A 55,830-nucleotide genomic window follows, 5' to 3' on the forward strand; every position below is an offset into this window, starting at 1 on the left:
ACGGCGGCCAGCGCTTTCGCTCTTCGACGTCGAATCTTGCCTGAGAAGCTGTCGGCAGCCCTTGACGGGGATCGTGGCGCTTGCCGGGATCGCTTGAAGGGGCTCTTCAAAGGAGCAAAACACGTGAAAGACCTGAGAGACAAGGTTGCGGTGGTCACCGGTGCCTCTTCCGGGATCGGTCTTGGCATCGCGAAACGCCTTGCGTTGCGCGGCTGCAGGGTCGTGGCCGTCGGACGCAATCCGCAATCGCTTGCTGAGGCAGCCAGAGCAACCGGTGGGCTGGCCATGTCCGCGGATGTCACCAAACCCGGGGCCATGAAGGCTGTGGCCGAGGAAACTCTGGCTGAATTCGGACGTGTCGACATTCTCGTCAACAACGCAGGAGCGGGGCCGGTGGCCTGCCTTGCCGACATGCAGAAAAGCGATTGGGAGTGGCTGGTCGATCTCAATCTCTGGAGCGTCATCCAGGGCATTGAGGCCTTTCTGCCCATTTTTCAAGCCAACGCTCAGGGCGGTCACATCGTCAATACCTCGTCAGTGGCAGGCATGTTCAGCGCGCCCACGATCGGAGCCTATGCTGCTACGAAATATGCTGTCGTAGCAATTTCGGAGACTTTGCGGGCGGAAATGGAGGTCGCCGGCGGGAAGGTGGGTGTCAGCGTCTTTCTGCCTGGACCGGTCAGGTCGAACATTCATCTCGGTTCCCGCAATCGCCCGACCGGGCAGGGGGGCGGCGCATTACGGGATATTCGACCCGAAGATGCTGCAGGTTTCGAGGGAGTGGTCATTCCCTGGATGGAAGCCGACGATGCCGGCGAGATTCTTGTCGAAGGGATCCTCGGCAACCGCCTCTACATCTGGACCCATCCTGAGGGCACAGCCCCTGTCTCCGACCGCATAAGGGCTATTGAACAGTCCATTGCCGAGAGTGCGGTCGCCATTGCCCATCTCCGCGAGATCGCTGCGGTCCGGTGAAGCTCAGGTGAGCAATCATGAAAGGTCGAGCATGAATGACACCCTGAACATGGAAACATTGCGCGGTAGGGTGGCGGTCGTCACCGGAGCGGCTACGGGCATGGGGCGGGGGATCGCCGAGGTTCTCCGAGATGCCGGCATGCGGGTTGTGATTGCTGATATTGAGGAGGAAAGGCTCAGGGCAACAGCAGCGGAGATCGGTGTAGATCACTACCGACTGGATGTGTCGATTGGCGCGGAGGTCGAACGCTTCGCTGCAAACGTCTTCGATAAATACGGCTCGATCGATGTCCTCTGCAACAATGCCGGGGTCGGCCCGATCGGTTCGATTGGCGGCTTGAGCCTTGAAGACTGGAAATGGGTTTTGGACGTCAACCTTTGGGGCGTCATCCATGGTGTTCATGCATTCCTGCCCTTTATGAAACGCAGCGGCCGCGCCTCGAGCATCGTGAACACAGCTTCGATGTCAGGCCTTCTGCCCGGGCCGCAATTTGGCCCCTACACAGTGTCGAAATACGGAGTTGTCGGGATCACAGAGGTGCTCGCGCTCGAACTTGCCATGGAGCGAAGCCCGATCAGGGCTAGTGTGCTGCTGCCTGGCCCTACGCAGACAGCGATCGCCACGAGCCTGCGCAATCGGCCTGATGAACGCCAGAGCGGTTTGGCAAACCTCGATCTGGCAGAAAGCGATATTTTTCCGGGCGGAATTCCTTGGAAAACGCCTCGCCAGATAGGCGAGGTCGTGCTCAACGGTGTATTGACGGGGGAACTTTATCTCTTCACCCATCCTCAGCTCTCGCAGCCGATTTTTGATCGCTTCGACGCAATTCGCGAGGCAAACGATCGCGCCACTGCATTTCTGGCGTCGCTCGTAAAGCATGGAAATTAATCCGCTGCCTTCCGTTTGGCGGGTTGATCGATTTGGTGGTCTGGGCGTGCATGCAGAGCGGCAGGTATGAAGGCGAGCCAGGATATGGCAGCCGCTGGTTACCCGCCGCCAGAACCCATGGGTATCCTGCTCATCGGGCGCCTCTTTCCCGCCCGACGAGGAGGATACTTTCAATGCTCTTCGCTCACCTCGGCCAGAGCGACAACGATCGAAGATCCCAATCACCCATTGCCCTGCTGGTAGGTCGTAAAAGAAGTGAACGATTATGTGGGTTCTAGGGCGATACTTGGCTCTGTGTTTTAAGGAGATCCGCCGGGATGTGGATCGAGTTGAAGCTGTCAGGTGGCAGAGTAGGCGTTACTTGAAGCTCGCCGATCGCCAGGCCGACGGTAAGTGGTTCGGACATCTCGTTGTTGAGAATCAAAACCAGGCTTCCATCACGATTGCGAAACGCCATTTGATTTTCGTAGCCGACGAAGCTCGAAGTTGGAATGTAGTGCGCCCCAGGCTTCACAAACGAGGAAAGGTGGCGCAGTAGACAGAAGTCAGGGCTCAGCCTGAACGATCCTCTGGCTTTGTCTACGTGCCTGACTCGAAAGATCACCAAACATAGCAATACCTTGCAGTTCTGCGGGTGAGCATGCGGATGGAAGCGATCGTTGCCCATGCGGTGGAGGAGGCAATGGTGGTTTCCCAATCCTTGGCGAGACGGCGGCATCGACCGAGCCATGCGAAGGTGCGCTCGACTACCCAGCGGCGCGGCAGAACCTGAAAACCCTTGGCCTTGTCGGACCGCCTGATGATCTCGATCGTCCACTGCCCCGATCCGGCGATGGCATCGCGCAGCTTGTCGCCTGCATAGCCGCCGTCGGCGAAAATATGGCGCAGCCAGGGGAAGCGCCGCCGCACGGCTTTGAGGACATCGACGGCGCCGTCGCGGTCCTGAACATCGGCGGTGTGCACGAGGATGAAGATGAGGAAACCGCAGGTGTCGGTCAGGATGTGACGCTTGCGGCCCTTGATCTTCTTGCCCGCGTCATAGCCGCAAGGGCCGCCACTTTCCGTGGTTTTTACAGACTGGCTGTCGATCACACCGGCGCTTGGGGAAGCCTCGTGCCCTTCGATCTCGCGCAGGTTCATGACTAGCACCGTGTTCATCGCCTCGAGCAAGCCTGCGTTGCGCCAGGCGTAGAAGTAGCGTTGGACCGTAGAAACCGGCGGGAAGCATTTGGGCAGAAGCCGCCACGCGCAACCGCTCGCCGCAATGTAGAGCAAGGCGTTCAGGACTTCGCGCATGTTTGTTGTCCGGCGTCGACCTCCCCGCTTGGCCGCAGGGATGAACGGCGCTGCCAAAGCCCACTCCCGGTCGGTCATATCGCTGGAGTAACGCAATCCTTTTCGGCTATGCTCCTGCCGGGCAATACCAGTCCATGCCATCGTTCACTCCATCTCTCGCAGGACGGCGTGAATCACAACATGCTGGTATTGCTCAACAACTTTCGGGGCGGGCTCTACGACAATCAAGGAATTTTGCGGCCATCCCCAGCCTGAGCTTCCACCATCGGTCAGAGCCAGGTTCCAGTAGTCCCAGACCCGGGCACCAGCGGCAAAATAGCGCATCATAGTTGTCCAGCCATAGCGAGCATAGTGCCAGTCATTGGTCCCCACACCACATTCTTGCTCGCTTCCCCAGATTGGTAGTTCCGGCCAGCGTCGCTTAATGTCCTCCAGGGCTCCCTTTCCTGCCCATTGCACACCAACGCCTTTGATCCAGCGCGCCGCGTTCGGTGAAGCCATTGTGGGCTCAAGAAGGTGAGCATCCCCACGTTCGAGTGTGCCAAACAGCACATCAACGCCGCGCTTGCTCATTTCCGCTCCAAGATAGGGAATGAAGCGCGCCAGACCTTCAGCTGACCAGCAGCAACTGGGAAAGGGCTGAGCCGAATTGAATTCATTTTGAGGCATAACCGTGCCGATTTTGATTCCTTCGCCGGCATATGCATCAACGTATCGGCCAAAATATCGAGCATATGCAGAGAAATAGCGGTGTGAAGAAATTGATAGATTTTTTTTGGGATTTTTTGGAACACATGGCGCTTGTCTAGTGTCCAGAGTTGACCCTATTAGGTATGGGTTTCTCGCTCTCAGTCCGCTTCTTGGTCAAGCGCAGGCCTTTGGTCAGAACGAGCGATCTCGGGTGCATCTAATCGGTAGGGGCCAATTGTCCGTATCATGGTATTTCGGCGACCAGCTGCTCCAGCCATTCCTCATCGACCGGGCCCAACATCACAAGCACCCGAAAGTAGACTGCACCGGCCAGTTGCGCGAAGCGCATTTCGAAATCGAGGGCATCGCTAATTTCCCCTCGCTTCACCGCACGCGTGAAAATTGGCAGGACCTCATCCCAACGGCTTGCCCAATGACCATTGAGGGCAGTGGATTTTGATAATTCCCCAGACTGCGACACGCTCGCCATCAATGAGGCTCTGCCGAGGGGGCTGGTGATAAACCGGGCAATGGTGTCGAGGATTTCTCGCAGATCGCCGCAGAGAGAACCGGTATCCGGAATGGGTATCTGGTCGGCTGCAGTGGCCCGGATCGCAGAAGCGACCAGCGTCGCCGGATCAGACCACCGACGATACAAGGTGGCGCGACCAACCGATGCCCGTTCAGCGACGGTTTGAAAGGTAACCGCGGCGAACCCTCCTTCTACCAACAGTTGGGAAGTCGCCTCGAAAACCCTGCGTTGGACCTCGGCCGTGCGTCCGCCGGGACGGAATGGGGATTGGGATTTGGTCATAATGTCGATTGCCGCATCATTTCCTTCGCGTCTCACGCAGTCGGGTTAGATGCTGCTGAAGTGCTTTGCGCCCTATCGACCAGCCACGACAACAAGAGGCCGGGCAATAGGAAACCTGAGGTTACGAGGATTCCATGAAGGATATGCGTTGCAGGCTCGGGGAGTGTTGCGACATGCTTCATGGGGGAAAGCCACGGGGACAGGTTGAAGAACGCCACCGTCATCACCACCAGAGGCCAGGTCAACGACACCCGGCGGGCAGCAAAATTGCGCCGAGCGATCACGAGCAGCAGCACATCAAAAAGCCCCTCTGCCACCCACGACCACGTGCCCCATTTTCCCCATAGGCCATACCCAATGTGTTCACTCGAATGCGGGAAAAGCGCCAGATCGAAATTATGCATCGGCCAGTCGAGGAGAAAATGCGAGAAGGATGCCAGGCCCGCCAGGACAGCGGTCATGCGGTTGCGCCAGAATAGCGCACCCCAGGCTGCAGACCAAAATGCCGCCATCAACAGCGAGTGGTCCCAATCGATGAACGTCAGGTCGAAGAAAAGATACGGGCCTGACTTGAGATCCGGTGTGACGAGGTTCGCGCCAAGGACGATGAATAGACCGTCCAATATGTCCAGCCACCCCACGCCGAGCAGAATGGGCCAGCATTTTACCTTCGGCGCATAGGACTTGATGAGCAGTCCCGCGGCCAAATGACCCGTGTACATAGCTTCGCTCCTCACATGGCGAGCTGATCTCCTGGGCATCTCGCACTAACGATACATATGTCTCGATAGGTCTCTTTGAGTCAAGAGTGGGCGGCGCCTGTGGCTGACAGCCGCGAATGTGGTCGGGGCCTACCTTCGTCAGGCGTAGTTGGTCAGGGCGTTCCAGACTGGCCGCTTGGCTGTCAGCCCTCATGCAACAAGGACGCGTTTCCTGGCGGCTTTGGTCAAGGCGATCCGCTTGACCGGTTGGTCGAGGTTTTCCCGTCGCCTGAACATGATTCTGCGGATCGCCCTCAAAATTCCGAGTCGCATGGTCATTTTTTTGAACGCAATATCCTGATTCTGGGGATGCAGCGCGCAGCCGATCCATGCTTCCTTTGAGCTCTCTCAGTGAGGAGCGAAGCTATGACCAGCAGCGATCGACCCTTTCTCAACACACGCCAGGCGAGCTTCTATCTCAGCCTCTCAGTGAGCTCTCTCGAGCGAATGCGGAAGCTGGACGAGGGGCCGATCTATCGGAGGCACGGCTGCGTGATCGTCTATCACATCGACGATCTCAACAGCTGGTCCGACGAGAACAGCAGCGCGCGGATGAATGCCCATGGATCGGTGTGAACCCACGACCCGACGGTGGCCGTGCAGTGATATCGGGCGGCGTTGCGCGGCAGGAGCGGTATTCGTGGGATTGCTCGCCGCTTCGCTCATCCTGACGATTGCGTTGCCCGCCCGACCTCGCCTGGTCTGGAACGAGACAGCAAGCGCTCCCATTGGCCTCTATTCGGTGAGGGCGGTCGTCTCGATCTCGAAGGGAGAGATGGTGCTGGCCGATATGCCGGCGCCCTGGCGCGTTCTGGCCGACCAGCGTCACTATATCCCGATCGACGTTCCGCTGATTAAACGGGTCGCCGCTGCGGCAGGAGACAAGGTCTGCGCGTTTGACGATCGTATCACGATCAATGACGCGAGAGCAGCGAAGCGTCACAGGAAGGACCGGCGCGGCAGGTTGCTCCCCTGGTGGAACGGTTGCCGGACCGTGATGAGCGGGGATGCCTTTCTGCTCATGGACAATCCCGACTCCTTTGACGGACGATATTTCGGCATCACCCCCGGCTCCATGGTTCTGGGCAAGGCAGGCCTGCTATGGGCGCGCTGAAGACCGCCATGCTGGCGCTGGCGCTGGCGCTTGGCGGCACGGCGAGCTCCGCTCGGGCGGATGACGTGACACGCTGGCGCCCGCTGATCGCGGAGGCGTCCACGCGTTTTGGACTGCCGGAGGCCTGGATCGAGCAGGTCATCGCGGCCGAGAGCGCCGGACAATTGATATGGAGGGGTAAACCGATCACCAGCGCGGCGGGAGCCATGGGGTTGATGCAACTCATGCCGGCTACATGGGTGACCATGCGCCGTCAGCTTGGGTTGGGATCCGATCCCCATAATCCCAGAGACAACATTCTGGCAGGTTCCTGCTATCTGCGGCTTATGTACGATCGCTTCGGCTATCCTGGGCTCTTCGCCGCTTACAATGCCGGGCCGGGTCGATATACCTCCTATCTCGCCGGCCTGCGGCCTCTGCCAGCGGAAACCCGCAACTATGTTTTTCAGACGGCCGGGCATCGCGCGGGGCGGCCGGGAGCGCGGTCCACGCAAGTCGCCTTTCGCTCTGACCCGACTTACGCCGCTCCATCCCCGCCACACGGGGACAAGCCATCGATCTTCTTTCCACTGTCTGGGGCGCGGCCTGACGGAATGCGTTCCCCCTGATTGTCTGGCCTTGACCAGTCCGGCCTACGGCAAGGGCAGCGGGCAGCATTTCACCACGATGCCTGCTAGGGGTGCCTCATGAACGAACCCTCTCTCGACTCGAACGCCTCCGATTACGCGCGTCTGCTGACCGAGCTCAAGGAGCGCATCCGGGCAGCACGCCTGCGCGCGGCGGTCACGGTCAATCGAGAGCTCGTGCTGCTCTACTGGTCGCTGGGGCGCGATATTCTGGCCCGACAGGAAGAGCAGGGCTGGGGGGCCAGAATCGTCGAGCGGCTTGCCACCGACCTGCGCCGCGATTTCCCGGAGATGACCGGGCTGTCCGCGCGAAACCTCAAATATATGCGTGCCTTCGCCGAGGCCTTCCCCGACCACGAAATGGTGCAACAGCTTGTTGCCCAATTGCCCTGGGGCCATGTTATCAAGCTGATCGAGGCGGTGAAAATCCCCGAGCAGCGCCTCTGGTATGCGCGTCAGGTCGTCGAGAACGGCTGGAGCCGCAACGTGCTTGCCCACCAGATCGAAAGCAACCTGTTCGGGCGGCAGGGAAAGGCCCTCACCAATTTCTCCCGGACGCTTCCGGCGCCGCAATCGGATCTGGCGCAGGAGATCATCAAGGATCCCTACAGTTTCGATTTCCTGGGGCTGGGCGCCGAGATTACCGAGCGCGAGCTGGAGAAAGGGCTGCTCGAACACCTGCGGCTGCTGATCCTCGAACTGGGCAAGGGTTTCGCCTTCGTCGGGAGCCAGTACCATCTCGAGGTGGGCGGTCAGGACTATTATCTCGACCTGCTTTTCTATCACCTGCAGCTGCGGTGCTTCGTCGTCGTCGAGCTCAAGATCGAGGATTTCAAACCGGAATTTGCCGGGAAAATGAACTTCTATCTCTCGGCGGTCGATAGCCAGCTTCGTCACAAGGACGATGCCCCGACGATCGGGATCATCCTGTGCAAGGGCCGGAACGAGGTCATCGTGGAATATGCTTTGCGCGATTCCACAAAACCCATGGGCGTGGCGCAATACCATCTCTCGGCGACGCTGCCCGAGTCTTTCCAGGCGACCTTGCCCACCGCTGCGGAGCTCGCACGCGACTTCTCCTATATTGAACATGCGGTGCTCTGGATGGACATCGAGCATGAGCTTCGCCTGATCCTCGGCTTCGGCCCCCGGGAGCCAATGATCATGGGGCGGGCCCTCAACGCTCTTCGTGCAGCAGGACATCAACCAGCGCATTTCAGCGCATTTGTTGACACGATGGGCGTGTTGAACAGGTCAACTCAAGGCTTTGCGACAGATGTTGCGCAAGCTGAGAGGGCAAGGGTGGCCGCAACGCAATTCCTTGCGGAATTGCAGGAAATCAACAGGCGGCGGAACGATTGATACAAGCTGCCCGAATGATCGCTTTCTAGGCTGTCAGGATCGATTGGGAGGCCAGCCGCGTTGAGGTCGCCCAGATCGTGTCGCTCCGTTCGCCGTGTTGGTCAGTGTCAGCCAGGGTGATGCCTCCGTAAATCCGGTAGCGCCAGATCGTGAGGGAAGGGGTGTCCACGCCCTGAACGCCTTCATAGAGGAAGAGCCCGGCGCCGATCGAGCACGACACCCGCTGCGCGCCGTGCATGGCGAGCATTGCCTCAAGATGGGGCTGAACCCAGCGCGCCAGGCTGCCCGCACCGACGTGATGGTCGGCCGGGATCACGTGACCGAAATGATGAGCGGTCAGTCCGCGAGTGACCATCGCGAAAAGCTCGTGCAACTTCTCCCCCTTGAACGGAACGGTAGAGGTACGCTGGGTCACACCCTTCTCCGTCACCCAGGTATGCTGGCGCCCTTCGGATAATTCGCGCTGCAATCGGCGGTTGGCATCAAGCCGGCGCGGAACCTGCTCGGTGAGCATGGACGGGGAGGCGGGGTGCCGACCGCCGAATGGAAGCACGGCGGCGAGATAGTGCTCAAGCTCCGATTTCGTCCCATTGCATGGTTTGCAGGCAGGGACTTTGGGCAGATTGTCGCGGTGTTCGACCGGCAGGAACTCGCGCGCGAAAACGTGGTCGGCGGTTTCCGAGATGCCGACGACCGCGCAGTAGACGCAGGTCTTGCCCTTGAAGCGCTTGCTCATGGTCTCTCAAGCCCAGCCTTTTGGAAAATCAGTCTCGCTGAAAGATCCTGTTGGTCAATCTGCTTCACCTCTTGTCGAAGTTGGCAGGATCGGTCTAGCCCGTTGTTATGGCTCAAACGGCATCCGAACCGATCGCACTGATCTTTGCCGAACCCGGTGACATGGGCTTCGGCAAGGCTTTGATCGACGCCGTCCGGAAGCAGCGGCCCGACCTCGACCTCGCCTTGACGGAGAGCCTGCCCCGAAAACTGTTCGGAAGCCTGGCTCAGGCAGTCCCTGTCGTCATCCTGACTGGTGATGATCGCAGAACGGATCGGCAGGAGCGGGCGGTGGCGAGGGTTCTGGCCGAAGACGGTGACAACGGGCGTCTGCTGGTGATCCGGAGGGGGCAGAGCAGCGCTCCCGGTTTCGATTTCGGCCCTGCCGAGATGAACTTCGCCGACTGGGACGGCGACCCGCAGGACGACAGGATCCAGTTTCTCATCCGCCAGATTGTCCTGGCCTCCGATATCCTGCCCGTCAGCCCCTATCCCCAAGCGCAGGGCGAGCCGGTCACCTTCGAGATGCTGCACTCGATCGATCTCCTGCCGCTGAGCGGCAGGACGCGCAGCCTGTTGATGAGGCAACATATCCACTATGTCGGCGACCTGGTGCAGCATACCGAGGTGGAACTGCTTCGGATCCACCAGTTTGGTCGCAGTTCGCTATATGAGGTCAGGGCTTCACTCGGGTTTCATGACCTTCACCTCGGCATGGTGCTCAAGGGCTGGCCGCCCGAAGACATCGACGGCGAGCGTGAAAGGATAGAACAGGCGGCGCGGCGCGCGGAAGTGCTGCAGCAGAGCGCGGGCGGCGCGACCTTCACCGTCGATGGTGACAGGCTGGCGATGGAAAGCATCGCCATCGATGACGATCGCGCGGCCGCCCTGTCACCGATGACCGCACAGATGCAGGGCGTGATCCTCGAAAAGGCCCGCTCGTTCGGCGCGATCTGTGTCCGTCTCGACAATCAGCCCGGCTGGGCGGGCATCGCGCGATCGGCGCAGCGACTAGCCGAACTGCTCGACCGGTCCGCCGAGCAGCTGCCCGATGTTCTGGGCTATCTCTACCCGGCGGCAATCGAGCTGGGCTCCTTCATCGAGCTGGACGACCGCCTGCAGAACGACACGGGATCCAACGCGACCCGGCTTGACCCGGACATGCGGCGTCCCCTGTCCGATCTGGTGCGCAACCTCGCACCCTGGTTGAGGACGTTCCCCAGCATCCGGCAGCTCGACGATGACGCCAGCCGCTTCCTTCTGCGTGCCGCCGAAATTCAACCCAGCGTGGCGGTGGTGCAGGGGGCGGGACGGGCCGATCTGATTTCGCGCGACGATATGGAGGTGTTCCGGCAATTGCACGAAAGCGCGCAGCGCGGGCAATTTCAGGGCGAGAAAGCCGCCGGGCGTGCCGACCGCTCCGCCAAGAATCTGGTCATCAAGAGCGCGGCCCTTATTGGCACTGTAGCGAGCGGGCTATGGCTCGGGGCGATCGGTTCCAATCTGGCCAATGAATCGCCTCTTGCAAAGAAAATTGCTCATTTCCTGGCACTGACGGAAGTCGAGATCGAGACGCTGATCGCCGACATGCCCGAGGACATCCGGCATGCGGTGGCGGAGGTCACGCGTTCCCTCAATCGCTGAACAGAAAGTCATGGGCAGGCAGCGGTGCCGCGTCGGCTTGGAGCCCTCTCCGTATTGCGCCCCCGCCCAAACGACGTCAGAAGCAGCATGTCGAAGGGTTTCGCCGGGGGCGTTGCGTCGCCTGCCTTTGTCATGGATCCTGCCCCTTGCAATTGATCGATCATGCCGATGATCCCGTTTGCTAGTGTCTGGAGCACATAGAGAAATTCTTCAATCCCAAGGTGTCTGGCCGGGAACTTCCGGTGCGAGGAAGTTTGTGGCCCTCGCGGCGATGGCCGCGACCGCGCTCTAGGGCGCCGTGAACTACGGCGCCCCCGGGCCACGCAAAGGCGTGTCCCGGCCCTGCGGGTTGCGATCGCTGGGCCGGAAGCGTGAACGGAGGCGCGGGTGGGCACGGGCGAGGTGCGAGGCCATTCGAGCTTTCGGAGGGGGCAACTTCCTTCCTCGGCGGTGGTATTGGCGGAGAGGTCGCGACCGCTTCGCTGATGGAATCGCGCGGATGAGCCGCGCGATGGGGGATCGTTCGCCAGCCGACCCATGCGTCCCCTGCGCCGTCTCCCAGTGTCCCTGGCGTGCCATACGGATGTTCGGTGGCAACGAGTTGCGTCGGGGGGAAGCTCCGCTAGGCGAAAGCGGGCCGGCGGCGTTTGTCTGCTCTCAAGAGCAGCGCCGGCCCACTTTCACCAAGCTGCGCTAAATTCCCCCCTCCCGTGCCTGTTGCCACCAAGACAGTCCGCATGGCCCTGGGGACCCTGCGAGGACGGCTCCGGGAACGATGGATCGGATGGCTCGGTCTGCGACCGATCCCTGGCAGAAATGGAATGGGCCGCGCTCGCGCGCGGCCCATGCGTCTTTGTGTTGGCTGGGCCGCTGGTCGCGGCCCCGTAAAGATGCTCGGACTCACCAGGTCCGATGGGTTTTCTGTCAAGAAAACAATGTGATACTCTCAATTCCTGAAGTCCTGTATAAGTGTAACTGTCAGAGGGGGAGTGAAAAGCCTCTGACAGCAAGGATGAACAACAGGATGGAGTAAAGATCATGAATATCGGTGAAATGATCCGTAGCGAAAATGGCGGCGTCAATGGTTATATTGCCGAGGCCGGTTTCGATTTCGATGGTGTTTTTCTTCAGAAGGTCACGTCGGACAATCCGCGTGCGCCTCTCTTCAATCTCATGACCAAGAGCCCGCGTGGCCGCGATGTCCGCCTGGGATCGATCTGGGAGCGGGCGGCGCAGGAATCGGGTGAAACCTATTTCGGGGGTTACATCGATACCGCGCAATCCGGCTTCGTGCCTATCCGCATGTTCCGTTCGCGGCAGCGTGATAACGTCTGGAATATTGTGCGGCGCACCACGCAGCGTCGGCGCGATGGTGAGATGGTCGACCTGCCCGCCGAGGAACTGTCGCGGGAGGCTGTCGATGCCAGTCAGGATCGCGAAGGCTTCGGCCCCCGCAGGCCCGCGCGCTCTGCAAAGGCGAAGTCGGAAGGCACCGAGCTGAACTGATCCGGCTGCCTGATATTTCAGGCTGATACCTAGGGGGCGCCTTGGGGCTCCCCCACCATTTTCCCGAAGTCGCCCTTTCCCCCTCACAACTGAAAAGGAGCCTTCGCCATGGTGAAGGAAGCTGCACGCCGCAGGCGTGGGGACGCATCGTTGCGCCCGCAGGAATCGCGTACCGCCCTCTATGATGAGGTCACCGCCAGGATCATCGCCCAACTCGAAGCAGGCCGCTTTCCATGGGTTCAGCCATGGGCGGCACCGGACGCATCATCGGATGGGCTGGCACCGGGGATGCCCCGCAACGCCCTGACGTCCCGAGCCTACTCCGGGGTGAACGTCCTGTTGCTGTGGGGCGCTGTCATCGAGCACGCCTATCCCTCGCAAGGCTGGCTGACGTTCAAACAGGCAATCGAGGCAGGCGGCAGCGTCCGCAAGGGTGAGAAGGGGGTGACCGTGGTCTATGCAGACCGCTTCACTCCGGAGGCCGAGAAGCAGCGCGCCACCCAGAGCGGGGGCGAGCCACGCAGCATTCCTTTCCTGAAGCGCTTCACCGTCTTCAATGTTGCGCAGTGCGAAGGCCTGCGCAGTGGTCTGGCCCCCGAGCCCGTCCCGCTTCCAGAGCGCGAAATCGTGCCTGTGGCCGAGGATGCCGGCGAGCATGCCAACGAGCGCACGGCAGGGCAATCGATCATCGAGGGGAGGGCGGCAGCATGATCCTCCTTCCCGACAAGATCCGTGTGGCGCTGGCCGTCAATCGAGCCCGCCATCTTGCCGCCCAGCGCGATGACAAACCCGAGCCCGATCCGGTGCCCTTGCTCAAACTTTTCAATCCATGCGGCAGCGCCACATGGCTTGCGACCGAGTTGTGCAGCGACGGCGACACCCTTTTCGGGATTGCCGATCTGGGGTTCGGATGCCCCGAGCTGGGTTATTTCAGCCTTGGGGAAATCGCCGCCGTGCGCCTTCCCTTCAATCTCTCCATCGAGCGCGATCTGGATTTCGTGACCACCCATCCGCTTTCGATCTGGATGCAGACGGCCCGGTCATTGGGTTCGATCCCACAGGCGGAAATCGCGCTCCACATCATCGGCGGCTGATCGCTGTCGATAGTCGCCCCGGCGGCAAAGAGCTTGCCGTGTCCTGATTGGAAGCAGGCGCGGCCAGACGCAGGCGGGCGTTCCCCGCCAATTCCGAAAACCGGCCCGCCGATCTTGGAGGGTCAGACGGGCCGGTACTCGCTTGGAGTAAGTACCATGAAACTCGACTTTATCGACCTTGGCAAGCTCTCCGTCAGCAAGGCCAACATGCGTTATGCCAAGAAAGCCCCCGACGTTTCCGATATCCTGCCGACCATGCGGCGGCACGGTGTCATCGTACCTGTGCTGGTTCGCCAGAACGGCTCGCCCGAGACGTTCGAAATCGTCGCCGGTGCTCGCCGTTTCCATGCTGCGAACCTGATTGCCGATGAACGCCGGGGCGCCGGGCAGGAGGCTGACCTCATGCCTTGCGCTATTCTCGAAAGCGGAGAAAATGCCGACGCCATCGAGGCTTCGCTGATCGAGAACACTGCCCGCGTCGATCCAGACGAGGTCAGTCGTTGGGAATGCTTTACCCGTCTGGTGCGTGAAGGGCGCGACGTGGATGATCTGTCCACCACTTTCGGACTTCCCGAGCTGGCGGTACGGCGCGCCCTTGCGTTGGGCAATCTGCTGCCCCGTATCCGCGAGGCCTATCGCCGCAAGGAACTCGATGCGACGAGCATTCGCCACCTGACCATGGCGAGCAAGGCGCAGCAGAAAGCATGGCTGGCCCTTTTCGATGATCCGGAAGGCTGGTGCCCGACCGGCTACCAGTTGAAGCAATGGCTTTTCGGGGGGCAATCTATCCCGGTCGCCCATGCCCTCTTTGACACGACGAACATTGGCGGCATCGTGGCCGACCTCTTCGGCGAGGAAAGCTATTTCTCGAACGCAGATGCCTTCTGGACAGCGCAGAATGCAGCCATTGATGAGCGGCGCGCTGCCTATATCGAAGAAGGTTGGGCCGATGTCGTGATCGTCCCGCCCGCCGAGCACTTTCATAATTGGGAGCATACCAAAGCGGCCAAGCGTAAAGGTGGGCGCGTTTATATCGACGTGCGCGCTAACGGCGAAGTCGTCTTCCATGAAGGCTATGTCACAGCCAAGGAAGGGCGTCGGATCGATGCCGGTGAGACCATCAGTTCAGCCCCGAAAACCATGCGCGCGGAAATTACAGGGCCACTCAATTGCTATGTCGATTTGCATCGTCACGCTGCTTTGCGCGCGGCGCTGATCGATCATGCCGGGCTCACTTTGCGACTTATGGTTGCCCATGCCATCGCCGGTTCCTCGCTCTGGACCGTCACCATCGAGAAGCAGAGCACCCGCAACGATGCGATTGCCGAGAGCGTCGAGAACAGCCGGGGAGAGGCCGATTTCGATGCCGCGCGCCGTAAGGTTCTGGCCCTTCTGGCTTTCGAGCCTGACGAACCGAGCGTGACAGGCGCGGGGAATGGAATGGGCAGCGCTCTGGCCGTCACTTTCCGGCGTCTCATGGCGCTGGGCGACGATGATGTGCTTTCCATCATTGCTGTGGTAATGGGGGAAACGCTGGCTTCGGGCAGCGCGATCATCGAAGTCGTCGGGCAGCATATCGGCTTGGATATGGCCCCCTACTGGCAGGCCGATGATGCATTCTTCGACCTGTCGCGCGACCGCGAGGTGCTTCTTTCCATGGCGCGCGAAGTCGCCGGGGATACCGTTGCCGATGCCAATGCAGGCGAAAAGACCAAGGTCTTGAAGGGCATCATCCGGAATCATCTTGATGGTGCTGAGGGGCGGACGAAGCGCGAAGGCTGGGTGCCGCGATGGATGACATTCCCGCCAGCGTCCTACACCGAGCGCGGCGGGGTGGGCTCTGTCGAGCAGGCAGCCGGTGCAGCAAAGTCCATCGCGGCGAGCGAAGCCCCGCAAGCCGATGATGACCCGCAAGGGGATGACCATCCCGAGTCGCCGGATGATGGAGGCGTGCCGCTGGCGGCATGACGGCAGGCGGGGCTGGCCGCGCGTGTGACCGGCCCCGCCTTGCGTTCCCTTCAGAACTCTAGGCAGCGCGTTTGCTTTGGCTTCGCGCTGCCTGCTTTTCCTTATAGGAGAAATGCCATGGTTGAGCGTGCTTCGGCTTCCATAACCATCGGCGGCAACCTAGCCGCCCGGCTGCTCCCCCAGTTCACGGCCCTTGTCATGGATCAGGGGCTATCGCTTGAATGGGATGGCGATCCCTTCGTACCCGGCGACTCCATGAGCGGCGCTCCGCTCCGCCTCATGGCTCACGAAGTCGCCTTTGGGCAATTCGGGATGCTCGAAGGCTTTTGCGTCAACCATCGCCTACCCTTCGTTCGCTGGTCTGATCGCAGCATCTATAGCAGGCCGCAGCGCTGTATCTTTACCGGCTCGGGACAGCCTCGTTCCTACCGCGTGGATGAAGGGGGCTCGCTGGTGATGGATCGGCGCACCGTAATTGATCTGGGAAGCTTTGGGGCAATCATCGCATGGTTTCGACAGGGAAGCTTCATGGTTCCGTCACTTCGGATCATCGGTGATCCTAATGTGCGGGGCGGGTAAAGCAGCCTTGATTTCCCCAAGATTTTCGCGCCGCCCGATCCCCTCAGGATCGGGCGGCCATTCTATTCAACCGCAATTTGACGAAGTCGGGAAAGCGGCCTAACCTTTGCGTCCCTCATCCGTGTGAGGATCAATATGGCCGAGAACACCTCCAACGTTTCGCCCGGTTTCATTGAGCTTGCAGGCGAAATCACTCTTGCCTGGCTCCAGAATCCCAATGTTCAACCGGGCGCCGAGGATGTCCCTGCCTTTCTGAAATCCATGCATGCCGCGATTACGGGCCTCACTATTGATGGTGCAGCCGAGGCCGCGCCGGTTGTTCATCAGCCAGCCGTTTCGGTCCGCACCTCGGTTAAGCCGGACCACATCGTCAGCCTGATCGACGGCAAGAAATATAAGATGCTCAAGCGGCATCTGGCGCTCAATGGCCTTACCCCAGCTCAATATCGTGACCGATTTGGCCTGAAATCCGACTATCCCATGGTTGCGCCCGCCTATGCGGAACGTCGCCGGGAACTGGCCAAGAAAATCGGGTTGGGCCAGAAGCTTGCGAAGCCGACCGCGCCCAAGACCAAAGCCGCCTCCAAATCCGGGGCAACGCCGGAGGCAAAGGCCCCGACCACGACTGCCAAACGGCGTCGGGCCAACAAGAAGGCAGAAGCCGCCGAAACCGCAGTTGCCGTTATGCCGACGCTGGCCTGAAAATCGCGGCGCCCGGCCCTTCGGGACCGGGCGCCGCTTGAGTTCGGTTCACATTTTGCGTCTCAGTGCCGAAGGTTTTCCCAAACAGGAAGCGTCCATGGCCGACTTGCTGTCCACGATGAATGATCTCAAGGCTGTCATCGAGAAGGAGGGGGCAGCTACCTTACGGCAGAACGCTTCCCCGCAAGAGATCCATGAATTTGGCGACCGCTTGGAGCAGTTCGAGCCCTTCAAGACCATCTCAAGGAAGTTCCTGAGCTTTCCCATGGGGGGAGGTCGGACGGGTCGGGGCGTATCGGGGCGCTGGGTCTACTTTCGAATGCTCGACGGAATTGAGCCCCAAGTCCTGATCGACCAAGCGCAGGCGACCCTTGCCGCCAATCGCTATGAAGCGCGAGAAATTCGTGCTGTCAGAGGTATCGAAATCTCGGAAGTCCATGCCCTCTTGGACACTCTATCCCTTGTCCCCAGCGGAGCACTGACGCACTCATGGTGCCATGAGCAGGCATTCCCTCGCGGAATGCAGGGCAGCTTTTGTACCGAGAACACCGCAGCGCTGGTGCATGCCATCGTCGTGGAGCCTGCGTTTCGCGATGGGACCGACGAAGAGCATGAGAAAGCCTTCGAGGCTTTTCGGAACAAGCGCGCGAAAGACGCTGCGCGTGTTCGCCTTGCCCTTGGACTGGCCAGCGGAGGGCCGGTGCAAATGCCATTCCGCTATTCTGAAGTGGAGAATTCCAGCCTGTTCCGCGAAGCGATGAGCGTCTTCTCTCAGGACGGGAACGCCCATTTCTGGGGCGTTGACAGGGAAGTGAACATCGAAGAGGTCCGTTCGTTTCTGGCAGAATTCGAGAAAATGGATTCTCCCCTAGCGCTTGAGCTCAGCATCGACAGGCTGCTCAGGTCGCGGGTTTTCGGCGAGCTGGAGAACAGGATCATCGATCTGGGCATGGCCGCCGAGATAGCATTGATGCACAGCAAGCGCGGCGTCAGTGACGGCAAGAGCGAGATCACGAATAAAATGGCCAACCGTGGCGCGTGGCTGATCGGCAGCACTCCTGATGAACGGGTAGAGGTCGTGAAACAGCTCTCGGACCTCTATTCAGCCCGGTCTGTCGTCGTCCATACCGGCGAGGCGAAAGCCGCGTTGCTCCCGCGCGTCGCTGATTTCGACCGTATCGTTGCACAGATTGTCATCGCATTGCTCAAACGTGGCGCTTTCCCTGACTGGAAACGCCTTGTGCTCGGCGGCTGAGAAACAGCGCGAAATTGCTGACGCGCAATACCACGGGAATCGTGGGTTTCTGTGGATAGGCGGCTTGAAGCGGTAGCATCATGATCGCTACTCGGGGTCATGGGCACCATAGAGAATGAACGCTGGTTGAGTCGCCGTGGCGAAGCGATTCAGATCCTGCGAAAGAACTATGGCGGCTCGGCTCTCGCGCCTCAGGACCGCCTCATCGAAATCCTGTGGCACGTGTCGCGCAGTATGAAGTCCACGGGCGATCTTGCCGCCGCGCGAAGCCTCGATCCGACCTTCATCAAGGACGGACTGACGATGGCCACGGCCCTTGCATTACCCACCGCGATTGCTGCATTCTCAGCGAGTGAAGGCGGTCTCGAGCGCTGCTTTTTCGATGTTTTCGAGACAGTGTGCGGCGAATTGAGGCAACTGTAACGACCGACAGAGAGGGGTGAGCCTCCAGCATTCCTCCACGGGATAGGGAGATGTCTGCTGCGGATTTCCCATGATCCGTCGCCGCGCGCACCGCGTCAAGGTCGATGGGGGCCCACCATTTTCCAGGGGCGGTCTGGCGTCAATTGCCATGGCCTCGACCACAGTGACGCCCCCGAAAAATCGTGACCCCCATCGCCGCTGGCGCGGCCGCTTCGCGGACCTTGACCCGGCACGCGCGGCGCCGGGCGCGCTTCCTGTCTTGCGACAATCAGGAGGCAAATCATGAGCATTGAGGCACAGATCGAAGAGCTGCGGGCTGAACTTTTCAACTGCGGGAGCAAGCGCGAACGCACCAAAATCGCCCGTGAACTTCAAGCGAAACAGGCCCAACTCGAACGCCATTTGCTCAAGTTTTGACCATGTGACACAGGCCTGCGGGCGGTGCCAGGAGGCATCGTCCGCGCGCCTTTTTCCCATGCCGCGCGATGCTGGGGGAAGATGGGAAGGAATGGCGGGGGGATCGAGAGGCCGGGGTAGGGGGTAAGCGCCGGAATGCAAGATAGAGGCAAGATCTCGCGGATCTTGCCATGTGATTGTCTGCACATCTTTTTTTCCGGAGAATTCACGAGACAACGGTACCCGCCGCGAGATGTGGGACTTAAAATGACCGCGAATCCGCCATTGCCGCTGTCTCTCCGCAAGAGGACTTGCGGTCTCAGGTGCCTGTGGCATGTTTGGGGCGTGGAGCGTCATTCCAGCCGTGGAAGGATGCCCCGTGGACGATGACTTCGAGCCCCATCTCGGACGCCCCGCCGACAGGCCGGGTACGCGCCGCTATCTCAATCAGGTGATCAGGGCAGCCCGCCGGGCGGGCGGGCGTGGAGGTGCGCGGCGCGGCCGCTTCGACGGCAGTAGGATCGGGCGCGGCGCGGCGCGTGCCCGCGTTCTTGCGTCAGGCGATCGCCATGCCGCGTTTCGTTCGCGCCGCGTGGTGGTCAAGGCGCGCCTCAGCATGCTGGCCGGCAAAGGCGCGGGCGGCGGGACCAGGATGGCTGCGGCGCGCGCCCATCTCCGCTATATCGAGCGCGACGGAGTCAATCGCGACGGCACGCCGGGCCAGCTCTACGGCGCTCAGGAGGATCAGGCAGACCGTGAGGCGTTCCTCGACCGGAGCGACGGCGACCGGCACCAGTTCCGCTTCATCGTCTCTGCCGAGGATGGCGATCAATATGAGGATCTAAAGCCTCTGACTCGCCGTCTCATGCAGCAGATGGAGGAAGATCTGGGGACGAAGCTCGATTGGGTCGCTGTCGATCACTACAACACGGGTCACCCACACACACACATCGTGTTGCGCGGCAAGGACGACCGCGGGCAGAATCTGATTATTGCCCGCGAGTATATTTCGAGTGGAATGCGCGAGCAGGCGATGCGGATCGTGACAATGGATCTGGGACCGCGCACCGACCTCGAAATAGCCGAGCGGCTGGCCCGCGATGTGGAGGCGGAGCGGTTGACCGCAATCGACCGCCAGCTTCTGCGCGACATGGATGATGCGCGGGTGACACTTGCCACCGGAAGCCGCGGAGTCGAACAGAGTCAACGCGTGGGGAGACTGCGCAAGCTCGAAGCGATGGGCTTGGCAGAGCACGTTGAGGGCCCGCGATGGCGCTTGGCGGAGGGGCTTGAAGACACGCTGCGTCGGATGGGCGAAAGGGGAGATATCATCCGGACAATGCAGCGCGAGCTGAGCGCGCGAAACGTGGAACGCGCCAGCGTGGACCAGCGGGTGTTCGATCCGGCGGCGATCGGTGCGCAGCCGATCACGGGCCGGGTTATCATGCGCGGCCTGGCCGACGAACTGGAGGATCGCCACTTTGTGATCGTCGATGGTGTAGATGGTCGATCTCACTATGTCGCGATCGGGAAGGGAGAAGCGACCGAACTTTTGCCGGCAGGTGCAGTCGTGCGTGTCACGCCGCGCGACGGGGGTATACGCCCGGCGGATCGCACGATCGTGGAGGTCGCCGCTGCGCATGGGGGTCATTATGGTGTTGAAGCGCATCTCCGGCATGACCCTGGCGCGACCGAGGCCTTTGCGCAGGCGCATGTGCGTCGGCTCGAGGCCATGCGCCGCGCGATGCGGACGATCGAGCGCGAGGATGACGGGAGCTGGGTGATTGCGCCCGATCATCTGGAAAAGGTTGCAGTCTTCGAGGCGCGCCAGCTGCGCGACAGGCCGGTCACCGTGGACCTGCTCGCGGCAGGATCGCTGGCCCGCCTCGCTCGGGAGGATGCACCGACCTGGCTCGATCGGGAACTGGCGAGCGCGCAGCCGGTGGCGCTCCGTGAGGCAGGCTTCGGGCAGGAGGTTCGCGGCGCGCTCGATATGCGCCGCCAGTGGCTGGTCGAGCAGGAGCTGGCGAGCGAACGGAACGGCGAGTTGCATTTGCGCGCCGATATGCTGGCCGTGCTGCAGCGCCGCGAATTGCTGAGGGTGGCGGGGGTCCTTTCCGAGGAGCTGGAGCTGCCGTTTGCAGAGATCGGTCCGGGTCAGCGCATCGAGGGAAAGCTCCTGCGTACCATTGAACTGGCGGGGGGGCGCCACGCACTGGTCGAGCGTTCAAGGGATTTCACCCTCGTTCCCTGGCGGCCTGTCTTGGAGAAGCGGATCGGCCAGAGCGTTTCCGGGATCATGCGCGAAGGTTCGATCAGTTGGAGCTTCGGGCGCGACCGCGGCGGCCCGACGATCCCCTGACAACCTCCCGCGTGTGACGGTTACCGGGGGTCTTCTGCGGCGGCGACTCGGTGGGCCCGGTTGGATCACCGCCGACTCGCCCGGAGGCAGTTTGTGAAAAGCGCGACGCCATTGACGGTAGAAACTGGTCCCTGACGGTCGTTGGGCCCTACCACAAAAAGCGCTATTCGTGAGAGTCTTGGGTCAGGACGAAAACTCCTTCTGGAGCCTCCCCCATGACCCCGACCAAGCTGTTGCTCGGCCAGATTCTGGCCGTGTTCTCGATTGTCCTCGCCGGCATATGGACCGCCACGCAATGGGCGGCGTGGCGCCTGGCGTGGCAGCCGGAACTTGGGCCGGCTTGGTTCACGTTCGTCCGCGTTCCTTTCTACCGCCCCTGGGCAATCTTCGTCTGGTGGTATCACTTCGACGCTTACGCCCCCCATATCTTTTCCGAGGCGGGAATGATCGCCGGTGCCAGCGGCTTCCTGGGCTGCGGTGCGGCGATCATCGGCTCCCTTTGGCGCGCGCGCCAGGCAAAGAATGTCACGACCTACGGATCCGCACGCTGGGCCGAGCCCGGGGAAGTCGAGCGCGCAGGGCTTCATGCCGATGCCGGCGTCTTTCTCGGGGAGTTGGATGGACGCTACCTCCGCCATGATGGTCCCGAGCATGTCATGGCCTTTGCTCCCACACGGTCGGGCAAGGGCGTGGGTCTTGTGGTCCCGACCCTGCTCTCATGGACCGGCTCGGCGGTCATCCACGACATCAAGGGTGAGAACTGGCAGCTCACCGCCGGCTGGCGTTCGCTCTTTAGCCACGCGCTGCTCTTCAACCCCACCGACGCGCGGTCGGCTCATTACAATCCGCTGATGGAAGTGCGGCGCGGCGAGAACGAGGTGCGCGACGTCCAGAACATCGCCGACATCCTCGTCGATCCCGATGGCGCACTCGAGCGTCGCAACCACTGGGAGAAGACCAGCCACTCTCTCCTTGTCGGCGTCATCCTCCACATCCTCTATGCCGAGGAGAACAAGACGCTGGCGCGTGTCGCTTCGTTCCTCTCCGATCCGCAGCGCCCCTTCACCGCCACGCTCAAGGCGATGATGAGCACCAATCACCTGGGAACGCGCAAGCACCCCAGGGTCCATCCGGTGGTCGCCTCGGCGGCGCGTGAAGTGCTCAACAAGAGCGAGAACGAACGCTCGGGCGTGCTTTCAACGGCGATGTCCTTCCTGGGCCTTTATCGCGACCCCACCGTGGCAAAGGTCACCTCGCGCTCGGACTGGATGATCTCGAATCTCGTCGACGGGGAGCGGCCCTGCTCGCTTTATCTGGTGATACCGCCGTCCGACATCAGCCGCACCAAACCGCTGATCCGCCTCATCCTCAATCAGATCGGGCGACGCCTCACGGAAAAGCTCGAGGGGCAGGGCAACAAGTCGGGCCGTCACCCGCTCCTGATGATGCTCGACGAGTTTCCCGCCCTAGGCCGTCTGGATTTCTTCGAGACCAGCCTTGCCTTCATGGCCGGTTACGGCGTGCGGACTTTCCTCATTGCCCAGAGCCTCAACCAGATCGACAAGGCCTATGGCGAGCACAACGCAATTCTCGACAACTGCCATGTCCGTGTCGCCTTCGCGACCAACGACGAGCGCACCGCGCGCCGCATTTCCGAAGCACTGGGCCAGGCCACCGAGCAGCGGGCGATGCGCAATTATGCTGGCCACCGACTTGCTCCATGGCTGGCCCATGTGATGGTCAGCCGGCAGGAGACCGCGCGTCCCCTGCTGACACAGGGCGAGGTCATGCAGCTTCCCGCCTCCGATGAGCTGGTGATGATCGCGGGGCTCGAGCCGATCCGCGCCAAGAAGCTGCGCTACTATTCCGATGCCAACTTCCTCGCGCGCATCCTGCCGTCGCCGGATCTGGGGCCGCTGGGCGGGCGTCCGCGCCCCTATCCTGATCGTCCACCTTCCGTGATCAACAACTGGGGTGTGGTCACCAGCTTTCCGGATGCCAGGCTCGCGGCACTGATCGAAGCGCCGGGTGAGGAAAGCGATGGCGGGCGCGAGCAGCAGCGCCACCCCGCGCTTGAGGAAGAGAAACTGCCCTCGCAGCCACCGCGCCAGCTCGATTTCCTCGGCCTCGACAAGGACGACGCCGATCCGGCGAGCGACAAGTCGACGATGGACCGTGCTGCAGGCGGCAGTGCGGTGACCCGGGCCCGAGCAATGAACGAGGGCGACGGGCAGAGGCCCGGCGCCGACCGCGACTCCCTTCCGAGCTTCTGAGCCCGGGCCCCATTCTCCCCAGCCAAAGGAAGTCCAGTCCATGAAAGCTCAACGTGTCCGTTACCAGCTCTTCCTGCCTCTGGATCTGAGCGACCGGTTCGAGGCTCTGGCCGCGCGCGCCGGCGCTTCGAAATCGGGCATCCTCACCGACGCGCTGACAGCCTGGCTCAATCGGCAGGCCGCCAGCGATCTCGAACATCGCTTCGCCCAGCGGCTGGACCGGATGTCGCTGGCCCTGGGGAGGGTCGAGCGCGACGGCCATATCCTCCTCGAAAGCCTCGCTCTGTTCATCCGGTACCAGCTGATGGTGCAAGCGCCGCTTGCCGAAGCCGACGATGTGGCGCGCGCGGTCGGACGCGACCGCTTCAATGCCTTCGTGGCCCGTGTCGGCGAGGCCATGGCCAGCGGCAAGCAAAGCTTTCCGCCGCCGCGACAGGCTGAGGTTCGCGTCGAGGAGCCTTCGCGGTGAGCGCGGTCAGCGACACCGTCGCGAGCCAGCGCGGACGTTCGATGCTGCGCACCGCCATGGGCCCCATGATCGGTGCTGCCCTGGCCGACCCGAGCGTCATCGAGATCATGGTCAATCCCGATGGTCGCCTGTGGATCGACCGGCTGGGTGAGGGGCGTCACGATACAGGTTCGATCTACGAGCCGACACAGATCGAGCGGATCATCCGACTGGTTGCCAGTCATGCCCGCGCAGAAACCCATGCCGGGGCGCCGATCATCTCTGCCGAATTGCCACCGCATGGTGAGGGGGCGGGGGAGCGCTTCGAGGGCGTGCTGCCGCCCGTCAGCCTCGCGCCGTGCTTTTCGATCCGCAAGCCGGCTTCGCGGATCTATCGCCTCGCGGACTATGTCGCCGACGGCATGATGACCTGTGCCGTGGCTGAACGTTTGGCCCAGGCGGTCGCCGAGGCGCTCAACATCCTGGTCGTGGGAGGTACCAGCTCGGGCAAGACCACCCTTGCCAATGCGCTGCTCGCAGAGATGGCCAATCTGGAACAGCGGGTGATTCTCATCGAGGATACGCGCGAGCTGCAATGCGCTGCCCCCGATGTGGTGGCGCTGCGCACCCGCCAGGCAAGCGCTGCCGGGAGCGGCGGGGTCACCATGGCCGACCTGCTGCGTTCGACCCTGCGCCTGCGGCCCGATCGGATTGTCGTGGGCGAGGTCCGCGGCGCCGAGGCGCTCGACATGCTCAAGGCCTGGAACACCGGCCACCCCGGCGGGATCGCAACGATCCATGCCAACAGCGCGGGCGCCGCCCTCTATCGGCTCGAGAGCCTGGTGCAGGAAAGCGTCGCCACCGTGCCCAAGCGCCTCATCGCGGAGGCCATCGATCTGATCGTCTTCATCGCCGGGCGCGGACGTGCGCGCCGCGTGGAGACCATCGCCGAAGTCCGGGGCCTCGACGCCCTCGGCCACTACGAGGTCGCCGACCTCGCAATTCCCACCACCCAAGGAGACGCTTCATGAAAATACAATGCCCCGTCATGTCCGGTCGCCGGGCACACGACTTGAAACTTTCCCTGCTCGGGCGGTGCCTGACCCTGCCGAGCATGACGCTGGCCGTTTCGCTGGCGATGACCGGTCAGGCTTGGGCCTCGGGGACCGGCATGCCCTGGGAGACCCCGCTCAACAACATCCTTGAGTCGGTTCAGGGTCCGGTCGCCAAGATCATCGCGGTGATCATCATCATCACGACGGGTCTCACGTTGGCCTTCGGCGAAACATCGGGCGGCTTTCGTCGCCTGATCCAGATCGTCTTCGGCCTCTCGATCGCCTTTGCGGCCTCGAGCTTCTTTCTCACCTTCTTCAGCTTCGCGGGCGGAGCACTGATCGCATGAGCGCGCTCGGCAGCCCGGAGGGCGGCATGATCGAGGGCTTCGAGGTGCCGCTGCACCGGTCGCTGACCGAGCCGATCCTGCTGGGCGGTGCGCCGCGTGTCCTTGCGATCGTCAATGGCACGTTGGCCGCCGCCCTAGGTCTGGGACTCCAGCAATGGATCGCGGGCCTCGCCGCCTGGGCGCTTGGCCACACGCTGGCTGTGTTTGCCGCCCGGCGTGATCCCGATTTCGCAGCGGTGCTGGTGCGGCACCTGCGCCAGAAAGGACATCTGACATGCTGAACCTGCGCGAATATCGCAGCCGCGCCGATCGCCTCGCCGACCATCTGCCCTGGGCAGCATTGGTGGCGCCGGGCGTGGTGCTCAACAAGGATGGGAGTTTCATGCGGGTGCTGCGCTTTCGCGGTCCCGATCTGGAATCGGCGACCCAGGCCGAACTGCTCTCGGTCGCGGCGCGAGCGAACAACGTGCTGCGTCGTTTCGGCTCGGGATGGGCGCTCCATATCGAGGCGGAGCGCACAGAGGCCGCCGCTTATCCACGCAGCAATTTCCCGGATGCGGCGAGTTGGCTGGTGGATGAAGAGCGCCGCGCAGACTTCGAGGCGGCAGGCATGCATTTCGAGAGCCGCTATTTTCTGAGCCTTACATTCCTCCCGCCACCCGATCAGGCTGATGCCGCCGGGCGCGCGCTGATCGAACGCAGCGATGATGTTGTGGGGCGCGATTGGCGCCAGGCATTGACCCGCTTCATCGGAGAGACGGACCGGGCACTGGATCTGTTCACGGGTTTCATTCCCGAGATTGCGCCACTCGATGATGCCGAGACGCTGACCTACCTCCATGGAGCCATCTCGATGCGCAGGCATGCTGTCGCCGTCCCGGAAACGCCCATGTATCTCGATGGTCTGCTCGCCGACACAGCCCTTACCGGCGGTCTCGAGCCGATGCTGGGCGAGGCGCATCTGCGCACGGTGAGTGTGATGGGCTTTCCCGGCCATACCAGGCCCGGATTGCTCGACGCGCTCAACCATCAGGATTTCGGCTATCGCTGGGTCACCCGTTTCATCGCGCTCGACAAGACCGACGCGACGAAGGAACTGACGAAGCTGCGGCGCCAATGGTTCAACAAGCGAAAGTCCGTCACCGCCCTGCTGCGCGAGGTGATGTACAACCAGCCTGTCCAACTGATGGACAGCGATGCCGACAACAAGATGGTCGATGCCGATCTCGCGCTGCAGGCGTTGGGTGGCGATCACGTCGCCTTCGGCTACCTCACCGTCACCATCACGGTGATGGATGTCGATCGCACGCGGGCTGAGGAAAAGGTTCGCGCGGTCGAGCGCATCGTCAATGGCCTCGGCTTCACCTCGATTCGTGAAACCGTCAACGCGGTCGAAGCCTGGCTTTCGAGCCTGCCGGGGCAGGTCTATGCCAATGTCCGCCAGCCCCTGATCCACACGCTGAATCTTGCTCATCTCATGCCGCTCTCTTCGGTCTGGGCCGGACCCTCGCGCAACGATCACCTGGGTGGGCCGCCGCTGTTCTATGCCCGCACAAGCGGATCGACTCCCTTCCGTTTTTCGACCCATGTCGGCGATGTCGGGCACATGATGATCGCGGGTCCGACAGGTGCCGGCAAATCGGTGCTCCTCTCGCTGATCTCGCTCCAGTTCCGCCGCTACCCCGACAGCCAGATCTATATCTTCGACAAGGGTCTGTCGGCGCGCGCCGGGGTGCTGGCGATGGGCGGATCGCATCACGCGCTGGGCCTCGGCGGAGCGGAGGGACATGCGCCCATGGCCTTTCAGCCGCTGCGCCATATCGACCGGCTCGACGAAAGAGCCTGGGCGGGCGAGTGGATCGGCGCGCTCATTTCCGCCGAAAGCGTCCAGATGACCCCGGAAATCAAGGATATGGTCTGGTCGGCGCTCTCGAGCCTCGCCAGCGCGCCGGAGGAAGAACGCACGCTCACCGGCCTGTCGCTTCTGCTCCAGTCCACCCGGCTGCGCTCGGCGCTCACGCCCTACACGCTCGAAGGCCCATTCGGTGCGATGCTTGATGGCGCCCATGACGACCTCCACGTCGCCTCGCTGCAATGCTTCGAAACCGAGGCGCTGATGGGCCATGCCGGTGCCATCGCGCCGGTGCTAACCTATCTCTTCCATCGCCTCGAAGAGCGCTTCACCGGCAGGCCGACCCTGCTCGTGCTCGATGAGGCCTGGGTTTTTCTCGACCATCCGCTCTTCGCCGCCCGCATCCGCGAATGGCTCAAGGTCCTGCGCAAGAAGAATGTCAGCGTCGTCTTCGCCACGCAGAGTCTGGCCGATATCGCGGACAGCGCGATCGCGCCGGCGATCATCGAGAGCTGTCCGCAGCGCATTCTGTTGCCCAACGATCGCGCCGTCGAACCCCAGAGCCGGGCAAGCTACGAACGCTTCGGGCTCAACGACCGCCAGATCGAACTGATCAGCAGGGCCACGCCCAAGCGCCACTACTACCTGCAATCCTCGCGCGGCAACCGGCTCTTCGAGCTGGGGCTTGGTCCGCTGACCTTGGTGCTGGCCGGTTCATCCGACCCCGAGAGCCAGCGCCTGATCGACAGCCTCGTCGCCCGGTGGCCGGAGCGCGGCGATGGTGCCGATTTTGCGGCCGCTTTCCTCGCTGCGCGCGGCATCGACTGGGCCGCCGATCTCGTCACCAGCTTTTCCGAATCCCTGTCCCTTTGAAAGGAGAAATTGCCATGTCCTCATGCCGCAACCAATCGCCCCGCCGCGGACCGATCCTCACATCCGCTCTCGCGCTCTCGATGGTACTGGGATCGTGCTTCGCCGCGGCGCCCGCTCAGGCCCAATGGACGGTGTTCGATCCCACCAATTACAGCCAGAATATCCTGACGGCGGCACGCACGCTCCAGCAGATCAATAATCAGATCACCATGCTGCAGAATCAGGCCAAGCACTTGCTTACCATGGGCTTTCCCGAGCTTTCCGCGCTCTCGCAGACCATGCAGTCGATCAATTCGCTGATGAGCCAGGCGCAGTCGCTCGAGTTCAAGGTCGCCAACATCGACAAGGAATTCTCCTCGATGTTCCCGACCAGCTTCAACCAGGCGCTGACCATGAGCCAGCATGTCACGGCCGCGCGCAGCCGGATGGATGCCTCGATGGCGGCCTTCAAACAGACGATGACGGTTCAGGCCCAGATCGTGGAAAATGTGAGTGCTGACGCCTCGAACCTGTCGGGGATCGTAGACAGGAGCCAGAGCGCGCAGGGTTCGCTTCAGGCTACCCAGGCGACCAATCAGCTGCTCGCGCTCATCGCCAAACAGCAGTTCCAGATCCAGAACCTGATGGCGGCGCAATATCACGCCGAAGCCCTCGACAAGGCCAATCGGACCCAGTCGCAATCCGATGCGCAGAGCGCGGTCACCCAGTTCCTCGGTTCCGGCAGCGCCTACACCACACCCTGAGGGCACCTGCCGAAGGGCGAGGCCGCCCGAGCTCTCGACCTCGCCTGACTGCTGCGGGGCCCCGTCTCCCGCGCTCCCGAGCGGGCCCCGCAGCCCTTTGTCTCCGCTCTCCGCCAGACTCTTGAGGAGGAAACCATCCCATGGGCGACCTCAACATCATCGACCAGTTCATGAGCGATTTCACCCGCTATATCGACAGCGGCTTTGGCCTGCTGGGCGGGGACGTTCATTTCCTGACCGTCACGCTGATCGGCATCGACATGACGCTGGCGGGGCTTTTCTGGGCCCTGGGCGGCGAGGATAATGTCATCGCCCGGCTCATCAAGAAGGTCCTCTATATCGGCGCCTTCGCCTATATCATCAATTCCTACTCGACCCTGGCCGACATCATCTTCCGGTCTTTCGAGCAGGCAGGACTGACTGCCGGCGGCAATACGATCAGCGCGGCCGACCTTCTCAAACCCGGCAAGCTGGCCGACACCGGCTTTTCAGCGGCCTGGCCGCTGCTCCAGCAGGTGAGCCAGCTGATGGGGTTCACCAGCTTCTTCGACAATTACCTCACCATCGCAGTGCTGGTGCTGGCCTGGCTTATCGTGATCCTCGCCTTTTTCATCCTGGCGGTCCAGCTTTTCGTCACCATCCTGGAGTTTAAGCTGACAGGTCTGGCCGGCTTCATTCTGGTGCCTTTCGCCCTGTGGAACCGCACCAATTTCCTCGCCGAGCGAGTGCTGGGGAATGTCGTGACATCGGGCATCAAGGTGATGGTGCTGGCGGTCATCGTCGGGATCGGCTCGACTTATTTCTCCCAGTTTACGGCAGCACTTCAGGGGCAGCAGCCCGATATCGCCCAAGCCATGAGTCTGGTGCTGGCCAGTCTGGCTCTGTTGGGGCTCGGGATTTTCGCCCCGGGCATCGCGACAGGTCTGGTCTCCGGCGCGCCGCAGCTTGGCGCCGGTTCGGTCATGGCGACCGGCGCGCTGGTGGCCGGAGGAGTAGCCGCCGGGGGCGGTGCCGGCATTGGAGCGGCTCGCGCCGTGGCAGGTGCAGGGTTGAGCGCAGTTCGTGCGGGATCATCGGTCGTCGGTGCCTATCGCGCCGGGCAGGCCGAAGCGGGTGCCTCGACCGTCAGCGCAGGTCTCGGCGGTATCTACAATGCGGCGCGTGCCGCCGCCGCGAGCTCGATGAAGAGCGCAGCGGAGGCGCCCGAGCCGGGCGGAGGCCCTTCCGACACCGGTGCGCAGGGGCAGGGGCCGACCCAAGGGCCCCCCACGAAAGGAGAAGCTGCGGCTCCCGCCCAGAGCGAAGGTGAGGGCGCACCACCTTGGGCGCGCAAGCTCCAATCCGAACAAGCAGAACGTCATCGCCGCCAGATGGCGATCCATGCCCTGCAATCGGGCGACCGGGGTGGTGGCGGTGCCAATCCCGACATCGATGAAAAGGAGTAAGTCATGCTCTTCAAACGTCCTGTCCAGCGTTACGGGCAAAGCCCCGAACCGGAGACGCCATGGCAGCGAGCCGGCCAGCTATGGGATGAGCGTATCGGTTCTGCCCGGGTGCAGGCCCGTAACTGGCGACTGATGGCCTTTGGCACGCTGGCACTGGCGAGCGGCCTGTCGCTCGCGCTGATCTGGCAGTCGCTGCAAAGCCGTGTCGTGCCCTATGTCGTAGCGGTCGATCACCTCGGCGAGCCTCAGGCGATCGCGCCAGCGGAAACCGAGTACCAGCCCACCGACCCCCAGATTGCCTGGTTTCTGTCGCATTTCATCAGCGATGTCCGCTCGCGATCGCTGGATCCCGTGCTGATGCGCGAAAGCTGGCTCAGGGCTTACGACTATGTCTCGCCCCGCGGAGCGCTGTTTCTCGGCGATTATGCTCGAGGCAACGATCCCTTTGCCAGTGCCGGGGAGAAAACAGTCTCGGTCACGGTGACCAGCGTCGTGCGAGCAAGCCCCTCTTCATTCCAGGTCAAATGGGTGGAGAGCGCGTTCGAGCGCGGAGCGCCTACCGGCACCAGCCGCTGGACCGCGATGCTGACCGTCTCCCTCAAACCGCCGCGCAGCCCGGACATTCTGCGCCGAAACCCACTCGGACTCTATGTCGATGCCGTTGACTGGAGTCGGGAATTCGATGCGCCCGTAGACAGGCCCTTGGCCTTGCCCGCCATCCCCGCGCGCTCAGAAGCTGCGGCGATCGCGACGACGCCTCCCAATTCCGCTCAGCCCCAGATGGAGATCCACCCATGAAGATGCTTTTGATCGCGGCGCTGACCCTGATGGCCAGCGTCCTTCCCGCCCACGCGCAAAGCCTGGCTATTCCCGGCAAATCGAGCGCCGCCACTCCGGATATGGCGTCCCCAGCGACGACAACTCCACCGCCCGCGCCGAGGATCGTCGCGCAACCCATCATTCAGCCAGTCCCGACACCCCCTCGTGCGCGGAGGACAATCATGAGAAAGCCCATTCGCTCGCGTTCCTCTGCCGTTGCGCTTGGCGTGAGGACAGCAAATCGGCGCGCCATGCAGGAGCCTGTGGCGCATGGCTTCATCAACGCCGTGCAGGTCTATGCCTGGAGCGACGGTGCGCTTTATCGTCTGCTGGCGGCGCCCGGCACCGTGACAGACATCACTCTTCAGCCAGGAGAAACGATAAGCTCGGTTGCGGCGGGTGATACAGTGCGCTGGACGGTCGGTGACACCAGCAGCGGGACTGGGGAGAGCAAGCGCGCTCATATCCTGGTCAAACCCTTCTCGGCTGGCCTCGCCACAAATCTCATCATTGCGACGGACCGGCGGACCTATCATCTCGAGATGGCCAGCACGCCGGGCACGGCCATGGCTGCGATCTCCTGGAGCTATCCCGAGGGTGATCTCATCGCAATTCGCCGAAAGGAGGCCGAGCGCGACAGGACACCGCCATCGCCAGCGGCTCAGGAGCAGGCACCTCCACCGGCGGCGGGGCTGTCGCTCGATCATCTGAACTTTGCCTATGCGATCAGCGGTGATGATCCGGCATGGCGCCCGCTGCGCGCTTTTGATGATGGCCGGCAGACCTTCATCGAGTTTCCCGTGGCGATTGGCGTCGGCGAGGCACCTCCGCTTTTTATCCTGGGCGCGCAGGGCGAAGCCCAACTCGTCAACTACCGGATGAACGGCCACTTCTACATCGTCGACCGCCTGTTCGCCGCCGCAGAGCTGCGTCTGGGCACGAAGAAGCAGGCGATCGTGCGTATCACCCGGGCGGAGGTTGCAGCGCAATCGGGCAACCGGCGGAGGGCGTCATGAGCGAGACCGACATGCAGGCGCCCCCGCCAAATCCCAAGCTCGATCCGGAAACGCTGGTCTTGCGGGGCATACCTCGGCGCGTGGTACGGTTCCGTCGCCAAATCATCATCGGCGGCGGCGCGGTGGCAGCGGTACTGGTCGGCGGGATAGCGTGGTATTCATTGCGTCACGTTTCACCCGTGGGCGGTGCCGCGCAGAGCGATCAGGCCGCGCCCGTGGCAAAGGCTACGCCTGAAGCCTTGGCCGGCGCTCCACGCAATTACGGGGATGTGCCGCAGCTTGGGCCGGCCTTGCCGGGTGATCTAGGCAAGCCGATCCTCGACCACCAGCAGTCTCTGGGAGCCGGAGCGGTTGCCGGGGCGACGGACCCGGCCGCTCAGGCTGCACTCGCCGAGCACCAGAAAAATGAGGCGGAACGGCGGTCCGCACGCGAATCGGGTGTCATGGTTCAGATCGCAGGTGGCGGCCGGAACGAGACGCAGCCGCTGACTGTCGCTGGAAGCACCAATCCTCAGGTCAAGGCTTCCGAAGACGACGCGGCTCCGGGCGCAAAACTGGCGCTGGATCCCGAGCATGACCCGGGGAGTCAGCAGCGCAAGGTCGATTTCCTGGCGGCGAAGGATGGCACTGGGGACGCCAACCCGCATGAGTTGGTCAAGGCTTCCTCACCCTACACGCTCAGTGCAGGGACGGTTTTGGCAGCCAGCTTGATCACCGGCCTGAAATCGGACCTTCCCGGGCTGGTAACGGCGCAGGTGACCGAGAATGCCTATGACAGCGCGACCGGCCATTACCTCCTGATCCCTCAGGGATCACGGCTGATCGGCAGTTATGACAGCGTGGTAGCCTATGGGCAGAATCGGGCTCTTCTCGTCTGGCAGCGCATTATCCTGCCTGACGGGTCATCTGTGCGGATCGATAATGTCCCGGCCAGCGACCTTTCGGGCTATGCTGGTCTTGCCGACAAGGTGGATGTCCACACTTGGCAACTGCTCAAGGGTGTCGTGCTCTCGACCATGCTTGGCGTCAGCGCGCAACTCAGCTTCGGCAGCGATGAAAGCGACTTGCTGCGCGCACTACGCCAATCGACCCAGCAGAGTGTCTCGCGTGCCGGCGACCAGGTCGTCAGCCGCGCTCTTAACGTTCAGCCAACCATCACCGTTCGACCGGGGTGGCCGCTGCGGGTCGTCGTTCACAAGGACATCGTCATGCCTCAACCCTGGGGCATGGGAAGGAGGCCGTGATGGCAGACATCAAGCTGGGCAAGCTCCCCGACCGCGTGCCGGTCAAGCTGACCATCAGCGTCTCGCCTGATCTCCATCGCGCGCTGAGCGAATATGCCGCGATCTACAATCGCGCTTACGGTGAGGAGGAGCCGCTGGTCGAGCTTGTTCCTCACATGCTCGCTGCATTTTTGGCAAGCGACCGCGGCTTTGCCAAGGCGCGGAGCAAGGGGGGAGGGGAGAATGGCTAGTTCTCTTACCCGTCCGGCATTCGCCCCCGCCCCGGTAATCCACCTCACGATGGAGCAGGTGGTCGACCGTGTTGGTCTCAGAAAATCAAAGATCTACGAGCTGATTCGTGCAGGCGACTTTCCCGACTCGATGAAGCTGTCGCCGGGCGCGGCGAGGTGGAACGAAGCGGACATCGATGGATGGATCGCCCGCATGAAACGGGACTGCCGTGGCTGATGCCCCGGGCGCGGCGGGACTACAGACGCCGCCGGAACGCTTTCTCAAATTCGAGGAGGTAAGCCGGCGCGTCGGTTTGGGGAAAACCGCGATCTACGACCTGATCCGCAAGAAACGCTTCCCTGCGCCCTATAAGCTGACACGCTATGCGTCACGGTGGAGCGAGCGAGAAATCCTCGCATGGATCAAAGAGGTCAAGGATGGATTTGAGGGCAAAAAGCGGAAATTCTAGCTCGCGGCGCCAAGGCCGACCTGTGTCACTCTGTCGCGTAGGCTGCTACCATCTGCCCAAAGATCACGGTCGTGGTTCGATGGCGATCCCGGGCATCCGGGGAAGAGCATAAAGGTCAATGGAGGTGATCATGCCGATCGAAAGTGAAACACAGCGTGCCGTGAGGCGGCAGGCCGATGCCGATACGATGAAGAAGAAGGCTCTTGCCCTCAGCGCTGCTTTGCGAAGCCTGCGGGAGGAAGTGGAGCTTCAGCGTGAGAAGCAGGAACTGGAAGGCGGGCTGGTGGCTGCGGAGTCACTCGCGGAGGCTGGTGAAATATTTGACCGGATGACGGGTGATTTGGAAAATGCAGCCATCGTTCTGATCGGCGCATTTTATCATCGGGATCGCCCTGCCTGATAGCCCGAAATTATCAGAGTTCCCCCCCTTTTTCGGGGATAGGCACCGCGTCCGAATCGGATAATCCTGTGTTTTCTGAATGAAGGAGATGATCCGTGGATGATGATGCCCATATGGCTTTTGGCACCGTGCTGGCGGTCCTCGCGAGACTTTTCGAGCGCAATGGTCTCTGCTCAACGATGGAATTTGCAAATATGATCGGTAATGCGGCGCTGGCGACCAGCGAGGCAGGGCCAGAGTATAAGGTTCGCGGTGAGTATATCGGTGCTTGGGCTCATTGTGTGCTGTCAGTTGCAAAGAGCGCGCCGATCCAGCACTGACGAATGTATGCGAGTAAAGGGTAGTGCTGCCAGGCAGACAATCGATTTTGCACAGAGATGCGCGAACGGAGCCGTTGGCGAGTTGATTGAAGCCAAGCCTAAGGCTAAATGTGCCCCATATCGTGGCGGCCTTCACTCATTTCTTTCGAAGGGCACGTTCGACTGAAAGGAATGGAGCCCTTGAGTATCTATGATAGCAGGCGCTTTGTGAAGGAAATCAAAGAGCGTCCCCAGAATTTCTTTATCGTTCATTATTCTTGTCAGAGTCTCAATGATGACAATGAAGGGCTTTCTCCAAGAATAACTTCAATCGCCGTTACGCATTATGCCACTGAACAAACGGTTAGCTTTTCTACCCATTCTATTGCAGAAGAGCTGCATATCCAGCGGGAAGAAGTTAAAGATCGATTCGATGATATCGAGTTGGAGCTACTGACAAAATTCTATGAATTTGCCAGAGATCGACGCGATAGATTTTGGATTCACTGGAATATGCGGAATCTGACCTTCGGGTTCGAGCATCTTGAGCATCGTTTCCGTGTTCTTGGGGGCCTTGACGCCCCCGTAATTCCGGTCGAACGTCGGTTGAATTTGAATGACCTCCTCGCTGACAGGTATGGCTCCGACTACGCCCCACATCCAAAAATGAAGTCCCTATGGGATTTGAATGGTGGGGTACATCGGCATTATTTGAATGGAGAAGAGGAGGTTCAGGCATTCCAAAATAATGAATTTATAAGGATGCATAACTCAACACTGGCAAAGGTGGGATTTTTTTTCCTGGTCATTAGGGGAATGGTGACAGGAAAACTGCGCACAGCTTCCAAAGGTTTGGGTGTTGGACTTGATCGCCTTTTTGAGGGGCGGACTGCAAAGGCGATCGGCTTTTTTGGGACGATCTTGGGAATTGGATTGGGCGTTTGGCAATTCGGCCTTTGGAGTGGAATCGTCAAGGAACGCCAAGTCGCGCCGACAGAGATGCCTAGGGCAGCCCATGCGTCGCCGGATCGTGTCCCGCAACTACCAACTGCCGCATCACGAACGATACCGAATTCACCTAAGCCAGAACAAAAACCGCGATGAGCAGAGGCCTTTTGGGATGGCGCCAGGCGACAGGCCTGCGCCTCTTGAAAGCCCGTGCCCAGTGAGAGCGGATCAATCGAAAAAGACTATGAATCAGCTACGTTTACACTGCCGAGAAATCGGCTACGCAGTGTGCCATGGTGAACGAGCATCCATGGCGCGCAGGCTTTGAGCTGGAGGTCATTCTGGGAGATCTGGGAGAGCCCCGCTTCCAGCGTGAACTGAAGTACGGAGGGATGGACGAGGCGACTCCGGAGTTTTGCCGTGCCGTCGCCTCTGCCTTGAAAGCGCATACCGGGAGGCCCTGGAGCGCTCCCGCCAAGGCAGTCCGCAAGCCCGGCTTCTACGTAATCTCCGAATATGGGCTCGATCCCATCCATTGGCCCGTCGACCGGCTTGCGGGTGTGGAGCTGCTGACACCGCCGCTGCCGTTCGCAGAGGCGGATCTGGTTCGACAGGAGATCACTGACGCCATCGAGAATATGGATGGTTATTTCAATCTGTTTCCCAATGAGATTACTCGGGATTGCGGATGGCACGTGAACATCGATGCGGGCCCGGATCTCGAGATTGATCCCATTAAATTTATCCTGGGTGTGGACGAGCTGTGTCTTCTGTCGGCCAATGATCGCTTGTTTACTGCCTATACGGGTTTGCAACGGCATGCGGTTGGCGTCGATCTGCTTAGGCATCTTCGGGAGGATCCGCGCGGTGCGATGCTGTACGGAGCCGGGCTGAGCAATTTTCTTCACATGAAAAAGGGAGAGTCGAAGAGCTACGCTGCCAATTTTGACAAGCTACGTCTCGGATATCTCGAGTTGCGCCATTTTAGCGCCGACTCGTTTTTCAATGGTCCGAGCTTGGAGAATCAACTCGAACGGATCCCGGCGGCGTTAGAGATCGCCTCGAATCGGACGAATGCGCTGGAACGCGCCTTCCACACCAAATTTGTCCTGCTCGCACGTTGGTTGGCTGAGGTGCGGCAACGAATCTCATGGGAAATGAAGGCAGGAATTGTGAAGCCGTACGGCGAACTGCGGTTCGACGGGGAGCCGCTTGGAATTGTGATCGGAGACGGTTTCTTCGATGCCAACATACGGGCATCAGGCGAATTCGGAGAAATCGCATCGATCAAAGGCATCCTGCTGCCTGATCTTCCTGAAGCTGTGGCGCTCATGGCACTCGATTTAGCGGAGTTGCATAACCTCGGCCTGAAGCCGGGGAAGTCACCCAACAGGAGCTTTGCTGGCGAGGTCACAAAGCTCGCGAAAAGGCTCAGGGCCGATCCCACGCTGTCAAGCGCAGCTCAATTGTCGCAGTTGAATGAGGCCCGCCTGAAATCCTCGGATCGCGACTCGCTTTGACCCCACTGATTCGGGGATGCGAATCGCCGCGACAAGTGCCCTAGGACAATAACACCCCGGGGTTGCAAAACCGGCCAGATTGGTGGAAAAAGGCTGGGCCGAACTCAGCGTCGAAACGGCGTGATTTCAGTAGAAAATCGTGGTGTGGTACTTTCCGTGGTACTTTGTCGAAGGTGCGCAGAATAAGTCTTTAAAAATCAATGGCTTATCACCCCATTGTGACTTCCTGCCTCTCCGCCATCACTTCATCGAAGTGGCTGAATTCATAAGATCTTTGTGGCCGCAAGACATCCTTGTCCCGGTCTGCGGCACAAGGCATTGGCGCCATGGCGGATCGCTGGCGCCGATCGTCATACAGCAAGGGCGCCGATCAAGACCGGCGCCCCGCTTCGCCCATCGGCGCTCTGGATTGAGCCGTTCGTCCCGGCTCAGAACTTGAAGCGCACGCCCGCCGTAAAGGCCCGCCCGACCGTATCGTAAAGCGAGATGATCGTCGGCAGGTTCACGCCCGGAATGGTGCCGGGCACCAGCGGTGGATTGCGGTCGAACAGATTGTTGACGGTGAAGAAGGGCTCCACCGTGCCGCCCATCGCCTCGATCCTGCCGCTGATGGTCAGATCCGTGTACCACACGGCGGGGGTGCGCGCGCCGCCGAAGTTCTGGTTGGGCTGGTCGGGCTGGCCCACCTTTACCCCGCCGATATACTGCTCCGACACAAAGACATTCACCGGCCCGGTGGCATAGTTGACGCTGAGCGTGCCGCGCCAGTGCGGCAGGCCGGTGGGGCTGTTCGAGCCATAGCCCGCCTGATCGTAGATGGGCGCGACCAAGCTTTGCTGCGTCAGATATTTGTCCAGCCAGTTGGCATAGAGGCGCGTCGTCAGGCGGCCCTTGCCGATGTTGGTGTTGTAGGTGGCGTCGAAATCGATGCCCGATGTCTGCAGGAAGGCGATGTTGGCGGCGGCCACGCGCACCGATGTCGGGAAGCTGGTCGCCGTGGGGCGGCTGATCAGCGCGCATTCGGGCGCGCTGGAGTTCACATAGCAGTTGTTGACGATCTGGCCCGCGTTGAGCGTGGCGATCGCCCCCCGGATGCGCAGGCGGTAATAGTCGATCGAGAGGCTGAAGCCGGGCAGGAAGCCGGGCGTCAGCACGGTGCCCAGCGCCAGCGTGTTGCCCACCTCGGGCTTCAGATTGGGGTTGCCGCCGGTCACGGTCGAGACATTCTGCGAGGTGTTGGTCACGGGATCGGTCAGCAGGCCGATGCCGCTCTGATCCCCGGCGAAGAGTTCGAACAGATTGGGCGCGCGGATATCGCGTGAGAGCGTGCCGCGGAACAGAATGTCACGCACAGGCTGCCACACCGCCCCCAGCTTCCACGTCTTGGCCGAGCCCGAGGTGCTGTAATCGGTGATGCGCCCGGCGGCGTTCAGGCTCAACTGCCTGAAGCCGGGCACATCCTTCAGGATCGGCACGCTCAGTTCGGCGAAGCCTTCCTTCACATTCTGCTTGCCATGGGCCACGCCCACATTGTTCAGCCAGAAGAACAGCGAGGTGGAGGACACACCGCGCAGCCCGGCGAAATAGGCGCTGCGCTCCGCCGTGGTGTCCAGCAGCGAGGGATCGCTGTTGCTGGTGAGGTCCAGCGTCTGGTTGCGATATTCCCCGCCCAGCACAATGTCGACGGTGCCGCCCGGCAGCTTGAACAGGCTGCCCTGGATCGAGGCCTCGACCGAATTCTGCCGGATCCGCGCATCATAGGCCATGGGCGTGCTGGTGGCGTAGCGATAGCCGGCCTGCGAGGTATAGGCGTCGCCGGTCAGAAAGACGTTGAGCGGCTGACACCCGGCGAAACGTGAGCGGATCGCGGGATCGGCGCTCAGGGACGTGGCGCAGACGGTGTTGCCGGTGGCCGGATCGCGCACCGCATCCAGCGCGGCATAGGTCTTCTGATAGTCATAGAGGCCATATTGGCGGACCTGATGGTGGGAATCGCCATGCGAATAATCGACATTCCACTTCCATCCGCCAAAGCGCCCTTCCGCGCCGATGGTGGCCATCCAGAAGTCGGTGCGCTCGGTGGTGATGGGGGCGCTGCCGGTGTTGCCGTTGTATTTGCCGACGTCGAACTCCTGCCCCGGCGTCAGCTGGGCGGCGATGCTGGCGGGAATAAAGGGGTTGCCCTGGAAGACCGGCGCATTCTGGGTGCCGACAAAGGCGTTGGACTGGCTGCTGTAGCGCAGATCCGCCCGCGACCAGACGCCCTGCACGAAGACCTTCGTATCGGGCGCCAGGTCGTAATCGAACCGCCCGAAGGCATGATAGGTCTTGAGCGGCGCCACCGCCGAAACGGTGGGGGAAATGGCGAAACCGTCGCCGCCCACATTGAAGGCGGGGGTGCCGGTGGTGGTGCCCGGGTTGAAAGGCCGCAGGCCGCCATTGCCATCCACCACCATGCCCGCGCCGGGGCCATTGAGGATCAACCCATTGTCATTCGAGATCGCCAACCGGACATTGTTGACGATCGTGTAGGGATTGGCGGCGGAGCCCGGCGAGGCGGAACTGCCCGGCACGCTGCCGACATAGACGGTGTTGGTCAGCCCGCCCGGCCGGTCGGAGCGCAGCATGCCGCCATTGTTGTAGAACTCGCCGCTCAGCAGCAGATGGCCGCGCCCCTCGAACAGCTTGGTGCCATAGGCCAGCCCCAGCCGCTGGTTGTTGTTGTCGCCGCGCGCGGAAACGCCGCCCTGCGCATTGCCCTTCAGCCCCGTGAAATTCTTGTCGAGCACGAAATTGACCACGCCCGCCACCGCGTCCGAACCATAGGCCGCCGAAGCGCCCGCCGTCACCACATCCACCCGGCTGACCAGCATGCTGGGGATCACATCGACATCGACCGTGCCCAGATAGGTGGTGGGCGGCACGCGCTGGCCATCGAGCAGGATCAGCGTGCGATTGCCGCCCACGCCACGCAGGTTGAGGATGTTGCCATTGGTCGGCTGGTTGGAGAAATTGTGGCTGCTGCGCGCCGGGCTGGAGGAGTTCTGGAACTGCGGCAGCTTGTTGAGTGCATCGGGCAGGCTGGCGGGGGTGGATTTGGCCAGATCCTCGGTCGCCGCGACGGTGACCGGCGTGGGCGAGGCATAGCCATTGCGCACGATGCGCGATCCGGTGACGATGATCTCGGCGTCTTTGCGCTGATCGTCTGCGGATTCGCTCGCCGCTGGCTGGTCTGCTGTGGCGGTCGGCGCCTTGGTGTCCTGCGCGTAGGCGGGAAGGCTCAGCAGCGCGGCGGCTGCCGTGCCGGTCATAAGCAAAGCTGTCACTTTCATGGTATCGCCCCCTGTGTGTCTGTTTATGGTTTGAAAGTCCGGTCGAAAAAGCCGAGCATCTCCGTCATGCCTTGCTGCACCGCCGCGCCGGTCGCCGCATCGTCCTTGCCGATCAGCCCGTGATCGACGCCGGGAATGTAGACGGCCTTCACCGGCACCCCGCTCTGGCGCAGTTTTGCCTCGAACTCCTGTGTCTGGGAGACGGCGACCAGCGTGTCGGCGCTGCCATGGATCAGCAGCATCGGCGGATCCTTGCGGTCGACATAGGCGATCGGGCTGGCGAAACGCATGGTTTCTGCCGGGCATTGCGGCGTCGGGCAGCCCAGATAGGGCGCGGGGCCGGTGTTGCCGGGCGGGGTGGGCACCGTCGCGAAATCATAGACGCCGTACCATGGCGCACCAGCCTGCACGCAGGTGGAGATGCCTTCCGCACCGGGCAGGGCAGGCGGCTCGAAGGCCGGGACGCCGCAGCTTGTCGCGGCCAGCCCCGCCAGCTGCCCTCCGGCGGATTCCCCGAAGATGCCAACCCGCGTGGGATCGATGCCATAGTCCGCCGCATGCTGGCGCAGGAAGCGGATCGCGGCCTTCACATCCTGAATGGCCGCTGGAAAATGCGCCTCGCCATCGAGCCGGTACTCCACCGATGCCACGACATAGCCCTTGGCCGCCAACTGGGCGAGCAGGGCGGGATAATCCTTCACCGGTCCGCCCATGCGCTTGGTGCCGTTCACCCAGGCCCCGCCATGCACATGCACCAGCAGCGGCGCGGAGGCTCCGGCAGGCGGGCGATACAGATCGAGCCGCAGCGGGCGGTAATGCAGCGGCTGGGCATAGATGATGTCGCCGATGCCGGTCACGCCCTGCGGGAAGGTGGCGGGCTGGCCGGGCCAGTTCGAGAGGCCGCCGCCATCGACTGGATGGCGCGCCACATCGAAGGTGAAGCCCCCGCTGGCCAGAGCGGCGGCGGCCAGCGCCGCCAGCCAGCTCACTGCCCACCTCCCGCTGGCGTTCCCATGCCCAGCGCCATGCCGTTCTCCTTCTCCCACTTGGCGAACCAGGGCTGAAGCTGGCTGCGGCGGAAATCGGGAACGGCGCGCACTTGCGTGCCGATCAACAGAGGATCGATGCTGCCCGGCGTGATGCGCGGCCATGCCGGCAGGCCCGCGGCATTGGGATCGCCCTTGGTGACGAAATTGTAGAGATAGTCCTGCATCTGACGGGCGAGCGCCCGATCCTGCGCCGAGGGGGCCTTCACCGCGCCGAAGCTGGAACCGTCGAAGAGATAGGGCCAGTCCGCGCAATGGCTGGCGCCCGGCACCGTGCCGCGCCTTGCGGTATCGACATAATCGAAATTGTAGGTCCAGGCCGGAGCGCCCGTTTTGGCCACCAGCGATCCCATCGCCATGGCGCCTGCGGTGAAGATGAAATCGGTCTGCACCTGACGCAGCAGCTCCGCATCCGACAGCGGGCCGTTGACCCCATAGGGCGCGCGCAAAGCATCCAGATCGATGCCGAAGCGCCGCTCGATCTCGGCCTTGTCGAAGCCCATCAGGCCGAAGATGCTCGCCTCATTGCTGGTGGAGCCGGCGATCATCGGCACATGCGCCATCCGCCCCTGCGCATAGAGCTGCGCCAGCGTCTGCGGCAGATCCTTGCCATCGACGATGGCGCGGAAGTCCGGCGCGCCCGGATCGCCCGCCAGCACCTGCTGGAAGGAAAGCCCGCGCAATTGCGCCAGCCCCGCGGCGCTGTCATCCTTCACGCCCACCCGCCCGGCAAAGGCAAGGCCCAGTTGTTGTGCCTGCGGCCAGGCGGCGGTGGTGCTGAACAGCAGGCCCCCGGAATGGACGCTGGCCTTCTGAAACAGACCCTGCGCGGCAGGCGCGCCGACCAGCCCGGCGATGCTGGAGCCGCCCGCCGAGCAGCCCATGATCGTCACATTGGAAGGGTCGCCGCCGAAGCGCGCGATGTTGCGCTTCACCCATTGCAGCGCGGCGACCTGATCGGTCAGCCAGTAATTGGCGGTGCCCTGTCCCTTCGCATCGGCCTCGGCCTTGAGCGCGGGATGCGCGAAAAAGCCCAGCCGCCCCAGCCGGTAATTGGGCGAGACCAGCACCACGCCGCGCTTGACGATGGAGGGCACGCCGCGTTCAAGCACCTCGCGTCCGGAGCCCACGAAGAAAGCACCGCCATGCATCACCACGATGACCGGCAGCTTCTTCACCGCCTTGGCATCCGGCGTGACGACATTAAGCGTCAGGCAATCCTCGCTTTGCGGGGCAGCGCCATGACCGGGGCTGGCGGGTTGCGGGCAGATGGCGCCGAAGGCGGTGGCATCGCGCGGGCTGGTCCATGGCGTGGCGGGCGCGGCGGGTTGCCAGCGCAGCGGCCCGACCGGCGGCGCGGCATAGGGAATGCCATCGAACTGCGAGAGCCCTTGCGCATCGGCGCCCCGCACCGGCCCCAGATCGGTCTGAACGACCGTCTGCGCCAGAACGCTGGCAGGCAGCACGGCGGCGCAGATCGCGGCGATGATCGCTTTGGGCATCGATGGGGACACACAGCTCATGGCGTCGGTTCTCCTGCGGGATCGTGGCCGCACACGATCATCCCGCCGGACAACGATCCGGCAGGGCGCGGCTTATGGTTTTGCACCGGCGGAAACCGGAGCACCGAGATGGCTTCAGAAGATTTTCAAGTCTGCTTCAGGTCTTCACATGTGGATCGAGCATGGTGTCATGAGGGGAATCACCCATCATCAGCTCTCCTCTCATTTTCAAGCTCTTGAGGCTCGAATTCTTTTCCCTTGTGCATTTTTGCTATCATGGAAAAAATTGCATTTCAATGCATTTTTATTCACGTTCCGTTACGAATGGTTTCGCTTGATGGCGATGCGGAATATGCGGCCGGGATGATCGGACGACATGTTGAGATCTTCCATCAACAAGGCGCGATGGCGTGCTGTGGTGGCCATGCATTGCAACTGTTTGGGCGCGCATCGATCATGGCTCGACAGATCTTTGTTTTATCATCATACTCCTGGTCATGAGCTTGATCATTCACCCTATGGGGATTGCTGTCCGCAATCGAATTAGCCGCCCGGCCTGACACGTCGGGCCGGGGCTTTTCGCCATATGAATGTTGGAGCGGCGCCTGCGCGCGCGGCATGCTCAAGGCCAATCATGATGACCAAATCTGCAGTGCTGCACATGCTGTGCGGCAAGATCGCCGCCGGAAAATCAACTCTGACAACGCAATTGGGCCGCCAGCCCGAGACGATTGTCGTCAGCGAAGACCAATGGCTTTCCGCGCTTTATGCCGATGACATGGTTTCGGTGGCGGATTATGTTCGCTGTTCCGCCCGGTTGCGGCAGGCGATGGCGCCGCATCTGATCGCTCTGCTGCAGGCAGGCGTGTCCGTGGTGCTGGATTTTCCGGCCAATACGGTGGTGGCGCGCAACTGGATGCGCGACATCTTCGAGCAGGCGGGGGCGGCGCACTGCCTGCACCACCTCGATGTGCCAGATGATGTCTGCAAGGCTCGGCTGAGAGCGCGCAACGCGCTGGGAGAGCATGCCTTCGCCGCCAGCGATGCCGAGTTCAACCTGATTTCCAGCCATTTCGTGGCGCCAGCGCCTGAAGAAGGCTTTACAGTGCAAATCCACGGAGCGTGAAGGTTTCAGCCCCAATCCTTGGAGGTAGGGGGCGCCTGTTTTGCCCACCTTCCGGCCCTGCAAGGCAACAAGAAGCCAAAGGCTTTCCGGGCTGCCGCTGTCTTAAATCAAAAAGATCTAGTTTTTGAAATTCAGATAGTGCCGGATGGCTGCGGAGGTGCTGATGTCATTCCCCCGAATATGGTTCAGGCTTCCCGCCCGCAATCCAATCGTCCGCTCCGGGGTAGGGAGCGCCACATGCTCGTCGACGTAGATTTTCGAACTCCCTCTGGGACCTCTGACGCTTTTTTCATTGCGCATGAGAATCTCCTTTCCATGCATTCCAACTCATCCCATCGGATTTGGTTTCCGTAAATGCCGCAAGAGCCTCCATTTCGGCGACTTTTCCGGATCCGGCCCTTGCGATCCGCGATCCGGGGCAAGGACAATGCGGGGGGCAACGCCCTCGCATTTCCTTTTGTTGCCTTTAAAACCGCGCCATGAACGCCCCGATTTTCACCCATTACGCCGCCGTCGACTGGTCCGGCGCCAGTGGCGAGCGGCACAAGGGCATTGCCGTGGCCATCATCGGCGCGGGTGATCGCATGCCCATGCTGGTCCGCCCCGGACATATCTGGTCTCGCATGGAGGTGCTGGAATGGCTGTTGGAGACGCCGCCACACACGCTGATCGGCTTCGATCTGGGCCAGTCGCTGGCTCATGCGGACCGGGGCGCTTTCTTTCCCGGCTGGCAGGACAGCCCCGACACGGCCCGCGAGCTCTGGGCGCTGGTCGAGGCGATCTGCGCGCGGGAGCCGCATCTGGGCGTCTCCACCTTCGTCGACCACCCGCAGGCGAGCCGCTATTTTCGCCGTCATGGCCTGCGAGAGGGCGATCTGTTCGGCGCGGAGGGCCAGCCCGGCGGACGGGGCCGCATGCGGGTGACCGAACATGCCCAGGCCTTGGCCGGTTGCCGCCCGACCAGCAATTTCAATCTGGTGGGCGCCGGGCAGGTGGGCAAGGGCTCGCTTTCGGGCATGCGGCTGTTCCATCGCCTGCCGCGCGAGGTCACCGTCTGGCCGATGGACCCGCTTCCGCAGCAAGGCCGGGTGGTGGTGGAAATCTACACCACGCTGGCGGCCATGGCGGCGGGGCGCAGCGCGGGCCGTTCGAAGGTGAGGAACCGGGGCGATCTTGCGGTGGCGCTGGCGGCGCTGGGCTGCCAGCCAGAGGTGGTCGAGGAGGCTGCTGCGCCGATTGCCGATCATGCCGCCGATGCTCTGATGACGGCGGCATGGCTGCGCGGCCATGCCGGGCGTGAGGATTTGTGGCGTCCATCCGCCCTCACCGGCAAAATCGCGCTCACCGAGGGCTGGACGTTTGGCGTGGCATAGGGCATGGGGCGCTGACTGAAGCCGACGTGCCGGCTTAGCTCAGTTGGTAGAGCACCTGATTTGTAATCAGGGGGCCAGGGGTTCGAACCCTCTAGCCGGCACCATTCTTCCTTTGGGAAGATGGCATCAACATCATGGCTTCGGCCCCTTCGTCTAGCGGTCAGGACGCGGCCCTTTCACGGCTGAAACACGGGTTCGATTCCCGTAGGGGTCACCATGCACAGCTTGGCTGGCGTGGCGATGTGCAAGGTGAGGGGCGGCGCGGGCGACGTGCCTGCTCGATCTTGCGGTCAAGGTCTGAAATCGGCCAGAGGGCCGTGGAATGAGATCGCATCGATCATGGGCGCCGCAGGCTCGGCATACCCGGTTTGGGCCCGGTTTTGGGACCATTTTCAGTCAGTGCCCGGCAAACCCGCAGTCGGGGGGATTCGGAAAAGCCTTGGCGCTGCGGGGCCTTTGGAGCATGGGCCTTGAAGATTCGGTTAATGCTCCTCGACCGTCTCGCGCGGCCCCGTGAGCAGAGCCGGAAAGGGCGCGCGCCATGCCGTGGCGGCGCCATATTGCGCAGGCCTATACTGGAATAAAACTGGACTTGGCTGTGTGATGCGGCAAAGTTGGTGTTATGAACATCGCATCGCTCCATAAATGGATGGCTCCGGCCTTTCTGATCCTGACGCCTTATGCGGCAGTCGCTCAGGAAGAAGATCCGCCGTTGATGGATGATCCTCCACTGGCATGGTTCAAATACAACACGGATGGCGAGGGGAACCCCACCTTCCTCTCACGCGCCTGCCTTGAAGATGTGCAACGTCGCAGCGATATTTCATTGCATCCCTGCGCGGTGGCCGAGGCCGAGGCGCATCAGATGCTGATCGAGCGGCATGATGGCCGGCCTGCGGCAAAGCCGGATGGCGATCGTGAACAGCAACTGGCTGCGCTCGAAGACCAGATCCGCGAGATCCAGTTTCATATGAGCGATACGCGCAGGCTGATCCGGCAGGAACACCGCTTCGGGACCAATCATTGGGGGGCGGACAGATCGTTCCTCTCCTCCGCGCAGCGGACGATCACAGAGGATCAAGATGCGCTGGCGGACAGCTATCGGACCTATCAGCAGATGGGCGGCAGGAAATCGATGGAGGAGATCGGGGTGAGGCCTAGATAAGCGCCGCGCGCGATCATGCTTTTTTGCTTTACGCCTTGATCCTGCAATCACTCAACTGCGCGCCGCTCGCCACCTCATCGGCCCCCCGGCACAGGAAGGTTAATGCCTGCCCTTTGCTGAGCTTCGCGGCCTCGTCATCGGACAGGCCGTTGATCGAGACGTCGCTGACTTTTCCGTCCTCGGTCACGCCCAGGTCCATGGTGTCGCCAAAGCCGCGCAGCTTGATGACGGGCCGGTGAGTCAGGCCGAAATCGATCCCTTTGATTTCGCCCGATACTTCCAGCTTGTGCCCGCCATAGGCCGCTTTCGCCCTGGTGGTGTTCACAAGAAAGGCCTTCGACATCTCCGCCGCAGACACCTTCAGTCCGCGCGTGTCGGCGCTCCTGCCGGCGCCAAGGTCCGCCCCGTTTGCACCGTCGCAGCCAGCCAACAGCAGGAAGACTGCCGCGCCCACAATCCTTCGCATATGGAAAACACCCCTGTTTCCAAGCCGTTAGGCAGAGGTGCGAGCGATAGGGGGCGGAATGGTCTCCGTAAAGGTTAATTCTGAAGGAAAATGACGAATTAACACAATGCGGGCCTGCTGTTCGGCGCGCATTGAGCCATTGTTCTAGCGCTCGTCCTGCCTTTCGCGCCGCTTGCGCTCCCACCATTCCAGCCGCTTGAGGATTTCGCGCTCGAAACCGCGCTCGACGGGGCGGTAGAAGGTCTGGGGCTGCATCTCCTCGGGCCAGTAATTGGCGCCGGAGAAGCCATCCGTAGCATCGTGGTCATAGGCGTAGCCCTTGCCATAGCCGATCTCCTTCATCAGCTTGGTGGGGGCGTTGAGGATGTTGGCGGGCGGCATCAGCGATCCTGTCGCCTTGGCCGTGGCAGCGGCGGCCTTCCACGCCACATAGCCCGCGTTCGACTTGGGCGCGGTGGCGCAATAGAGGCAGGCCTGCGCAATCGCCAGTTCCCCCTCGGGCGAGCCGAGAAAGTCATAGGAATCCTTGGCCGCAAGGCATTGCACCAGCGCCTGAGGATCGGCGAGGCCAATGTCCTCGCTGGCGAAACGCACCAGACGGCGCAGCACATAGAGCGGATCTTCCCCCGCCGTCAGCATCCGCGCCAGATAGTAAAGCGCCGCCTGCGGGTCTGATCCGCGCAGGGATTTATGCAGCGCCGAGATCAGATTGTAATGTCCCTCGCGGTCCTTGTCATAGACGGCGACACGGCGGTTGAGGAACTGCCCCAGCTCCGCCGGGCCGAGCGGCTCCATCAGCGAGGCCGTGTAGAGCGTTTCGACCTGCCCCAGCAGAAAGCGCCCATCGCCATCGGCGCTGGCGATCAGCGCCTCACGCGCGGGCTTGGTGAGCGGCAGGGGGACGCCCTCGGCCTCCTCGGCGCGTTCGAGCAGGGTGGTCAGCGCTTCGGGCGAGAGGCGGTGCAGGATCAGCACCTGCGCGCGGGAGAGCAAGGCCGCGTTGAGTTCGAACGATGGATTTTCGGTGGTCGCCCCCACCAGCGTCACCGTGCCCTTTTCCACATAGGGCAGGAAGCCATCCTGCTGCGCGCGGTTGAAGCGGTGGATTTCGTCCACGAACAACAGCGTCGGGCGGCCATGGAGCGAGAGCGCGCCCTCGGCCTCGGCAAAGATGCGCTTCAGATCCGCCACGCCCGAAAACACCGCGCTGACAGCGGCATAGCGCATGCCCACCGCATCGGCGAGCAGCCGCGCGATGCTGGTCTTGCCCGTGCCCGGCGGCCCCCACAGGATCATGCTGGACAGCCGCCCCGCGCCGACCATCCGCCCGATGGCGCCATCCGGACCGGTCAGATGCTCCTGCCCGATGACCTCCGCCAGAGAGGTGGGGCGCAGGCGCTCGGCCAGAGGCATGGCGCCGGGAGGGGTGATGGGCTCGGCACGCGGCGGGGGATCGGCTTGGAAAAGGTCGGCCATGATGGGGACTATGTAGGTCGATCCGGCGGGAAATGCATCTGTTGTCAGCAGAAGGGGCAAGAGAAATGCGAGGGGGTTACCCCCTCGCGTTCCCATAACGTCTTCCGGCGAAGCGGCAGGGGCGCCCGGTCGTTGTGCCCTGTCTCCGCGTTGTGCGGGGGTTTTTGCCTGCGGCGCTAGCTTTGCAGGAAGGCCACGAAGCGTCCGCTCAGGCGGCCTGCCACTTTGCCTTCGAACATCAGGTCGGAATGGACCTCGATGCGGGCGAGTTTGCGGCGGGTCAGGGTCTTGAGGACATGCGGCCAGATGGCCGGGTCGGGCAGGCGGGATGCGGCGGTGAAACGGCCGGTGATCGGCAGGTCATACTCCATCTGGTTGGACTGGATGACGACCTCGCAGCGCAGGCCTTCCTCCAGCAACCGCAGATGCACCAGCGACCATGCGGCAAGGATGCCCAAGGTGCAGATGCTGCCGCCAAAGGCCGTATGTTTGTGATTGATGTTCGGTTCAAGCGGAGCGGACAGCACGACCGAGTCCGATCCTGCGGCATCCACCGCCACCTGCATCGCTGCGGAGAGCGGAATCTGATGATGCAGATAGTCTTCCAGAGCAGCGATGTTCATGGCCATCCCTAACCTCTCCGCCCCGCAGGGAACAGGAATTTCCAACGGAGAGACGGGGCGCAGCTTTTCGGCTTGGTCCGTTCTATTGTCGGGAGACGTAACGGGGGTGCAGGGGGTGTAACACCCCCTGCTTCAACCCTTACTTCTTCCGCGCCTTCTGCCGGATCAACCGCAAATAGGTATCGGCGACCGACTGGTTGATCCGGTCCCAGCTGAAGTCATGCGCCCGCGCTTCGCCCGCTGCCCCGTGGGAGGCACGCAGCTCGGCGTCGGTGAGATAGACCTTCAGGGCTTCGGCGAAGGCATGCACCGCGCCGGGGCGGATCAGGCGGCCATTGACGCGGTCATCGACAAGGCTCTCGCTGCCGGTGGCCTCTGCAGCCACGACGGGGCGGGCGCAGGCCATGGCTTCCAGCGTCACATTGCCGAAGGTCTCGGTGATGGAGGGGTTGAACAGCACGTCCATCCCGGCCACGGCGCGGCCCAGATCGGTGCCCGCCTGATACCCCGCGAAGACGGCCTTGGGCAGGCGTGCCTCCATCCAGCCCTGCGCCGGGCCCTGGCCGATCACCAGCACGCGATGGGGCACGCCGCGCTGTTCGAGTTCCTCGATGGTGTCGGCGAAGACGTCGAGGCCCTTTTCCATCACCAGGCGGCCCAGGAAGCCGATGGCCACCTCATCGTCGGCGATGCCCAGCGAGCGGCGCCAGGCCATGTCGCGGCGCTCGGCGTTGAAAATCTCGCGGTCCACGCCGCGCGACCACAGCGAGATGTCGTAATTCATGCGCTGGTCGCGCAGCACCTGCGCGAAGCTCTCCGAGGGCGCGACGAGGCCGTCGCAGCGGCGGTAGAAGCGGCGCAGCAGGGCGGTGAGCAGCGGCTCGACCCAGGCCATGTTGTAGTAACGCGGATAGGTGTCGAAGCGGGTGTGAACGCTGCCCAGCACGGGCAGACCGCGCGCCCGGGCCCAGGTGACGGCGCGGTGCGCGGTCACATCGGGCGAGGAAACGTGGACGATGTTGGGCTGGAATGCGTCAAGGTCGCGGCGCACGGAGCGGGGCAGGCCGCTGGCGATGCGATATTCGGCGCGGCCGGGAATGGCGAAGCTGGGGACGCTGATGAGGTCTCCGGTGGGCTTGAAGGCGGGCTCTGGCACGGTGGGGGAGTAGACGCGCACCTGCGCACCCTTGGCCAGAAGATAGCCGACCAGCCGGTTGAGCGCCTTGTTCGCGCCATCGGTGACCATGTTGTAATTGCCGCTGAAGAGGGCGACGCGCAGATCCTCGATGCGGGAGGGAAGCGCGGGAAAGGTGTCGGGCGAAGTCATCGGGAGGCCCATAGACCTGTCGGCCCGGTTTGGCGAGAGGGGCCGCTTTCAGGGATGGTGAAGGTGGGAAACCGGGCAAGAAAAAGGCGCATGGCCCTCCACAAGGGGAAGAGAGGGCCATGCGCTCAAGTTTGGGGCGACCTGCCGGGAGGGGGAGAAGGGCAGGCCGACCAGAGCATCATGGGCGATCTGACGATCACGCATGATGCTCCAAAAGTCGGAAGGTTTCAGATCGGCTTACCAGCCGCGGTGACCGTAGTAACGGTGACCCCAGTGGTCCCAGTAATAGCCGTCATGCCAGGCCCAGGGGCGGTAGTAGCCACCGTAGTAATAGGGCGGGGGAGGCGGCGGCGGGGCATAGCCGTAGCCATATTCGGCGGGATAGTAGTAGCGCGGGCGGCTGCTGTCGACGATCGCCGCACCCAGAGCCGCGCCGACGATGCCGCCGGCGATCACCGCGCCAGCGCCGCCACCGCCACGATGCCAGCCGCCGCGATAGCCGCCACCCCAGCCGGGGCGGGCTTCAGCCGTGGTGGCCATCAGGCCGGTGGCCGCCGTGGCGACCAGCGCCACCGCCATGGTGGCCTTCCGCAAGGTGGCTGCGAACTTGACGTTCATCATAGGTCTCCTGTCGGCGGCCGGGCTGGAACCCCTGTTCGGCCCTGGCGAGTCGCCGTCTTGTGACACCGATATGGGGCTTCGCAACTGAACGAAAACGGGACGATGCTTGCAGCCGAGGTTCAGCTTCGACGAGCGGTGCATGGGTTGCGACATCCTACATTTATAGGGGCGTTTCCGGGACTGTGCGGGGGTGGTGACCTTTGCTTCCGGTCCGCGCAAAGCTTTAAGTCAACCAGTTTGGATGAATAATTTATGATACGACGACTGGCCTTATCGGATCAATGCGATAAGTAAGGCGTGCAGACTGTAACGCTCCCACGTTGTTGTCTACGTCTTGTGTATCCGGACCGAATGTGATTTGATCCGGATACACAATTCGTAACACACAAGCTTTCTGCCACATGCTACGGCGCATGAAGGTCGTTATGGATTTCGCTTTCTTGGCGGTGGAATGAGCGCCTTTTGGGTTACGACCATGATCCTTTGTGAAAGGAGGCTTATCCATGGCATCCAATCCTTCAGATGGGGCAGGGCCGTCTGAACGACAGTGCCGGCAGGCGGTCCGGATGACTCATGCCGATCTGCATGAGGTCAGCTGGAAGGCGCAACTGCTGATGCAGGCGGCGAAATCCGCGATGAGCGAAGCCGATGCGGGCAAGGCAGCCATGGTTGAGGGGCAGGCCATGTTCGACCTGCTGTGGCGTGTGGGTTTTCGCGCATCCGATCCTGTATAAAGGGGCGTTTGAAGCACTGCAGGCAGACAGCTTCTGTCTAAAGGGCAGGGAACGCGCTCCCATCCGATAGGTTGTGCGCAACGCAGACATTCATGGGAGCGCGAGGGGTAGCCTCCTCACATTATGTCCTTTTGGAACATCAGAACCGATACCCTGCCGTCAACTGGACGATGGGATAGACCTCATATTTGTCCATTTCGCGCTGCAGTCCCGCGCGCTGGGCCTCCAGCCGGCTTGGCGAGATGTTGGGCCCGGTGTTGGTGAAGGGATAGACGCGCCCGGACCCCATGAACATCGCTCCGGCCTCGATGCCCACCTTGATCCCGTGGCGCAGCGTGCCCGCGTAGCCAAAGGTGAAGGTGGGGGCGACCGCTGGGAAATCGGCATAGCCCAGCAGCGTGCCGGTGCGTGTGGAGGTGTAGGTCACGCCATTGATGACGATCACGCCGTTGAAGGTCGATTTCGCGCGCAGCTTGTTCTTGTTCAGTCGCGCGCCGCCCGAAATGAAGAAACCGCCGCCAAAGGGGCGGAAATCCAGCATCAGCCCGCCCGAACCGAGATGCGCCTGCCCGTGATAGGGCAGGCCGCCGGAATGGAAATCATGCGAGACATTGAGAAAGGTGATGTTGCCGCGCACGCCGATGTAGCGGTTGATGGCATAGGATGCTTCCGGCCCGACGCCGAGTGAGCCGCCTGTCACGCCGAAGTAAAAGGGCGAGATATGGGGGGCAGGTTTCTTATCGGGTTTGGGTGTTTCCTGCGTTTGTGGCGGGGTTTCCGGCGGAGGTGGAGTCTCCTGCCCAAAAACGGGCCAGGGTAGCAGGATGGCGGATACAGGACCGGCGACGATGATGCTTTTCACGCTCATAAAATCACCCAGGTATTTTTACCGGTGCTTTCTTCGCAAAGTTTCCACAGTCAGTTCTTCGCAATCGGCAAGGTAAAATATTGGAAGATATGACTGAAAAGGATCGCCTTCCGATTCCGTTCCTGCGGGCTGGAGGCGTTTTGCGGGTTTGGCGCCTCAGGCGCGGTGACCTGCCTCACCCTGTCCGTGAGCCGAGGCGCATGGGGCGTGTGACGTTCCGGATTTCTGTTGTCGCCCTGTTGTTTGCGGCGTTGTTTGCGACAAGGCGGCTCGCGCTGTTTCGCCAGCGATCCTAGCGATCGCGGCGGCCCCATTGCCACTTGGGCGGCTCACCCTTGAAGAAGCCCAGCGCGATCAGCCCGGCGGTGGCCAGCGCGATGCCGATGAAGGAAAAGGCGGGGCTGACGTTTCTGGCCGCATGCAGCGCGAGGACGATCAGCAGATAGGCGCCGATGCTGAGCCAGCCCTCGACCGAGGCGGGCGACCACCCCCAGCCAAACCTCTTGCGGCGGAACCAGAGCTTGCCTTGGGGGGACATGGCAGGGGCCTTTGTCTGTTTTCAGCCGCGGGATTTTATCATCACGGGGCCTGCAGGGGAAGCCGGGGCATCAGCAGGCGATACGGTCGATCTTGCGCCCGCGCGCGGCATCCTGCGCGGCGGTGGCCATCGCCCGGCGCCAGTCGCCCTGCCGGGTAAAGCCCAATTCATCGAGAATGGCGCCTTCGGCCAGCAGCAGATCGGCATCGGCCGGAAAGCGCTGGCGAACCGCCGCGCACAGCGCCGCCGCGCGGACATAATCATCGCTCCGCACGCTGGCGCGGATCGCTTCGAGCGCCTGCTCGCGGTCCCAGTCATCGCCCAGATCGTCGGAGGGCAGGTGCTGCTCCAGCGCCTTGGCGCGCCAGTTGGCCACATCGTACATATGCACCACCGGGCGGTCGAGGCAGGGATTGCGCAGGGTTTCCAGAAAGGACAGGTGCAGCGGATGGGCCGCGTCGGCAATGTTGGCCCGCGCGAAGCTGTGGCCCAGATGCGCGCCGGTGTTCTGGATCATGTAAAGCTGCAGTTCATCCGCCCCAAGCGCCTCGGAGAGGGCGACAAGGGCCGGAATATCGTGATAATTGTCGAGCTGGATCGTGGCGTTGAGCGCATAGAGCGGAAAGACGCCCGCCGCATGCCGATCGGCGATGAAGCGCAGATTCTCGATCAGCTTGGGCCATTTGCCGGGCTTGCGGACATGCTCGTAAACCCAGGGCGTGGCTGCGTCGATCGAGACGATGACATCGGGATCATGGCGCTCAAGCCCGGCATAGTCGGCCCAGCGCTTCTCGCCCATCAGCAGGGCATTGGTGTTGATCTGCAATTTGATCGACAGGTCGTTGTCGGCGATGTGGCGCAGGATGTCGCGGTAATGCTGGCTCGACCAAGGATCGCCCTGACCGGAAATCGAGACCTTCAGATTGTCGCCGCTGTCGAGCAGGGGGCGCAACACCTTGTCCATGATGATGTCGAAACGGGCCTGCTGGGCCGGGCTGGCGATTTCCAGCCCCGCACGGCAGGACGGGCAGGCCAGGTTGCAGGTGGGGTCATGTGCCAGGAACAGCCATTGCGGGGCGGTGGACAGCTCTGTGCGGTGTTCGTCGATGATCTGGCGCAGGGTGATGTCCTGCACCTCGTCGCGCAGGGGCAGGCTGTCTTCCATGATCAGCGTGCAGCGCTGCTTGTGGCAATAGCGGAAAGAGCCGTCGAGGATGCTTTCGCGCATGGCCTGCGCATCCGGGCTGTTCCAGATCTCCTCGAAGCTCTGCCGGTCGAGATGGCCAAGCCGATGCTGGGTCCAGATCGAGCAGCATGGCGCGACGGTGCCATCGATCAGTGTTTCGAATTTGACGAAAGGCGCTTCGCAAAAGCGGGCCGAAAGGTCGGCGGTGCGGTGGGCATCGTCGATGCGGCTGACGAAAAAGCAGGCCCCGGCCAGCTGCGGGCAGGCGGCATGCCGCACCTCGATGGCCTTGAGCAGGGCCAGACCCGCGGCCTTGTCCTCGATCAGCGCCGTCAGCACGCCCGCCACGATGTCCAGCGACTGGCCGGTGCGCCAATGGTTGATCATCGGCCGGGCGGCCTGCAGCGTTTCGAGCAGCAGGGGCAGGGCCGGATCGCGGCGCAGATCGCCGAGCAGGGTCCAGACCTCGGGATGGTCGACGCCATCGGCAAGGTTCTGCACCAGAAGATCGAGCATGGCCATGCAATCGGCGTCCAGCCCTTCCAGGGGAGAGGGCGCCTGAACGGGGCTGGCATTATCAAAACCGCGATGCGTGGCATCAACCATGAAACAATCTCCAAAGTTGAAGCGAGGCTAAAAGAATATGCCTTCCAATCTATAGTTATGAACTTCAGGAGTTATACGAATGATCGCTACAGGCTCCTCTTGGCGAAGGAGATGAATTTGGTTGGCCGCATGGGCCGTGAACCATGCCGGGAGGGCGCGTGGCTTTATCCTTCACAGGCGCCCCTTGGGTGCCGCCTTCCTGCAATCGCAAACAAAAAGACTGGCCCAAACAAAAGATCGGCCCAAACAAAAAGACTGGCCCAAACAAAAAGGCCGGAGGTTTCCCCCCGGCCTTTCCCGAAATTCACACAACCGTGAAGGGCTCTTACGAGTCCTTGCGGCGGCTGGCCTTCTTGCGCTCGTTGGGGTCGAGCTCGGCCTTGCGGATGCGGATGTTCTTGGGGGTGACTTCCACCATCTCATCGTCGTCGATGTAGGCGATGGCCTGCTCCAGCGTCATCACCTTGGGGGGCGTCAGACGCACGGCGTCGTCCTTGCCGCTGGCGCGGAAGTTGGTGAGCGCCTTCGACTTCATCGGGTTGACCTCGAGGTCTTCCGGCTTGGCGTTCTCGCCGATGATCATGCCCTCATACAGCGCTTCGCCCACGCCGACGAACAGGATGCCGCGCTCTTCGAGCGGGCCCAGCGCG

General features: G+C 62.2%; 57 protein-coding genes, 2 tRNA genes and 1 pseudogene (1 of these 60 cut by a window edge). 42 read left to right on the top strand and 18 right to left on the bottom strand.

All coding sequences use genetic code 11. The features are described 5' to 3' along the window. The first annotated feature begins 123 nt into the window (after nt 1-123). Together SR3_RS08885 and SR3_RS08890 are read left to right on the top strand one after the other, a co-directional pair. Entirely contained in the window at nt 124-975 is an 852-nt protein-coding gene (locus tag SR3_RS08885; protein WP_068084006.1) for an SDR family NAD(P)-dependent oxidoreductase, read from the top strand. 31 nt (nt 976-1,006) lie between these two features. Then, nucleotides 1,007-1,864, top strand: coding sequence for an SDR family NAD(P)-dependent oxidoreductase (locus SR3_RS08890; protein ID WP_068084009.1), 858 nt, complete (start codon nt 1,007-1,009; stop codon nt 1,862-1,864). A gap of 274 nt (nt 1,865-2,138) precedes the next feature. Here the strand turns inward: SR3_RS08890 and SR3_RS32770 are convergent, their stop codons facing one another. The 5 genes from SR3_RS32770 to SR3_RS08910 all read right to left on the bottom strand — a co-directional run bounded on the left by SR3_RS32770 (nt 2,139) and on the right by SR3_RS08910 (nt 5,386). Beyond that, the gene (locus SR3_RS32770; protein ID WP_157098728.1) at nt 2,139-2,582 is read right to left on the bottom strand and encodes a glycoside hydrolase family 30 beta sandwich domain-containing protein; all 444 of its coding nucleotides are present in this window, start codon (nt 2,580-2,582) and stop codon (nt 2,139-2,141) included. Further along, nucleotides 2,465-3,301 (bottom strand): IS5 family transposase, encoded by an 837-nt coding sequence (locus SR3_RS08895; RefSeq protein ID WP_068084012.1) that lies wholly within the window; start codon nt 3,299-3,301, stop codon nt 2,465-2,467. The genes SR3_RS32770 and SR3_RS08895 overlap by 118 nt, the downstream gene beginning before the upstream one ends. A 3-nt stretch (nt 3,302-3,304) precedes the next feature. Further along, complete coding sequence (locus SR3_RS31205; protein ID WP_157098729.1) at nt 3,305-4,012, bottom strand: glycoside hydrolase; 708 nt, start codon at nt 4,010-4,012, stop codon at nt 3,305-3,307. 82 nt (nt 4,013-4,094) lie between these two features. Continuing rightward, a complete protein-coding gene (locus tag SR3_RS08905; protein ID WP_068084018.1) occupies nt 4,095-4,664 on the bottom strand; it encodes a TetR/AcrR family transcriptional regulator in 570 nt (189 codons plus the stop codon). Nucleotides 4,665-4,696: 32 nt separating this feature from the next. Next, a complete protein-coding gene (locus tag SR3_RS08910) occupies nt 4,697-5,386 on the bottom strand; it encodes a hypothetical protein (protein WP_068084020.1) in 690 nt (229 codons plus the stop codon). A 405-nt stretch (nt 5,387-5,791) separates the two neighbouring features. Here SR3_RS08910 and SR3_RS08915 point away from each other — a divergent pair, with 405 nt between their 5' ends. From SR3_RS08915 to SR3_RS08930, 4 genes are all read left to right on the top strand, one after another. Continuing rightward, complete coding sequence (locus SR3_RS08915; RefSeq protein ID WP_068084023.1) at nt 5,792-6,001, top strand: hypothetical protein; 210 nt, start codon at nt 5,792-5,794, stop codon at nt 5,999-6,001. 64 nt (nt 6,002-6,065) lie between these two features. Beyond that, nucleotides 6,066-6,539 (top strand): S26 family signal peptidase, encoded by a 474-nt coding sequence (locus tag SR3_RS08920; protein WP_245653833.1) that lies wholly within the window; start codon nt 6,066-6,068, stop codon nt 6,537-6,539. Then, entirely contained in the window at nt 6,527-7,147 is a 621-nt protein-coding gene (locus tag SR3_RS08925) for a lytic transglycosylase domain-containing protein (RefSeq protein ID WP_068084029.1), read from the top strand. Before SR3_RS08920 ends, SR3_RS08925 begins: the two co-directional genes overlap by 13 nt. Nucleotides 7,148-7,225: 78 nt before the next feature. Next, entirely contained in the window at nt 7,226-8,527 is a 1,302-nt protein-coding gene (locus SR3_RS08930; protein ID WP_068084032.1) for a PDDEXK nuclease domain-containing protein, read from the top strand. Between the two features lie 25 nt (nt 8,528-8,552). On the opposite strand, the gene SR3_RS08935 is transcribed toward SR3_RS08930, so the two are convergent. Beyond that, nucleotides 8,553-9,263, bottom strand: a complete 711-nt coding sequence (locus SR3_RS08935; RefSeq protein WP_068084035.1) for a hypothetical protein — start codon at nt 9,261-9,263, stop codon at nt 8,553-8,555. 107 nt (nt 9,264-9,370) lie between these two features. Between SR3_RS08935 and SR3_RS08940 the strand changes: the two genes are divergently transcribed. The 29 genes and pseudogenes from SR3_RS08940 (at nt 9,371) to SR3_RS09075 (ending at nt 37,191) form a co-directional block, all read left to right on the top strand. Then, a complete protein-coding gene (locus SR3_RS08940) occupies nt 9,371-10,945 on the top strand; it encodes a DNA-directed RNA polymerase subunit alpha C-terminal domain-containing protein (RefSeq protein ID WP_068084038.1) in 1,575 nt (524 codons plus the stop codon). Between the two features lie 1,038 nt (nt 10,946-11,983). After that, on the top strand, nt 11,984-12,451 hold the full coding sequence (locus SR3_RS08945) for a DUF736 family protein (RefSeq protein ID WP_068084040.1): 468 nt from the start codon (nt 11,984-11,986) through the stop codon (nt 12,449-12,451). Between the two features lie 108 nt (nt 12,452-12,559). Continuing rightward, nucleotides 12,560-13,093, top strand: a pseudogene (locus SR3_RS08950) (ArdC-like ssDNA-binding domain-containing protein); the annotation flags it as partial. A gap of 65 nt (nt 13,094-13,158) precedes the next feature. After that, nucleotides 13,159-13,545 carry a DUF2958 domain-containing protein gene (locus SR3_RS08955; protein ID WP_068084042.1) on the top strand — a complete coding sequence of 129 codons (387 nt, stop codon included), beginning with the start codon at nt 13,159-13,161 and terminating at the stop codon, nt 13,543-13,545. Between the two features lie 156 nt (nt 13,546-13,701). Continuing rightward, complete coding sequence (locus SR3_RS08960; RefSeq protein WP_068084044.1) at nt 13,702-15,513, top strand: ParB/RepB/Spo0J family partition protein; 1,812 nt, start codon at nt 13,702-13,704, stop codon at nt 15,511-15,513. A gap of 117 nt (nt 15,514-15,630) precedes the next feature. Continuing rightward, nucleotides 15,631-16,092, top strand: a complete 462-nt coding sequence (locus SR3_RS08965; RefSeq protein WP_068084047.1) for a hypothetical protein — start codon at nt 15,631-15,633, stop codon at nt 16,090-16,092. Nucleotides 16,093-16,227: 135 nt separating this feature from the next. Next, complete coding sequence (locus tag SR3_RS08970; RefSeq protein ID WP_068084050.1) at nt 16,228-16,794, top strand: MucR family transcriptional regulator; 567 nt, start codon at nt 16,228-16,230, stop codon at nt 16,792-16,794. A gap of 97 nt (nt 16,795-16,891) precedes the next feature. Continuing rightward, a complete protein-coding gene (locus SR3_RS08975) occupies nt 16,892-18,049 on the top strand; it encodes a HEPN domain-containing protein (RefSeq protein ID WP_068084056.1) in 1,158 nt (385 codons plus the stop codon). Nucleotides 18,050-18,148: 99 nt separating this feature from the next. Then, nucleotides 18,149-18,472: a hypothetical protein gene (locus tag SR3_RS08980; protein ID WP_068084059.1), complete on the top strand. Its 324-nt coding sequence runs from the start codon at nt 18,149-18,151 to the stop codon at nt 18,470-18,472. Nucleotides 18,473-18,754: 282 nt separating this feature from the next. Continuing rightward, nucleotides 18,755-18,889, top strand: a complete 135-nt coding sequence (locus tag SR3_RS32625) for a hypothetical protein (RefSeq protein WP_281198713.1) — start codon at nt 18,755-18,757, stop codon at nt 18,887-18,889. Nucleotides 18,890-19,202: 313 nt separating this feature from the next. Then, entirely contained in the window at nt 19,203-21,230 is a 2,028-nt protein-coding gene (gene rlxS, locus SR3_RS08985) for a relaxase/mobilization nuclease RlxS (RefSeq protein WP_068084062.1), read from the top strand. 215 nt (nt 21,231-21,445) lie between these two features. Next, nucleotides 21,446-23,503 (top strand): conjugal transfer protein TraG, encoded by a 2,058-nt coding sequence (locus SR3_RS08990; protein WP_068084064.1) that lies wholly within the window; start codon nt 21,446-21,448, stop codon nt 23,501-23,503. 40 nt (nt 23,504-23,543) lie between these two features. Continuing rightward, entirely contained in the window at nt 23,544-23,972 is a 429-nt protein-coding gene (locus tag SR3_RS08995; protein ID WP_068084070.1) for a CopG family transcriptional regulator, read from the top strand. A 41-nt stretch (nt 23,973-24,013) separates the two neighbouring features. Next, nucleotides 24,014-24,982: a P-type conjugative transfer ATPase TrbB gene (gene trbB / locus SR3_RS09000; protein WP_068084196.1), complete on the top strand. Its 969-nt coding sequence runs from the start codon at nt 24,014-24,016 to the stop codon at nt 24,980-24,982. Between the two features lie 83 nt (nt 24,983-25,065). Next, entirely contained in the window at nt 25,066-25,353 is a 288-nt protein-coding gene (locus tag SR3_RS09005) for a TrbC/VirB2 family protein (RefSeq protein WP_157098739.1), read from the top strand. After that, nucleotides 25,350-25,634 carry a VirB3 family type IV secretion system protein gene (locus SR3_RS09010; protein WP_068084079.1) on the top strand — a complete coding sequence of 95 codons (285 nt, stop codon included), beginning with the start codon at nt 25,350-25,352 and terminating at the stop codon, nt 25,632-25,634. Before SR3_RS09005 ends, SR3_RS09010 begins: the two co-directional genes overlap by 4 nt. Beyond that, nucleotides 25,628-28,078, top strand: coding sequence for a conjugal transfer protein TrbE (gene trbE / locus SR3_RS09015; protein ID WP_068084082.1), 2,451 nt, complete (start codon nt 25,628-25,630; stop codon nt 28,076-28,078). The genes SR3_RS09010 and trbE overlap by 7 nt, the downstream gene beginning before the upstream one ends. A 14-nt stretch (nt 28,079-28,092) precedes the next feature. Further along, a complete protein-coding gene (gene trbJ, locus SR3_RS09020) occupies nt 28,093-28,821 on the top strand; it encodes a P-type conjugative transfer protein TrbJ (protein ID WP_068084087.1) in 729 nt (242 codons plus the stop codon). 140 nt (nt 28,822-28,961) lie between these two features. After that, on the top strand, nt 28,962-30,266 hold the full coding sequence (gene trbL / locus SR3_RS09025; protein WP_068084091.1) for a P-type conjugative transfer protein TrbL: 1,305 nt from the start codon (nt 28,962-28,964) through the stop codon (nt 30,264-30,266). Between the two features lie 3 nt (nt 30,267-30,269). After that, nucleotides 30,270-31,064: a conjugal transfer protein TrbF gene (gene trbF, locus SR3_RS09030; RefSeq protein WP_068084096.1), complete on the top strand. Its 795-nt coding sequence runs from the start codon at nt 30,270-30,272 to the stop codon at nt 31,062-31,064. Then, entirely contained in the window at nt 31,061-32,101 is a 1,041-nt protein-coding gene (gene trbG / locus SR3_RS09035) for a P-type conjugative transfer protein TrbG (RefSeq protein ID WP_084455253.1), read from the top strand. Before trbF ends, trbG begins: the two co-directional genes overlap by 4 nt. Continuing rightward, on the top strand, nt 32,098-33,345 hold the full coding sequence (locus SR3_RS09040; RefSeq protein WP_068084100.1) for a TrbI/VirB10 family protein: 1,248 nt from the start codon (nt 32,098-32,100) through the stop codon (nt 33,343-33,345). The genes trbG and SR3_RS09040 overlap by 4 nt, the downstream gene beginning before the upstream one ends. Next, nucleotides 33,345-33,575 (top strand): DUF2274 domain-containing protein, encoded by a 231-nt coding sequence (locus tag SR3_RS09045; protein WP_068084103.1) that lies wholly within the window; start codon nt 33,345-33,347, stop codon nt 33,573-33,575. Before SR3_RS09040 ends, SR3_RS09045 begins: the two co-directional genes overlap by 1 nt. Further along, nucleotides 33,568-33,792, top strand: a complete 225-nt coding sequence (locus SR3_RS09050; RefSeq protein WP_068084105.1) for a helix-turn-helix transcriptional regulator — start codon at nt 33,568-33,570, stop codon at nt 33,790-33,792. The genes SR3_RS09045 and SR3_RS09050 overlap by 8 nt, the downstream gene beginning before the upstream one ends. After that, the gene (locus SR3_RS09055) at nt 33,785-34,024 is read left to right on the top strand and encodes a helix-turn-helix transcriptional regulator (protein ID WP_068084106.1); all 240 of its coding nucleotides are present in this window, start codon (nt 33,785-33,787) and stop codon (nt 34,022-34,024) included. Before SR3_RS09050 ends, SR3_RS09055 begins: the two co-directional genes overlap by 8 nt. A 118-nt stretch (nt 34,025-34,142) precedes the next feature. Next, nucleotides 34,143-34,424 (top strand): hypothetical protein, encoded by a 282-nt coding sequence (locus SR3_RS09060; RefSeq protein WP_068084109.1) that lies wholly within the window; start codon nt 34,143-34,145, stop codon nt 34,422-34,424. 95 nt (nt 34,425-34,519) lie between these two features. Next, nucleotides 34,520-34,744, top strand: coding sequence for a hypothetical protein (locus SR3_RS09065; protein ID WP_157098731.1), 225 nt, complete (start codon nt 34,520-34,522; stop codon nt 34,742-34,744). A 180-nt stretch (nt 34,745-34,924) separates the two neighbouring features. After that, on the top strand, nt 34,925-35,827 hold the full coding sequence (locus SR3_RS30515) for a hypothetical protein (RefSeq protein WP_157098732.1): 903 nt from the start codon (nt 34,925-34,927) through the stop codon (nt 35,825-35,827). 137 nt (nt 35,828-35,964) lie between these two features. After that, on the top strand, nt 35,965-37,191 hold the full coding sequence (locus SR3_RS09075) for a hypothetical protein (protein ID WP_068084117.1): 1,227 nt from the start codon (nt 35,965-35,967) through the stop codon (nt 37,189-37,191). 428 nt (nt 37,192-37,619) lie between these two features. Here the strand turns inward: SR3_RS09075 and SR3_RS09080 are convergent, their stop codons facing one another. The 3 genes from SR3_RS09080 to SR3_RS09090 are packed head-to-tail and all read right to left on the bottom strand — an operon-like array spanning nt 37,620 to nt 43,092. Then, complete coding sequence (locus SR3_RS09080) at nt 37,620-40,523, bottom strand: TonB-dependent receptor plug domain-containing protein (RefSeq protein WP_169805592.1); 2,904 nt, start codon at nt 40,521-40,523, stop codon at nt 37,620-37,622. Nucleotides 40,524-40,546: 23 nt separating this feature from the next. Next, nucleotides 40,547-41,512, bottom strand: a complete 966-nt coding sequence (locus SR3_RS09085; RefSeq protein ID WP_068084120.1) for an alpha/beta hydrolase — start codon at nt 41,510-41,512, stop codon at nt 40,547-40,549. Beyond that, nucleotides 41,509-43,092, bottom strand: a complete 1,584-nt coding sequence (locus SR3_RS09090) for a carboxylesterase/lipase family protein (protein WP_245653834.1) — start codon at nt 43,090-43,092, stop codon at nt 41,509-41,511. The genes SR3_RS09085 and SR3_RS09090 overlap by 4 nt, the downstream gene beginning before the upstream one ends. Here SR3_RS09090 and SR3_RS31210 point away from each other — a divergent pair. From SR3_RS31210 to SR3_RS09115, 6 genes are all read left to right on the top strand, one after another. Further along, complete coding sequence (locus SR3_RS31210) at nt 43,091-43,438, top strand: hypothetical protein (RefSeq protein ID WP_157098733.1); 348 nt, start codon at nt 43,091-43,093, stop codon at nt 43,436-43,438. The two genes, SR3_RS09090 and SR3_RS31210, sit on opposite strands and share 2 nt — an antisense overlap. 270 nt (nt 43,439-43,708) lie before the next feature. Further along, the gene (locus tag SR3_RS09095) at nt 43,709-44,197 is read left to right on the top strand and encodes an AAA family ATPase (RefSeq protein ID WP_157098741.1); all 489 of its coding nucleotides are present in this window, start codon (nt 43,709-43,711) and stop codon (nt 44,195-44,197) included. A gap of 479 nt (nt 44,198-44,676) precedes the next feature. Then, nucleotides 44,677-45,570, top strand: a complete 894-nt coding sequence (locus tag SR3_RS09100; RefSeq protein WP_068084125.1) for a hypothetical protein — start codon at nt 44,677-44,679, stop codon at nt 45,568-45,570. A 28-nt stretch (nt 45,571-45,598) separates the two neighbouring features. Continuing rightward, nucleotides 45,599-45,674, top strand: a tRNA-Thr gene (locus tag SR3_RS09105). 38 nt (nt 45,675-45,712) lie between these two features. Further along, a tRNA-Glu gene (locus SR3_RS09110) sits at nt 45,713-45,787 on the top strand. A gap of 405 nt (nt 45,788-46,192) precedes the next feature. Beyond that, on the top strand, nt 46,193-46,735 hold the full coding sequence (locus tag SR3_RS09115; RefSeq protein ID WP_068084128.1) for a hypothetical protein: 543 nt from the start codon (nt 46,193-46,195) through the stop codon (nt 46,733-46,735). Between the two features lie 28 nt (nt 46,736-46,763). Here SR3_RS09115 and SR3_RS09120 read toward each other — a convergent pair whose 3' ends face one another. The 5 genes from SR3_RS09120 to SR3_RS09140 all read right to left on the bottom strand — a co-directional run bounded on the left by SR3_RS09120 (nt 46,764) and on the right by SR3_RS09140 (nt 51,245). After that, complete coding sequence (locus tag SR3_RS09120; protein ID WP_068084131.1) at nt 46,764-47,201, bottom strand: hypothetical protein; 438 nt, start codon at nt 47,199-47,201, stop codon at nt 46,764-46,766. Nucleotides 47,202-47,345: 144 nt separating this feature from the next. Beyond that, nucleotides 47,346-48,677, bottom strand: a complete 1,332-nt coding sequence (locus tag SR3_RS09125) for a replication-associated recombination protein A (protein ID WP_068084136.1) — start codon at nt 48,675-48,677, stop codon at nt 47,346-47,348. A gap of 176 nt (nt 48,678-48,853) precedes the next feature. Beyond that, complete coding sequence (locus tag SR3_RS09130) at nt 48,854-49,306, bottom strand: YiiD C-terminal domain-containing protein (protein ID WP_218018785.1); 453 nt, start codon at nt 49,304-49,306, stop codon at nt 48,854-48,856. Nucleotides 49,307-49,439: 133 nt separating this feature from the next. Next, the gene (locus tag SR3_RS09135; RefSeq protein ID WP_068084138.1) at nt 49,440-50,627 is read right to left on the bottom strand and encodes a glycosyltransferase family 4 protein; all 1,188 of its coding nucleotides are present in this window, start codon (nt 50,625-50,627) and stop codon (nt 49,440-49,442) included. 237 nt (nt 50,628-50,864) lie between these two features. Next, nucleotides 50,865-51,245 (bottom strand): hypothetical protein, encoded by a 381-nt coding sequence (locus tag SR3_RS09140; protein WP_068084146.1) that lies wholly within the window; start codon nt 51,243-51,245, stop codon nt 50,865-50,867. Between the two features lie 569 nt (nt 51,246-51,814). Between SR3_RS09140 and SR3_RS31215 the strand changes: the two genes are divergently transcribed. Next, nucleotides 51,815-51,982 (top strand): hypothetical protein, encoded by a 168-nt coding sequence (locus SR3_RS31215; protein ID WP_157098734.1) that lies wholly within the window; start codon nt 51,815-51,817, stop codon nt 51,980-51,982. 139 nt (nt 51,983-52,121) lie between these two features. On the opposite strand, the gene SR3_RS09145 is transcribed toward SR3_RS31215, so the two are convergent. The 4 genes from SR3_RS09145 to typA all read right to left on the bottom strand — a co-directional run. Continuing rightward, a complete protein-coding gene (locus SR3_RS09145; RefSeq protein ID WP_068084148.1) occupies nt 52,122-52,850 on the bottom strand; it encodes a hypothetical protein in 729 nt (242 codons plus the stop codon). Between the two features lie 292 nt (nt 52,851-53,142). Beyond that, a complete protein-coding gene (locus SR3_RS09150) occupies nt 53,143-53,388 on the bottom strand; it encodes a hypothetical protein (RefSeq protein WP_068084150.1) in 246 nt (81 codons plus the stop codon). Nucleotides 53,389-53,458: 70 nt separating this feature from the next. Further along, complete coding sequence (locus tag SR3_RS09155; protein ID WP_068084153.1) at nt 53,459-55,180, bottom strand: SPASM domain-containing protein; 1,722 nt, start codon at nt 55,178-55,180, stop codon at nt 53,459-53,461. Between the two features lie 325 nt (nt 55,181-55,505). Then, nucleotides 55,506-55,830 carry the 3' end of a translational GTPase TypA gene (typA, locus tag SR3_RS09160; protein WP_068084155.1) on the bottom strand. It continues 1,505 nt past the right edge of the window, so 325 of the gene's 1,830 nt are visible here — the last part of the coding sequence; its start codon lies beyond the right edge, outside the window; its stop codon occupies nt 55,506-55,508.

It is taken from the genome of Novosphingobium rosa NBRC 15208 (assembly GCF_001598555.1).
GTDB lineage: Bacteria > Pseudomonadota > Alphaproteobacteria > Sphingomonadales > Sphingomonadaceae > Novosphingobium > Novosphingobium rosa.

Coding starts and splice junctions, on each gene's coding strand:
- SR3_RS08890 (WP_068084009.1), top strand. CDS start 1,007: ATGAATGACACCCTGAACATGGAAACATTGCGCGGTAGGGTGGCGGTC.
- SR3_RS32770 (WP_157098728.1), bottom strand. CDS start 2,582: ATGCCGCCGTCTCGCCAAGGATTGGGAAACCACCATTGCCTCCTCCAC.
- SR3_RS08895 (WP_068084012.1), bottom strand. CDS start 3,301: ATGGCATGGACTGGTATTGCCCGGCAGGAGCATAGCCGAAAAGGATTG.
- SR3_RS08905 (WP_068084018.1), bottom strand. CDS start 4,664: ATGACCAAATCCCAATCCCCATTCCGTCCCGGCGGACGCACGGCCGAG.
- SR3_RS08910 (WP_068084020.1), bottom strand. CDS start 5,386: ATGTACACGGGTCATTTGGCCGCGGGACTGCTCATCAAGTCCTATGCG.
- SR3_RS08915 (WP_068084023.1), top strand. CDS start 5,792: ATGACCAGCAGCGATCGACCCTTTCTCAACACACGCCAGGCGAGCTTC.
- SR3_RS08925 (WP_068084029.1), top strand. CDS start 6,527: ATGGGCGCGCTGAAGACCGCCATGCTGGCGCTGGCGCTGGCGCTTGGC.
- SR3_RS08930 (WP_068084032.1), top strand. CDS start 7,226: ATGAACGAACCCTCTCTCGACTCGAACGCCTCCGATTACGCGCGTCTG.
- SR3_RS08935 (WP_068084035.1), bottom strand. CDS start 9,263: ATGAGCAAGCGCTTCAAGGGCAAGACCTGCGTCTACTGCGCGGTCGTC.
- SR3_RS08940 (WP_068084038.1), top strand. CDS start 9,371: ATGGCTCAAACGGCATCCGAACCGATCGCACTGATCTTTGCCGAACCC.
- SR3_RS08945 (WP_068084040.1), top strand. CDS start 11,984: ATGAATATCGGTGAAATGATCCGTAGCGAAAATGGCGGCGTCAATGGT.
- SR3_RS08955 (WP_068084042.1), top strand. CDS start 13,159: ATGATCCTCCTTCCCGACAAGATCCGTGTGGCGCTGGCCGTCAATCGA.
- SR3_RS08960 (WP_068084044.1), top strand. CDS start 13,702: ATGAAACTCGACTTTATCGACCTTGGCAAGCTCTCCGTCAGCAAGGCC.
- SR3_RS08965 (WP_068084047.1), top strand. CDS start 15,631: ATGGTTGAGCGTGCTTCGGCTTCCATAACCATCGGCGGCAACCTAGCC.
- SR3_RS08970 (WP_068084050.1), top strand. CDS start 16,228: ATGGCCGAGAACACCTCCAACGTTTCGCCCGGTTTCATTGAGCTTGCA.
- SR3_RS08975 (WP_068084056.1), top strand. CDS start 16,892: ATGGCCGACTTGCTGTCCACGATGAATGATCTCAAGGCTGTCATCGAG.
- SR3_RS08980 (WP_068084059.1), top strand. CDS start 18,149: ATGGGCACCATAGAGAATGAACGCTGGTTGAGTCGCCGTGGCGAAGCG.
- SR3_RS32625 (WP_281198713.1), top strand. CDS start 18,755: ATGAGCATTGAGGCACAGATCGAAGAGCTGCGGGCTGAACTTTTCAAC.
- rlxS (WP_068084062.1), top strand. CDS start 19,203: ATGTTTGGGGCGTGGAGCGTCATTCCAGCCGTGGAAGGATGCCCCGTG.
- SR3_RS08990 (WP_068084064.1), top strand. CDS start 21,446: ATGACCCCGACCAAGCTGTTGCTCGGCCAGATTCTGGCCGTGTTCTCG.
- SR3_RS08995 (WP_068084070.1), top strand. CDS start 23,544: ATGAAAGCTCAACGTGTCCGTTACCAGCTCTTCCTGCCTCTGGATCTG.
- trbB (WP_068084196.1), top strand. CDS start 24,014: ATGCTGCGCACCGCCATGGGCCCCATGATCGGTGCTGCCCTGGCCGAC.
- SR3_RS09005 (WP_157098739.1), top strand. CDS start 25,066: ATGACGCTGGCCGTTTCGCTGGCGATGACCGGTCAGGCTTGGGCCTCG.
- SR3_RS09010 (WP_068084079.1), top strand. CDS start 25,350: ATGAGCGCGCTCGGCAGCCCGGAGGGCGGCATGATCGAGGGCTTCGAG.
- trbE (WP_068084082.1), top strand. CDS start 25,628: ATGCTGAACCTGCGCGAATATCGCAGCCGCGCCGATCGCCTCGCCGAC.
- trbJ (WP_068084087.1), top strand. CDS start 28,093: ATGTCCTCATGCCGCAACCAATCGCCCCGCCGCGGACCGATCCTCACA.
- trbL (WP_068084091.1), top strand. CDS start 28,962: ATGGGCGACCTCAACATCATCGACCAGTTCATGAGCGATTTCACCCGC.
- trbF (WP_068084096.1), top strand. CDS start 30,270: ATGCTCTTCAAACGTCCTGTCCAGCGTTACGGGCAAAGCCCCGAACCG.
- trbG (WP_084455253.1), top strand. CDS start 31,061: ATGAAGATGCTTTTGATCGCGGCGCTGACCCTGATGGCCAGCGTCCTT.
- SR3_RS09040 (WP_068084100.1), top strand. CDS start 32,098: ATGAGCGAGACCGACATGCAGGCGCCCCCGCCAAATCCCAAGCTCGAT.
- SR3_RS09045 (WP_068084103.1), top strand. CDS start 33,345: ATGGCAGACATCAAGCTGGGCAAGCTCCCCGACCGCGTGCCGGTCAAG.
- SR3_RS09050 (WP_068084105.1), top strand. CDS start 33,568: ATGGCTAGTTCTCTTACCCGTCCGGCATTCGCCCCCGCCCCGGTAATC.
- SR3_RS09060 (WP_068084109.1), top strand. CDS start 34,143: ATGGAGGTGATCATGCCGATCGAAAGTGAAACACAGCGTGCCGTGAGG.
- SR3_RS09075 (WP_068084117.1), top strand. CDS start 35,965: ATGGTGAACGAGCATCCATGGCGCGCAGGCTTTGAGCTGGAGGTCATT.
- SR3_RS09080 (WP_169805592.1), bottom strand. CDS start 40,523: ATGAAAGTGACAGCTTTGCTTATGACCGGCACGGCAGCCGCCGCGCTG.
- SR3_RS31210 (WP_157098733.1), top strand. CDS start 43,091: ATGGCGTCGGTTCTCCTGCGGGATCGTGGCCGCACACGATCATCCCGC.
- SR3_RS09090 (WP_245653834.1), bottom strand. CDS start 43,092: ATGAGCTGTGTGTCCCCATCGATGCCCAAAGCGATCATCGCCGCGATC.
- SR3_RS09095 (WP_157098741.1), top strand. CDS start 43,709: ATGACCAAATCTGCAGTGCTGCACATGCTGTGCGGCAAGATCGCCGCC.
- SR3_RS09100 (WP_068084125.1), top strand. CDS start 44,677: ATGAACGCCCCGATTTTCACCCATTACGCCGCCGTCGACTGGTCCGGC.
- SR3_RS09115 (WP_068084128.1), top strand. CDS start 46,193: ATGAACATCGCATCGCTCCATAAATGGATGGCTCCGGCCTTTCTGATC.
- SR3_RS09120 (WP_068084131.1), bottom strand. CDS start 47,201: ATGCGAAGGATTGTGGGCGCGGCAGTCTTCCTGCTGTTGGCTGGCTGC.
- SR3_RS09125 (WP_068084136.1), bottom strand. CDS start 48,677: ATGGCCGACCTTTTCCAAGCCGATCCCCCGCCGCGTGCCGAGCCCATC.
- SR3_RS09130 (WP_218018785.1), bottom strand. CDS start 49,306: ATGGCCATGAACATCGCTGCTCTGGAAGACTATCTGCATCATCAGATT.
- SR3_RS09135 (WP_068084138.1), bottom strand. CDS start 50,627: ATGACTTCGCCCGACACCTTTCCCGCGCTTCCCTCCCGCATCGAGGAT.
- SR3_RS09140 (WP_068084146.1), bottom strand. CDS start 51,245: ATGAACGTCAAGTTCGCAGCCACCTTGCGGAAGGCCACCATGGCGGTG.
- SR3_RS31215 (WP_157098734.1), top strand. CDS start 51,815: ATGACTCATGCCGATCTGCATGAGGTCAGCTGGAAGGCGCAACTGCTG.
- SR3_RS09145 (WP_068084148.1), bottom strand. CDS start 52,850: ATGAGCGTGAAAAGCATCATCGTCGCCGGTCCTGTATCCGCCATCCTG.
- SR3_RS09150 (WP_068084150.1), bottom strand. CDS start 53,388: ATGTCCCCCCAAGGCAAGCTCTGGTTCCGCCGCAAGAGGTTTGGCTGG.
- SR3_RS09155 (WP_068084153.1), bottom strand. CDS start 55,180: ATGGTTGATGCCACGCATCGCGGTTTTGATAATGCCAGCCCCGTTCAG.